This window comes from Psychromonas sp., from assembly GCF_041586535.1.
In the GTDB taxonomy this organism is placed as follows: domain Bacteria; phylum Pseudomonadota; class Gammaproteobacteria; order Enterobacterales; family Psychromonadaceae; genus Psychromonas.
Genome location: NZ_JBFGZY010000004.1, coordinates 1 through 54981, shown reverse-complemented (window position 1 = coordinate 54981; position 54981 = coordinate 1). Strand labels below are relative to the sequence as shown.

The window sequence follows — 54981 nt, the reverse complement described above, 5'->3', positions numbered from 1 at the left end:
TTCGCGCATTCCAAACTCCGGTTTTTTTAATGTAATCAATTGGTTAGCACTATTAATTATAGTAAATCTACCGGAGTTTTCCTTCTTTTTTGCCTGTTTTTTTATATATTTCAGTATGTTAACGTTTCTGGATGAGAACTAATTAGAACAACTGGTTACTGCAATCAATGCCTTGCTTTCATCCATTTTTCCTACGCCTAAATAGATCATCTAATTAACGGAATTGGTATTATTATGCTTCTATGTGTTTATCAGACGGCAGACAGAGTGAAATTTAGGGGGATATTTGAAGAGGTGAAAGAGTGGCTGATGGTGAATAAAAAATAGGGAATGAATCCGATAATTTCTTCATAAATAGTGAATGTGATCTTACGCCTTGTTCTGCTGCCTGAGCCTGGCTCTGAATTAGCCTATGGAGTTGCAATGAGGTAATTATTTCAGCTGTTAATCGCATGATCTATTTTGTTGCTATGATATGATACTTTCAATTATCAAATATCAGCGAGAAGAGAATGACTGCAACTCAAAATGAAAATATTCATATACAATCAGAAACTGTGTTAATCACTCCGACAGAATTAAAAAATTTATTACCCGCTTCAGACAGTGTTGAGCAGTTTATAACTGAATCACGTCAAATAGTGTCTAATATCGTGCATAAAAAAGATCCGCGTTTTTTAGTAATTTGCGGACCTTGTTCTATTCATGATATCGAAGCAGCGAAAGAGTACGCTACCCGCTTAAAAGCCCTGCATGAATTATATAAAGATACGCTCTATATCGTGATGCGCGTCTATTTCGAAAAACCGCGTACTACGGTTGGCTGGAAAGGTTTAATTAATGACCCGCATATGGATGATTCATTTGATATTGAAACGGGCTTAAAGCAGGCGCGTGAACTGCTGTTATGGATCTCTGAGTTAGGTTTACCGATCGCAACCGAAGCGCTGGATCCGATCAGCCCGCAATATTTAGGTGATTTGTTCAGCTGGGCCGCTATCGGCGCGCGTACCACCGAGTCACAAACTCACCGGGAGATGGCAAGTGGTTTATCAATGCCGGTTGGTTTTAAAAATGGTACAGACGGCAGTTTATCCACCGCGGTAAATGCGATGCAGTCAGCTTCTTCTCCGCACCGTTTTATGGGTATCAACCAGTCAGGTCAAAGTGCTTTACTGCAGACATCGGGTAATCAGGATGGCCATGTAATTTTACGCGGCGGCGGCGGTAAGCCAAACTATGATTCTTTAAATGTATCATTAGCAGAAGGGGCGCTGCAGAAGGCCAAAATGGAAGAGATTTTAATTGTCGACTGTAGCCATGAAAACTCCAATAAAAATCATGCCCTGCAGCCTTTAGTGGCAAAAGATGTGTTCCATCAGGTTATCGAAGGCAACAAGTCTATTATCGGTATTATGCTGGAAAGTAATATTAACGAAGGTAATCAAGCCGTTGCATTACCTAAAGAGAACCTGAAATATGGTGTATCCGTGACTGATGCCTGTATTGACTGGGAAACAACGAGTCAACTTCTTGCTGAAGCTGTTGATTTATTAAAAGATTCGTTAACCACAAGATAAGAAGGGTGCTATGCCTTTAAGTAAATTACGAGATCAAATTGATGCAGTTGATCAGAAGATAATTGATCTGCTTGCTGAGCGTTTACGTTTGGTTGGTGAAGTTGGTGAGGTTAAAGCAAAACATGGCTTGCCTATTTACGTTCCTGAACGTGAAGCTGCAATGCTTGCCAAACGTCGCGCCGAAGCACAGTCTAAAGGTGTGCCGGCCAACCTGATCGAAGATATTCTGCGCCGCACCATGCGTGAATCCTACGCAAGTGAAAATGATACCGGCTTTAAAACGGTCAATCCAAAGATGAAAAGAATCGTCATCATCGGCGGCAACGGTTTATTAGGTCAGCGTTTTGTAGAAATGTTCAAGTTATCCGGCTATGAAGTTGATATTTTGGGCCGCGCTAACTGGGATCAGGCAAAAGAGATATGCAGTCATGCTGGTCTGGTTATTGTCGGGTCGCCAATCGACGTGACGGTTTCAGTGATAGAGCAACTCACCTATCTGCCTGATGATTGTATTCTGGCTGATATAACCAGTATCAAAGATGCACCATTAGAAGCGATGCTTAAGGTACATAAAGGTCCGGTGGTTGGTTTACATCCGATGTTTGGCCCTGATATCAGCAGTTTTGCCAAGCAGGTTATTGTTTATTGTGATGGCCGGGGTGAAGATAAGTATCAATGGTTAATTGAGCAGATGAAGATCTGGGGGGCGCACCTTTATAATGTGGACGCTAAGGTGCACGATCAGTCGATGACGCTAATTCAGGCATTACGACACTTCACCAGTTTCGTATACGGCAGCCATTTAAAAGAAGTTAATGCGGATTTAAAACAGCTGCTGGATTTAAGTTCGCCAATATATCGTCTGGAACTGGCAATGGTAGGTCGTCTGTTTGCCCAGGATCCGGCTTTGTATGCCGATATTATTCTTTCGCAAAAGAATAATCTGACCATGATCAAACGCTATCATAAGCATTTTACTGAAGCGATAGAGCTGCTGGAAAATGTTGACCGGGCGGAGTTTATTAAACGTTTTGAATCGGTAACCGAATGGATGGGGGATTACTCTTCTTTATTCCTTAATGAAAGTCGTGCTCTGTTACAACAAGCGCATGATAATCGTCATTACGAAGATAAATAATTTTTCGGGTAGTAAAAAAGGAGGCGTTTAGCCTCCTTTTTTTATGTTACCTGTATCTCCTCAGTTTTACGCTGCGAACTCTTTATTTAATTTTATTTCAGCATCTGATTCAATTTCAATTTCTGGCTCTTCAATCGGCTCTCCTGATATTTCTCCTGTACGACACATATCCTTACCATTATTTTTTGCGCGGGTCGCTTCAGACTTATGGATATATTTATTTAACTGACGTTCTATCTTTTGAAATAGTTGACCGATTGCTGTGTACAAATCATCATGCTCTGCATGGGCAAAAATTTTGCCGTTAGGAACCCCGATAGTTGCTTCTATTTTTACGCCTTTAGGCTCTTTTGTGATTATGCAATGTGGGGTAATCAGCGGGATTTGCATTTTTTCTAGTTTTTCGAATCGTTCCTCTATTTTGGTGCGCATTGTGTCAGTGATAGCAATTTGTTTACTTGTGATTTCAATTCTCATATAAGACACCTTTTTATTAGACACGTATTGTGTTTGGAAATAGATTATGCTTTTTTGCACGGCTTAAAAGTGATTCAGATCACATTTAAACAGGTTCTGATATTAAGGAAAATCGATCTTTGAACTATGTTTATTTTCCTTAAAAAAAATACAAATATTACTTGTCGTGCTAAAAAAGTTAGGGCATTGTAAATGGATAACATCGGTGCTTTCACTTCTCCTTTTATTTTTCAATTAAAAGATTTCGTTTCATTTTTTCTTTTGTTATCTTATTTTTATGGCTCCTCTTACTTAACAAAAGTTGAACAATAATATGTTGCCTTTCCCTATATTTAAGTCTATACGTCTTTTGTTTTTTTGCTATTTAAGCAGCTGCAGTTATTTATTTGCCAATACCTGGCAACATGGCTTAAGTATGTATGGCGATTTTAAATATGCGCCAAATTTTTCTCATTTTCAATATGTAAATGCAAATGCGCCTAAAGGCGGTGTGTTTAAACAGGCTGCGATTGGCAGCTTTGACTCCTTAAATCCGTTTATTGTCAAAGGCAACGCCGCCGGCGGAATCAGTCTGATTTATGATACCTTGCTTGCCCAATCCCTTGATGAACCCTTCACCGGTTATGGGTTGGTTGCCGAGAAAGTTAAAGTGGCGAGTGATTTTGCATCGGTCAGTTTTATGATCAATAAAAATGCCCGCTTCCATGATGGTAAAAGTATTCAGGCGGATGATGTTAAGTTTAGTTTTGAGTTACTGATTGAAAAGGGGGCTCCACATTATCGCTCGTACTATTCCGGGGTGAAGGAGGTAGTGGTTGATAATGATCAGCAGGTTACTTTTTACTTTAACGAGGTCGGTAACCGCGAGTTACCTTTAATCATCGGTCAAATTCCGGTGCTTCCCGCACATTTTTGGTCTGATAAAGATTTTTCAACAACGAGTTTAACTATTCCTCTCGGCTCCGGTCCTTATCAGGTTGAGAGTTTTGATGCCGGAAAAAGAATCACTTACGCAAGAGTCAAAGATTACTGGGCAAAAGATTTAGCGGTCAGAAAAGGTCAGGACAACTTTGACAGCATGATTTTTGATTATTATCGCGATGATGGTGTTGCTTTTGAAGCGTTTAAATCGGGGGCCTTTGATTACCGTTTGGAAAGCTCCTCGAAGCGCTGGGCAACGGGTTATGTCGGCGATAACTTTACCTCAGGTAAAATTCTCACCAGTAAAATCGCAGATAAAAATCCGCAGGGAATGCAGGGATTCTGGTTTAATTTGCGCAAAGAGAAATTTAAAGATCCTCATGTACGTGAAGCGATCAGTTTATTATTTGACTTTGAATGGGCCAATAAAACCCTTTTTTATGGTGCCTATTCACGTATTAACAGCTTTTATTCCGGCTCTGAATTAGCCACTCAAAGCGAAATTTCTGATCTGGAACGTCTCATTTTACAGCCCTACGCCGGGCAGCTGCCGGACTCGGTTTTTGACCCTATAACCTTTCCGAAAAGTAATGCCGATGGCAATATTCGCGAGCAGATGAGAAAAGCGGTAAGCTTACTCGAGCTTGCCGGGTATCAGTTAAAAGAGAGTAAAATGCAGGATAAGGATGGTCAGCAATTGAGTTTTGAGTTTTTGCTCTACAGCAAAGATTTTGAACGTGTTGTGCATCCATTTCGCCGCAACCTGGAGCGGATCGGTATAAAAACCTCAATCCGGCTGGTGGATGTTTCCCAGTTTATTAACCGCCTTAATAATTTTGATTTTGACCTGGTATCATTGCGTAAAGGGCAATCCATCTCACCGGGTAATGAGCAAGCTGGTCACTGGGGATGTGATGGGGTTATGGAGCCCGGCACATCTAATTGGGCCGGTATTTGTCATCCGGTGATTGATCTGCTGATCAACAAGTTAATTATGGCGGAAACACGGGAAGAGCTTGTGCAAACCACCAGAGCGTTAGACAGGGTTTTACTAACTCAGCATATTGTTATTCCACAATGGTATCTGCCGGCCTATCGGATTGCTTACTGGAATAAATTTTCTCACCCGGAGATTGCGCCAACCTATGATTTGGGGTTGTCCACCTGGTGGTTAACAGAAGCTGAAAACAATAAGGAAGATAGACAATAATGCATCAATATATCCTCAGGCGTTTATTGCTTATTATTCCGACCCTAATCGGTATTATGACGATTAATTTTTTTATTGTGCAGATTGCCCCCGGCGGGCCCGTTGAGCAGGCTATTGCCCAATATCAGGGGTTAGATGGCGGTAATACCACACGCATCGCATCCGGGCCCAACAGTGAAATAAAACAGGGCGGGGAAAGTAAATACCGTGGTTCCCAAGGGGTAGATCCCGAGTATATTGCGGCGCTGGAAAAGCTTTATGGCTTTGATAAACCGCTGCTGGAACGGTATTTTTCAATGCTCTGGCGTTATATTAAATTTGATTTTGGTGAAAGCTTTTACCGTAATGAAAAAGTCACCGATTTGATTATTGCTAAAATGCCGGTTTCAATTTCATTAGGGCTGTGGACAACCCTGCTCGCTTACCTTATTTCCATTCCGCTAGGGATTAAAAAAGCGACCTCCCACGGCAGTTATTTTGATATCTGGAGCAGTACCATTGTCACCGTAGCATATGCTATCCCCGCGTTTATTGTGGCCATTATGCTGATTGTACTGTTCGCCGGCGGCTCTTATTATAACTGGTTTCCGTTGCGCGGGTTAACCTCGGATAATTTCTCTGAATTAAGCCTACTCAACCAGATTAAAGATTATTTCTGGCATTTAGCCTTACCTATTTTCGCCTCCGTGCTGGGCAGTTTTGCCACCCTTACCATGCTCACTAAAAACTCTTTTCTTGATGAAATTCATAAACAATATGTTGTTACCGCACGGGCAAAAGGTTGCTCTAACAAGCGGGTTTTATATGGTCATGTATTCAGAAATGCGATGTTATTAGTACTGGCGGGATTACCCGCAGCATTGATTGGTATTTTTTTCACGGGCTCAATGTTAATCGAAGTTATCTTCTCGTTGGATGGCTTAGGTTTATTAGGTTTTGAATCGGTTATCAATCGCGACTACCCGGTGATTTTTGCCTCGCTGTATATTTTCACTTTGGTCGGCCTGGTGTTAAAACTGATCAGTGATATCACTTATACCCTGATCGATCCACGTATTACTTTTGAGGGGCGCTAATCATGTCTTTAATAGGTACCCTGCAGGAGATGCGCAACAATCCGGTTAATGCCGACCGCTGGTTACGCTTTAAAAGAAATAAACGCGGTTACTGGTCATTGTGGCTATTTTTACTTTTATTTCTGGCCAGCCTGCTGGGTGAGTTATGGATAAACGATAAGCCGATTATGGTTTCATATCAGCAGGAATGGTATTTTCCTATTATTGAAGACGTACCGGAAAACCAATTAGGCGGTGATTTTGATATTACTACCGATTTCAGTGATCCCTATATGGTCAAACAAATTGAGAAACAGGGATGGATTATCTGGCCGCTGATCCCTTTTTATTTTGACAGTATTAATTTTGAATTAACCGAGCCAGCCCCGTCAGCGCCGAATGATATTAACTATCTGGGAACCGATGACCAGGGCAGGGATGTATTGGCGCGCCTGGTTTATGGATTCCGAATATCCGTTGTTTTTGCTTTAACCTTAACTCTGGTGAGCTCAGTGATTGGTATTATTGCCGGTGCAATTCAGGGCTATTACGGCGGACGAATTGATCTGTTCGGGCAGCGCCTTTTGGAAATCTGGGAAGGGCTGCCGATGCTGTTTATGCTGATTATTCTGGCCAGTTTTGTGGAGCCTACCTTTGCCTGGTTATTAGGCTTGATGATTCTGTTTAGCTGGCCGAGTCTGGTGGGGGTAGTACGCGCCGAGTTTTTGCGCGGCCGTCATTTAGATTATGTTAAAGCAGCACGGGCGTTGGGAGTGGGTGATAAAAAAATCATGTTTAAGCATATTTTACCGAATGCTATGATTGCCACATTAACCTTTATGCCCTATCTGTTTACCGGCGCTTTGACAACTTTAACCTCGTTAGATTTTCTCGGCTTTGGTTTGCCTCTCGGCTCTGCATCATTAGGTGAGATGATTGCCCAGGGGAAAGATAATTTACATGCACCCTGGCTTGCCATTACCGCGTTTATTTCACTGTCCACTATTTTAGTTTTATTGGTGTTTATCGGAGAAGCGACCCGTGATGCTTTTGATCCGAGGAGAGCTTTGTGAGCATAACAAACAGTCATAATGAATTGCTGAAAATACAGGATCTGGCCATTAGTTTTGCTGATAAAGAGATTGTCAGCGGGATCAGTTTTTCGTTGAATAAGGGGCAAACATTAGCCATCGTAGGGGAGAGCGGTGCCGGTAAATCACTGGTTGCCCTGTCTATTCTGCAGTTATTGCCTTACCCGCATGCTCATCATCCTCGCGGGCAGATACACTTGTGCGGCAAACAGTTAGTCGGGGAAGATGCCGCCGTGCTGGAAGCAATCCGCGGTAATAAGGTCGGGATGATTTTCCAGGAACCGATGACCTCATTAAATCCCCTGCATACGGTGCAGAAACAGATTGCTGAAACCTTATTAATCCATAAAGGTTTAACCGGTAAAGCATGCCGCGCCAGAATTATCGAGCTATTGGAGCTGGTGGGCATTGATTCACCTGAAGCCCGCTTAACGGCTTACCCTCATGAGCTCTCCGGCGGGCAACGTCAGCGTGTCATGATTGCGATGGCATTAGCTAACGAGCCGGAATTATTGATTGCTGATGAGCCGACCACCGCGCTGGATGTGACTATTCAAAAGCAGATTTTGGATTTGCTGAAAGAGTTACAACAGCGTTTGAATATGGCGGTGCTGATTATTACCCATGATCTGCAGGTGGTTAAGCATATTGCTGATTATGTATTAGTGATGCACGAGGGGAAAAGCATCGAACACAGCAGTAAAAATGAGCTGTTTTCAGCCCCTAAGCATCCCTACACAAAAGTACTGCTGGATGCCGAGCCTTCCGGTGAGAGGAGTCAGTTAGTCGATCCCAAACTGATTTTAAGCGCGGACAATATCAGTGTCAGTTTTCCGCTGAAAAAAAACTTCTGGGGGAAGACGACCCGCAGTTTACAGGCGGTTAATAATATCAGTTTACAGATTCATCAGGGTGAAACGCTGGCGATTGTCGGGGAAAGTGGTTCCGGTAAAAGTACCTTAGCGCAGGCTATTCTGCAGCTTAATAAAAGCAGCGGGGATGTTGTCTACCTGGGCCAAAAAATCAATGCTATTAAACATAGCGACCTACAAAAGCTAAGAAAAAAACTTCAGATCGTTTTTCAGGATCCTTTTGCCAGTCTAAGTCCGCGTATGCCTGTTCGCGATATTATTGCAGAAGGCTTACGGGTTCATCAGAGTGAGAAACCATTATCAACTGCGGAAATTGATGTTCAGGTTGAACAGGTTTTACAACGGGTCGGTCTTGAAAAGGAAAGTGCCGTGCGTTATCCACATGAATTTTCCGGCGGGCAACGGCAACGGATAGCGATTGCGCGGGCATTGATTTTAAAACCTCAACTGATTGTGTTAGATGAGCCGACGTCGGCGTTAGATCGCAGTATTCAGAAACAGATTTTAGCCTTATTAGTATCACTGCAGAAAGAGCTGGGGTTGAGTTACCTTTTTATCAGTCATGATTTGTCGGTTGTTCGCGCGATTAGCCATCGTGTTGTAGTGATGCACCGCGGTGACATTGTTGAACAGGGCAGCATAAAAGAGATCTTCACGCAGGCGAAAAATGAATACACAAGGGCACTATTATTATCCTCCCGTTTATGATGAGATAGGCACTCTGCTACCTTTTGGAGTGTGTTTTCATGAATAAATTATTGCTCTTGTGCTGCGCTTTTCTCCCTTTAACAACAGCTGTGTTTGCTTCTACCCTTGAGAGACAAAGGGAACTCTATTCGCAAGCTTCTGTTTTACAAGCACAAGGTAAATGGCAGGAGGCAAAACAGCGCACAGCATTAATGACGGATTACCCGCTAACTTATCTGCTTGAGTATCAGGCTCTGAAAGCAAACTTCGCGACCACTAAGGCTGCTGAGGTACAGACCTTTATCAATAATAACCCGGCACGCAGCGTTTCTCTGGATTTACAACGGGATTATTTACGTTATTTAGCAAAAAACAATGCCTGGCAGGAGTTTTTGGAGTTTTATCCGCAGCAGCCTAATAGCGGTGACCTTAAATGTTATTATTTTCAGGCAAAAGTCAGCCAGAACAAGACCGAAGCTGTCTGGCCGGAGTTTAAAAAAACCTGGTTAACGGGGCTTTCTTTAGCAAATGCGTGTGATGATGTCATTGCTGTTTACCGGGAAAAAAATAAGTTCTCCCAGGAACTGATTTGGCAGCGATTCAGATTAGCCTTTGAAAAAAACTCAAGCTCATTGATGCGTTATTTGATCACCTGGATGGAGGGGGAAAATAAAGCCCTGGCGACGCAGTTATATGCTCTGCATAAAAAACCTGCTGCCTTGTCAAACAGTGAACTATTCGAGAGGAGAAAACAGCTCAGTTTCCCTTTTTTACTGACCAGTATTAAACGTCTGGCAAGAACAGATCTTGATTCTGCGATATCTGTGCTTAACAGCTATCAAGATAAAATTCCCCTTAACAAATCAGAAGTTCTACAGCTGAAAAAATATGTTGCGCTACGGATTTTATTAGAAAATGAAGTAACTCTGCTGCCGTGGTTAGACCAGCATCTTATCTCTCTGAAAGATAGCGATTTAATTGAACTACGCATTCGTTACGCAATAAAATCAGATAACTGGCAGGACATAGAATACTGGCTCAAGGTGCTGCCTGCACAACTACAGAAAAGTACCAAATGGGTATACTGGCAGGCGCGTGTATTAGAAAATAAACTGCAGCAGAAACAAGCAGATAAACTCTACCGGAAAATTGCTAACGAAAGAAGTTATTATAGCTTTTTAGCGGTGCAGAAACTGGGGCTGGATTATCAACTCAACGCCAAACCAGTCAGCGACAATACGGGCAGCCTGAAGGGGATGGAAGGCGAATTAGCGCATATCGAAGAACTGGTCTTCCAGAAAGGTAATATTCTTTTGAAACGTGAATGGCAGTCATTGCTCAATAACAATGATAAAGACACGCAACTGCAGTTAGGTTTATACGCATATCAAAAAGGCTGGGCGCATCTTTCCGTATTAGCCAGTATTAACACTAAAAGCTGGGATGCGTTGAATATCCGTTTTCCTGAGGTGCAGCCGAGCTTGTTTTCAGACACGGCGACGCAATATCAAATTGAGCCGACTTATATTTATGCCATTGCCCGCCAGGAAAGTGCCTTTGATGAGGCGGCGAGATCCCATGCCGGTGCCCGAGGTTATATGCAGTTGATGCCCGGTACAGCGAAGGACACCGCACAAATGATAGGTCTGAAAGAGTATAAGGATCAGGCGCAGCTGAAAGAGGGGGGGATTAATGTAGCGTTGGGGACCGCCTATTTTGATATGTTATTGAAACGTTATAACGGTAACCGAATTCTCGCTACCGCTGCCTATAATGCCGGCCCTAGTCGTGTTGACCGCTGGCGCGGCAGTCAGGAAGGAAGAGCGGCTCAGGGCTTGAAAATGGACAGTTGGGTTGAAACGATTCCCTATAAGGAAACCCGTAACTATGTACAAAACGTATTAGCTTATAACGTTATCTACCAGCATATTTTAGATAAGCCTCGTGAATTTTTTAATAAAGAAGAGCTTAATGCGCGTTATTAGCAGTAGAGGGAGCTGATCAGGGCTTAGGTCCTGACTTCCCTCACCAGCATTGTTCATTGGGTAAGGTGCCCGAGTCGTCTTGATAGTGCTGACTGTCCTGATTAATTACTAAGGTTGTACATTGGAGTACATCATCCGCCTGTATTGTGCCTGCTTTAGCAACGGCTTTCATTACGTAAGTTGTCCTGCCTGCTGATACAATAGTAAAAGTGTAATAATCATGATCAGCAGGTAAACCGACATCAGCTTCTAGCGCCGAATAGGTCGGACTGAGAATATGCAGGCTGGATTGCATCAGCTGCGCTTTGGTCAATTCCGCTTTTGCATCGCCCCGATTTGTTTTCAGCAGATATGATTTGTATGACGGGTAAGCAATGCCGGCTAATATGCCAATAATCGCTATCACAATTAATAGTTCGATTAATGTAAATCCTTGCTTCTTTTCCATTAAAAGCTCCATCACTTTAAAGAAGAACTGCAGTTCAGTGTAGGACTCAATTAACAAACTGGCAGGTATTTATAAAAGCTTAAGAGTGAAATATGTGCCGCGATTAACAAACCAGAGCAGCAGGTGGGTTAAAGCGTCAAGGAGGAAAATGTCTCTGTCGCTGGCTATCTAGATTGAAAACTATGCAGTTTTCATTACTTTTAACCAGCAACATTGTTCAATATTGATTGGTGACACGTGGTTTATTGTACAAAGCAAGTGTAAAAATCATTTCTAAAGACGGAAAATTTGCAGAGATGAGTTATTGTAAAGTTTCAATCTGCAAACATTGATTAATTGGATATTGTCTCAGCTTATTCAATTAAATAATTTTTTAATAATACCCGTGGTTTCTTGGATTTTTTTGGAGTTAGTCGGGGTGATAAATATCGTATCGTCACCTGCGATTGTTCCCAATATCCCCTCGGCTTTGCCGATTGAATCCAATAGGCGCGCGATTAACTGGGCGGCACCCGGACTGGTGCGTAGTACAATTAAACTATCATTACGATCTATGTCCAGGACAAGATTTTTCAACGGACTGGTGATGATTGGGATGCTCAGCTCTGCAGGTAAACAATATACCATTTCCCGCTTGGCATTGCGTGTACGCACCGCGCCTGATTTGCTTAACATACGGGATACTTTTGACTGGTTTATATTGTGAAAGCCGGCATTAAGTAGGGCTTCGACTATCTCACCCTGCGAGCTGAAACGTTCTTTTTTTAATAACGCTTTGAAAAAGTCTATTAATTCTGTTTGTTGGCTCATTTTTTACTCTATTGAATGTTTCAAGGTGGCAATGATAATGAATAATAATCATTTATCAATAGAGAAACCTGCAATAAAAGTGCATGAATATTCATTTTTGACTATATTTTTAAATAAATACCATTTAATTTCAGGCTTGTTGTATTATTATCACTCACCCTGATTCTTTCAGGTTTTCTAGAGTAACTTATTGTTATTATTAATAAACGGATATTGAATGCTATGCTTATTACCCGCTTTTTTTTGTCCCTGTTGTTGGTGCTTTCTCCCTTTTCTATTTCAGCCTCCGCAAAAATTCCTCAGGAGAATATGAACGTTCGTTTTGCGACCAGTGCAAATTATTACCCCTTTGCATACCTGGATGAACAGAAACAGATCCAGGGTTTTGATATTGATTTGGCCAGGGCGGTTTGCGCAGCTGTGGATTTAATCTGTACTTTTCAGCACCAGCGTTTCGACAGCCTGCTGCTATCCTTACAATTCGGGCGTTTTGATGCTGTTATTTCTGCTTTAGATATTACCAGCGAACGTAAAGAAAAAGTTGATTTTACGGACAGCTATTTCAACAATTCGCCGGTATTTGTCAGTAAAAAATTGCCCTTAGCAACTTTTTCAACTGCCGGTAAATTTATAGGTGTGATAGCCAACTCATCCAATCAGGCATATCTTATAAAATATGAAAAAGAGAATAGTTTTATTGTTGCTTATGCCACCTATTCTGAAGCGTTTTCGGCTTTAACAAATGGGAAAATTGATGCTGTTTTTGTGGATCAGGCTGCGGCATCGGAGTTTTTAAAAGTGGCTGATAATACCCTCTATTTTTATGCGCAAAAAATCAGTGAAGCGCAGCAAGTCTTCTTTTCGGAAGGTTTTGCTATCGCCATTAAAAAAGGGAATCTGGCCCTGCGCCAACGTTTGAATCTTGGTCTTAAAATTATTACTGAAAACGGTACTTACCAGACGATATATGAGCGCTATTTTTAAGTTTTATCGTCTTATTATTTTAAAATAAGCGCGACCTCTCTTAACCATCATTTTTTTCATTAATACCTTTATACCGGTCACAAATAATTAACATTTTCAACACGCTCAGCCGTTTTTGATTAAAATGGATTGCAATATAAATGACTGTATTAAATAGGGAGAACGTTATGAAAATTATGAAAGTTGCTGTCCTTGGCGCTGCTGGTGGTATTGGCCAAGCCCTGTCTTTATTGCTGAAACTTGACTTACCTGAAAATTCAATTTTATCACTTTATGATGTTGCTCCGGTAACACCGGGCGTCGCAAAAGATTTAAGTCACATTCCAACTAGTGTCAAAGTTGATGGTTTTGCCGGTGAAGATCCTACTCCTGCCATTGAAGGTGCGGATGTTATCTTGATTTCTGCGGGTGTAGCCCGTAAACCGGGTATGGATCGCTCCGATCTATTTAATATTAATGCAGGTATTATCAAAGATTTAGTCACTAAAATTGCCGAGGTTGCGCCCAAAGCCTGCATCGGTATTATCACCAATCCGGTTAATACAACAGTCGCGATTGCCGCGGAGGTACTGAAAGCGGCGGGCGTCTACGATAAAAGAAAGTTATTTGGTATTACCACGCTGGATATTATCCGCGCGGAAGATTTTGTTGCCGAGCTTAAAGGTTTACCGGCAGAGCATGTTCGCGTGAATGTTATCGGGGGGCACAGTGGCAGCACTATCCTGCCAATTTTATCGCAGGTACAAGGCGTTACTTTTAGCGATCAGGAAGTGATCGAATTAACTGAACGTATTCAGAATGCCGGAACAGAGGTAGTTAATGCCAAAGCCGGTGGCGGCTCTGCAACCCTTTCAATGGCCCGTGCCGCTTCCATCTTTGGTGTGAACCTTGTGAAAGCCCTTTTAGGTAAGCAGGGGATTATTCAAAATGCCTATGTAGATGGCGGAAATGCATGCTCTCCATTCTTCACCCAACCCTTGTTACTGGGTAAAGAGGGCATAGAGCGTGTGTTGCCTTTTGGTGAGTTAAGCCCTTTCGAAGAGCGTAAAAAACAGGAAATGTTATCTGTATTACATGCCGATATACAAATGGGTATCGATTTTGTTAATAAAGCACAGTAAGCGCAACGCATTATAATCCTTAATGCCGCCTGATTATTGTATGGGCGGCATTGTTCAACTTCTAGAATCCGCCGCGCAACATTCTTTTAATCATTAATTATTATATTTAGAAATATCAAATCTACTTTTAATGTTTTCACTGTGGCAATTATTTCTCTATAGTTGGCTATAAATAAAAACTTACCTTTTAATTAATAGAGTACCTATATGGATTACCTGCCAATTTTTACCAAACTTGAAAACCGTCCCTGCCTTGTTGTCGGAGGCGGGGAGTCTGTTTTTCGTAAAGTTCACTTATTACTGAAAGCGGGAGCCGATGTGACGGTTTGCGCTCTGGAATTTCATCCTGCTTTATTAAAGCAGGCCGCTAACAATGAAGTGAAAATAATCAAGCAGGAATTCAGCGAACAGCTGCTTGAAAATAAATGGCTGGTTATCGCCGCAACAAATAAGCAACCGCTGGATCAGCTAATTGCTGAAGCGGCGCATAAGCGCAACCTGTTGGTTAATGTGGTCGAACAGCCGGAAATATCCAGTGTTATTATGCCTTCTATTGTGGATCGTTCACCGATCATAGTGGCTATTGCAAGTGCTGGTAAAGCGCCAGTATTGGCGCGCCTGATCCGTGAGCGTTTAGAAAGCTTATTACCTATGCATCTGGGACGATTAGCTTCTATTTCCGATGAATTCCGCCATCGTGTGAAAAGCGTGATCAAAGTAACTTCACTGCGCAGACGCTATTGGGAAAAATTGTTCGGCAACGGCATACTGGCGAATCTTTTGCAAAAGGGGCAAACGGATAAAGCTATTGCGCTGATGGAAGAGAGTCTGACCCTTGATGTGGCGCAGGGCGATGTTGCCCTAGTGGGGGCCGGGCCCGGCGATCCATCACTTTTAACATTAAAAGCGCTACAGTTAATGCAGCAGGCTGATGTGGTGTTATATGATCGTTTAGTGTCTGCTGAGATTTTGGATTTAGTGCGCCGTGATGCTGATTTAATTTCTGTGGGTAAAGCGGCGGGCAATCATGAAGTAGAACAGTCACGTACCAATCAAATGCTGGTTGAATTTGCCCAACAGGGTAAAAAAGTAGTACGTCTGAAGGGCGGAGATTCATTTATTTTCGGCCGTGGGGGCGAAGAGCTTGAGGAGCTGGTTGAAGCAGGCGTTGCGTTTCAGGTTGTGCCCGGTATTACCGCGGCTTCCGGCTGCAGTGCCTATGCGGGCATTCCGCTAACCCACCGTGATTTTGCACAATCGGTAACCTTTGTTACAGGGCACCGCAAAGCGGACGGTGAGCAGCTTAACTGGCAGGCGCTTGCCTCGCCTAATCAAACTCTGGTTGTGTATATGGGACTGCTGCAGTCAGAAGAGATCAGAACACAATTACTGAGTTATGGTCGTGATCCTGAGACGCCCGTTGCATTAATTAACAAAGGAACCACTTCAGATCAGCATGTGGTGATTGGCAAATTAGCCGAACTTGAACAACTTGGTGGCGGTCTGCAAGGTCCAACACTGATGATTATTGGTGAGGTAGTCAACTTAGCTGATAAACTTGTCTGGTATAATCCTGACAATAATCACAAGCTGTCGCGTGATCCTTTTTTAGTCAATTTAGCTTAACAGGTGAATGAGGCTAACGGCTTACCCGCAGTTTTCTAAAAGTGCTGGTTCTTTTAGAAATACAAACTCTTGCCTGTTTGAATATTAGTTAGGCTAAATAACCTCAATTCTGTATAAGATAAAAACTTAACCTTTGATATTAAAGTATATTACGCTGTAATTATCCTGAGTTGAGGTTAAATAGCATATTTTTGACTAATGCGAACTTTCGTACTCATTAAAGTTGAGAGTGGTTGCTTGCAAACTGCTATTACCAGAGTTATCACTCAAGTTGAATCACGATATCACAGCACTTTTCAATGAGAGTAAGATCGTGACTAACAATAAGTAATGCGCATTGTTGCTCGCGGGCCAAATCAATCAAAAGCTCAGTGATTTCTTTAGCGATAAACGGATCGAGTCTGGAAGTGGGTTCATCGGCAAATAGGAACACAGGCTCAAGTAGCAGTGCACGTAAAATCGAAAAGCGTTGCAGCTCACCGCCTGAGACATCCCGCGCTGTACGTTGCAATAATGATGGCGCTAAATTTAATTTTTGCATCAGCGGTGCAATCTTGTCCGTGTCGAGTTTGTGCAATTTCACCAAATCATCGAGCAGCGTCTGCAAGGTGACATGGCTGCTTAGGCTCGATGGTGGGTCTTGAAATAGCTTCAACCATTGATGCGGCCTCGCGTTTTGAAGTAATGGTTTAATTTCCCCTTTTGTCGGTGCTAATAAGCCAAGCAGCGTATCGCCAAAAGTGCTTTTTCCACAGCCGCTATCTCCGACCACACCAATAATTTCTCCTGCATGACAAGTCAGGTTCAGCCCGGTGGCTGTCCTGCTTTTTTATACTTACCTCCTTAGCCCGTTAGTGTCATTTAAATTTTACAGCTGGCTAAATCTGTTACGAAATCTCCCGTATATTTACGGCCTAACTTTTCAAGTTCATCTACGCTCATAATAATTGATTTAGGCTCTTTACACCTATCGCTGTTATTTTGATTAGATGTCGATGTTGCTTCTAAATTTTGTTGTACCTTACAAAACTGCCCCATAGAAAAATTGACCGCTCTTAAGTAATCACGAAAAACAGTGGCACTGGTATTTGTGTAGCAGTTAATAATTGCTTCAATATCAGGGTTATCTATATTGTCGCTAAGCACATTTATTGTCTTTGCTATTTCGCTTTCACCATTTGAAAAGCCACCTAGCTCGCCTATCGATTGATAAATGATGTGCTGTGCAGTGATGTTCTTGACTTCATTCTTATCTTCAGAGAGAAAATAAACCCCCAAAATAAGAACAATTATGAAACAACCAAAAATAAGCAATGCACTGCCAAAAATTTTTATGGTTTTAATGTTTTTCAAGATATATTTACCTCTCTTAATATGCTGTTCTGGTTTTATTATATATCTGTTTAATTTCCTCTTTTATTCTCACATAAACAACCTTCTTTACCTAGAAAACCGCAACAAGTGTGGCTAAAATTTAATACCAGTTATGATTCTAGTGGTATAGTGATTTTGGTCACTAATACAGAGAAAATTAGCTTATTTCTAAGGCGCGCCCCCTAAGCGCCTTGGATAATGAAAATTTAAACTATCGCCACGCTCGTTTTATTCCGACAGCGAGCAGCTTATGAACTAGGGCGCCATATAGTTTAAAAAAACAGCACCAGCTCTGGCATTCGTTTTTTAAACTATATGGTGCTCTAGTGGATATGTCAGATCTAATACCATCCTGACTTCAAAATTGTCATATCAGATTCAAACTAACCTATATATTTGTGCATTTAATGTAAAGTTGATGCCAACTAGCTTGAAATAGGTTTAAGCAACTTCCTAACTACACACAACTACACCCATTCATCGCCAAATACCATCGCAGAAATTCATAATTGCATACTATCCTTGACGACGTTGACGAGATTGAAACCGACGACCCCGACAAGGTTTAGAGGGAAACTGTAGCGTTAGGTTGAAGGTGTTCCCGGAGAATTACCGGAATTCTGGCGGTGATATTAGAATTCAGGGCTGAAAGTATCTGGCTATTTTCTAGTGAAAAATATTAAGCTTGCTATTTTGTTTTTATTTGCTTAGTTTGACTGTGATATATTATTTTTACTTAAATTTTATAGTGTCATATCGTTGCTGGATAAAGGATATTAATAATGGAAAAAAACACTACTAAGTTAGTCGCTGCAATTATCACCTACGTTGTATTAATCTCAGGCTGTGCTACGCAATCGCACAGAAAAGTTGAAGTCGAAACGGTTAATTCGTATCAGACTCCCTATAGAGGCGCAAAAACAACACTGGTTGTTGGTGAGTTCGATAATAGATCCAACTATATGCAAGGCATGTTTTCCAACAATAGCGCACAATTAGCAAACCAATCTAAAACAATTCTAAAAGCACATTTAACTCAAACAAATCGTTTCAAAATGGTCGACCGTGATAATTTGGTACATATCAGCAAAGAAGCTGAATTACTTGGTAAAAAATTGCAATTAAAAGGTGCACGTTATGCTATTTCAGGAGCCGTAACTGAGTTTGGCCGAAAAAATATAGGCGATAAACAACTATTCGGAATTTTAGGTTCTGGTAAAAGTCAAATTGCCTATGCAAAAGTAACCATCAACATAGTCGATGTACTAACCTCTGAAGTTATCTATTCAACACAAGGTGCCGGAGAATACGGCTTAAATGAGCGTGAAGTTCTAGGGTTTGGATCAAATGCGGGTTATGACTCAACACTCAACGGGAAAGTACTTGATTTCGCAATTAAAGAATGTGTAAACAACATGGTCAAAGATCTGGAAGCGGGAATCTTAAATGTCAGTATTTAATTCAACAAATGGCTTAAAAATTATGTTAGTCGTAACCGGACTATTATTATCTGGTTGTACTGTTAAAGATACTCGAATGTATTATTGGGGGAATTATGAACGCATGCTATATGCACATCATTTGAAATCCGAAGAAGTAAGCTCGCTACAAGAAATTGAAATCTTAACACAAGACATAGATAAAGCCTTAGCCAGTGGGAAACCAGTTGCCCCAGGTATACATGCACATCTTGGTATGTTGTATGCCTCGATGGGAGATCTGGACGCAGCAGTCGATGCGTTAAATAGGGAAAAACAAAGCTTCCCTGAATCAAGAGTGTTAATTGATGGGTTCATTCAACGAATTAGCAACGCAAAAGCAATTACAAAATAATATAAAGGATTAGGGTAAAAATATGAGCCTTCCAAGATTTTTGGTGCTAATTTGCATCTTAACATTAACGGGTTGTACTGCAGTTCAACCTTACGATTACACTGCTTTAAACAATGCTGCTCCACGTTCGATATTAGTGATACCTCCAATAAATAATTCAATTGATGTCACTGCTCCATATTCATACCTATCCACTGTGAGTCAACCGCTTGCTGAAAAAGGATATTATGTTTTTCCTGTTTCTGTAATTGATGCATTTTTAAAAGAGAATGGCTTGCCTACACCAATGGAAATGAACAGTATACCGCTTGATAAGATCAAAGAGCATATAGGTGCTGATGCCGTTTTGTATGTTACGATTGAAGACTGGGGGCAAAAGTTTGTTTTACTTTCCTCGAAAACAATTGTAAAAGGTAACCTAAGGTTAGTTTCAGTAACTACAGGTAACTTACTTTGGGAATCCCCAATTATGGCTGAAGTAGCTTCAGACAGTGGAGGTGGCGGTTTAGCTGGGGCTTTAGTGAATGCGATTTTGACACAAGTAATAAGTTCAATAAACGATAGAACACCTGCTGTTGCTCGTATGGCTAATAATATTGCATTTTACTCTCCCAAAAGAGGTTTGTTACCTGGTCCATACGCACCTGTGGAAGTTCCAAAAAACTAATAATCCGCGTATACAAACACAGCATCATCTATCTAAAAACCCTAGATCGCTAGGTCAATACCACCATATTGGCCTGGCAAATCTCCATCAGTCATCACCACTACTAACACCCTAAATAGATCATCTAATTATCGGAATTGGTATTACTCTCATTATTAGTTAAACGACGGGTAGGATTTAGTGTTCAGCAACTTACTGGTATTGAATTATCGACATTTATGGTTGCCAAAAATACACAAGGCTGGTTTTACCCACTTATGGCGTTGATAACACAGAACATGTTATCGAAACTCAAAAACACATGGAAAAAGACAATCCATTTCCTGTCAAAATATGCCAAACGGACACATCCAGACAGGGATAAAAAAACGGGACGATTGCAGTATGGTTTAAACCCAATTACTTCTTAATGTCCAACCTATGAATAAAGCCACATTTCCATAGCGAGGCAATAAAAGATAGCAGCACATAAAACTCCGAATAACTTACAACAATGCCTCTTAATGCAGCAATGCTTCGATATCTCGAAAGCGAAGAACAAAACGCTGAAAAAGCCAAAGGGCAAGACTGTTGTAAAACAAACTTCCAGGTTGTTAGAGCCAATACCACACAATTTCCACACAATTCATCTTTAATGATGAAAACCCCAATAAATACAATTTGTTATATTTTTCTGATTCTTCATTTTTAGCCTATATTTTTTTTCTATACTGGTTCCAATCACTTTAACTAAAGCATTTATCTATTTTTATTAAAAAAATCGGACAGGCCATGAATAAAAAAATAAAGCATATTCTCCTATTTATATCGCTCCTTGCTGCAATAGCTTTTTCTGTCAACCATTACCTTTTCGGGAATGAAGATGGAAAACCTGTTTTTACTACCGATTTTGTAAAAAAAGGAGATATAGAAAGTGTGGTATTAACCAATGGTGTTTTGTATCCCTATAAACTGGTGGATGTGGGCTCTCAGGCCAAGGGGCAGATAGAAAATCTTGCGGTCGAACTTGGTGATCTGGTTAAAAAAGGCGATCTCATTGCTCAGATTGACAGTTTAAGCCAGCAAAATGCACTCAAAGAAACACAGGCGTCACTTAATAGTATTAATGCGCAATATCGGGCAAAACAAGCGCAAATAAGTCAGGCTAAATCAGAGTTTAATCGCCAGAAAAAAATGCTTGCAGATGGTGCAAGCTCGCAGTCTGCCTATGACAGTGCCGAAGCTTCTCTGATGGTTTACAACGCTGAACTAGAGCAGATAAAAGCACAAAAAGAACAAGCACTTATCAGCGTAGATGATGCCAAATTGAATCTTGGTTATACAACGATTTCAGCTCCGATAGATGGCACGGTTGTCTATGTCTCGGTTGCCGAGGGACAAACACTAAGCGACCAGCAGGGTATCCCGAGCATTATTGAATTAGCTCAGCTGAATACCATGACCATTAAAGCGCAGGTTTCAGAAGCGGATATTATTCATGTCACACCGGGGCAGCCCGTTTATTTCTCAATTCTTGGCGATTCAAAGCAAAAATTCAAGGGCGTTCTTCGTGCCATTGAGCCAGGGCCAACGCTGATGACCGGTGACGACAGTCAACTCAAGATAGGTGACAGCGATGCTATCTACTACAACGCCTTATTCGATGTGGAAAACCCCAACAACTTGCTTAGAATCGGCATGACTGCACAAGTTTCTATTATTCTCGACAGCGCCGAAGATGCGTTACTGGTTCCTTCTCAGGTACTTATCGCTGCCCCAGGTCAAGCAGACAGTTATCAGGTTCCGGTGAAAGCAGCAGACAAAGTGGAATACCGGAAGGTTAAGGTTGGTATCAATAATAGTGTTTATACGCAAATCCTTTCCGGACTTGAAGAGGGAGATGAAATTATTATGGGGGATTCTTCAGGTGCCAGTCTCTCTGCTTCTCGTCAACAGGGGCCAGGCCGCCAACAGCCAATGGGATTTTAGAGTATGAGTGAAGTGCTATTAGATATCAAAGGGGTAAGCCGCACCTTCAGTGCAGGAGATCAGGCGCTTACGGTACTTAATAACGTTAGCTTGAAGGTCCATCGTGGAGAAATGATTGCCATCATAGGTGCTTCCGGATCGGGGAAATCCACATTAATGAATATCTTAGGCTGTCTGGATAAACCCTCAACCGGAAGTTATCTTATTAATGGCCAGGATATATCAAAGATGGATGAAGATCAGTTGGCGGCACTGCGTCGTGAGTACTTTGGCTTTATATTCCAGCGCTACCATCTTCTTGGTGATCTTTCTGCCGTTGCCAATGTTGAAGTACCTGCGCTCTATGCCAGTGAAGAGAAAAGCGCACGCCGGGTAAAAGCGGAAAACTTGCTTTCCCGTCTGGGGCTCAGCGACCGGATGGATCATAAACCCAGTCAGCTTAGTGGTGGTCAGCAGCAGCGGGTCAGTGTTGCACGTGCATTAGTTAATGGCGGCGATGTTATTTTAGCGGATGAGCCAACCGGCGCGCTCGATAGCAGTAGCGGTAAAGAGATGATGAAGCTGTTACAGGAGCTGCATAAAGATGGCCATACCATTATTCTGGTTACCCACGATGCGCAGGTCGCTGGATTTGCTGATCGTATCATTGAAATAAAAGATGGCGAGATCAAAAGCGATCGTGCCACTAAAGTGGAAGCAAGCGTCGTTTCTGCCTTGGCAGGTAAAGTCACAACTGACAAGAAAAAGCACAGCCGATTTGATTGGTCCCGTTATTTTGAAGCACTGAAAATGGCGCTTATTGCCATGTCCAATCATCGCCTGCGCACGTTTTTAACCATGCTCGGGATCATTATCGGGATCGCCTCTGTTGTCTCCGTTGTTGCACTGGGCACCGGTTCACAACAGTCCGTTCTGGCAAATATGGCATCAATGGGGACCAATACCATTGAGATCAAACCGGGTAATGGCCTGGGGGATCGCCGCTCAGGCAGAGTACGCACGCTAACAGCCAGTGATGCCAATGCACTCAAGACACTGCCATTTGTCGATAGTGTTACCCCGACAGTCAGAGCCAATGTTGCTATTCGCTATGCAAGTCAGGCAGTAAGCGCGGAGGTCCAAGGTGTTGGTCCTGAGTACTTCAGGGTGCGTGGCTATACCTTAGCACAGGGGCAATACTTTGATGATGCCAGTGTTGATGCACTCGCCCAGGTGGCGATTATCGACTCAAATACCGCCGAAGAGGTGTTTCCAAATGAAAATCCGATCGGCAAGGTGATTTTTCTTGGCAAATTACCTGTCACGATTATTGGGGTGACGGAGCCAAGGGAGAATGCCTTTGGCAATAGTGATTCGTTGAGTGTATGGATCCCGTATACCACAGTTTCCGGACGTATATTCAGACAAGATGATGTTAACGATATCACGGTACGCGTTAATGAGAGTGTCTCGAGCACGGCTGCCGAAGAGGGGATTATTCGTCTTTTGAAAATGCGCCACGGTGTAGAGGACTTCTTCACGGTAAATACGGACACGATACGGGAAAACATTGAAAAAACCTCTGCAACAATGACCCTGCTTATCTCCACGATTGCATTTATCTCTCTGGTTGTAGGCGGGATCGGGGTCATGAATATTATGCTGGTTTCGGTGACAGAGCGGACCCGAGAGATAGGCATCCGCATGGCCGTTGGTGCCCGTAAGAGTGATATTCTACGGCAGTTCTTGATTGAAGCGGTGTTGGTGTGCATCTGCGGTGGTATTCTTGGGATCTCGCTGGCATTTTTAGTCGGGATTATCTTTGCTTCAAGCAGTAGCAATTTTCAGATGGTTTACTCGATAAACTCTATTATTGCCGCGTTTGCCTGCTCAACACTGATCGGCCTGCTATTTGGCTATTTACCAGCCCGTAGCGCCGCCAAACTTAACCCTGTCGATGCACTGTCAAGAGACTAATCTTATGAATAAAAATAGTTTTCAGCTAACTTCCTTTCTACTTTGCTTGTCGATCCTGACGGGGTGCAGCTCGCTTAACCGTAGTGAGTTTAAGATGCCTACAGCCGATATTCCGGATAATTGGCAGCAGGACAGTGAGTCGTTAACATCGTTGGCAGCTGTAGATGAATGGTGGAAGCAGTTTAACGACTCGCAATTAAACAGCCTGATTGAACGCGCTTTACAAACCAATAATGACTTGGCATTAGCTACACTTAACCTGCGTAAGGCGCGTCTTAACGCCGGGTTAAGTGAGGATGATAAACTGCCGGATTTGTCATTTAGTGGTGCGCTTGCCAATGAAAAATCCCTGGACAGTGGTGCTGGCGATAAAAGTTTTAGTACCAATACTTCTCTCAGCTATAAACTGGATTTATGGGGAGCGCTTTCTGCAGCAGCAGATGTAACGCAGTGGGAAGCTAAAGCGAGTTTCGAGGATAGGGAAAGTACTGCGCAGGCTCTGGTGGTGACTGTTGCCACTTTGTATTGGAAAATTGGCTATCTGAATCAGCGGCTTTATCTTGCGCAGGACAATATTAAAGGCATTGAACAGGTCGTTGCGCTTACTCAACAGCGCTATGATAATGGTTCAACGACCCGATTAGCGCTGCTTGAATCAACCCAGAACCTCTACAAACAACAGGTGAGTTTCAGTCAGCTGCAGCAACAGTTAACTGAAAGTAAGAATGCAATGTCAATATTGCTTAATCAGCCGCCGCAGGATCTTATGTTAAGCATCGAAAAGCTGCCTGAAGGCGCATTGCCGGATATCGCCTCGGGTATTCCGGCGGAACTTCTATTACGCAGAGCGGATGTGAAATCATCTTTATACCAATTGAAGTCGATGCTTGCCAGTAAAGATGCGCTTGCTGCCAGTTACTTGCCATCGCTGATACTAACCGGGGAGTTGGGTACATCCTCATCAGATCTTATCGAGTTATTGCAGAATCCAGTGGGGAAATTAGGCGCAGGGTTAACTCTTCCCTTTCTTGAGTGGAACAAGATGAAACTAAATAAAAATATTGCTGAACTGGATTATCAAACAGCGGTAATTAATTACCGTGTTACCCTTTACCAGGCTTTTGCAGAGGTAGCAAATTATCTTTCAGCAAGAAAGCATTATCTTTATCAAACTGAAACACAGCAAGCGTTATATCGTAATAGCCAAGAAGCTGAAAAAATTTATGCAAGCCAATATCGCGCGGGGGCAATTGCTATGATTGACTGGATAAACGCCATAGAGGCTAAACGTGACGCACAAGCTTCGCTATTAGAAAATCAATATAATCAACTTGTTATACAAGCTAAATTGTATCAGTCATTAGGCGGTAAAGATATTGCGCCGAATATACCAAGCAATATCGATTAAGGGGCATCCTCAAGGTGTTTTATTGAGGAGAGAATTGAACGGCAGTTCAGTGTTATGAGCGGGCTAAGCTCAGCGTGCCCTTACGCAGTTTCTCAAAAGATCAGGGATTCCCGATAAAACAATTCGGGAATGACAGATATACGTTAAGGAGCCCACGTTGAGGCTATTCTATAAATTTTTCCTGGCATTCTGCATCACCAGCTTTGTTGCTGTGGGGTTAATGCTTTCACTAATCACCGTTAATTTATCCAGCGGCTTTAACGATTTTGTCAATGCTGCGGAGCATAAGCAGGTTGCACATCTAAAAAGCAGAATTATCTCTTTCTATCGGGACAATGGCAGCTGGCAACTGCTTAAGGGAAATGAAGCACTGTGGAAAGAGATGCTTGGTGCTAAAATGGATAAGCCACTGTCTTCCGAAACGCTAAGCGCACCCGAAAATCCTCCTGAAGCTGACGATAGTCTATTAACATTAAGTAGTTTACTGCAGACCAAAAAACGATTAAGCCTGTATGATCTTAATAAGCAGGTCATTATCGGCAAACCTTTAATCACTGATAACCCTTACAGCGAGGTTATCGAGCTAAATGGAGAAACAATCGGCTGGCTTAGTCTTGTCCCTTCACAGCTTGCCGAGGGTAGTCCGGGCAATGAGTTTTTGGCACAACAATACAAAAGCTATTACATTATTGCACTGGCTGTTATCGTCCTGGCATTCGTAACCGCCTGGCTATTTTCAAGACATCTGGTTGCGCCAATCAGCTTGCTTATTGATGGGACCTACACCCTGATCCGGGGGAATTACCGTATTCGTATTGAAAAGAAAACTAACGATGAACTGGCGTTATTGTCCGATAATGTCAATGTATTGGCTGAAACCCTGGACAAGAATCAGAATAATCGTTTTAAATGGATGTCAGATGTTTCTCATGAGTTGAAAACGCCGCTAACCGTATTAAGAGGACAGCTTATCGGCATTCAGGATGGGGTATTTGTCGCAGATGAGCAGCGTGTTCAGCTGTTTATCGATCAAATTGACAGCATGAGCAATATTGTTAATGATCTCTATCAGCTGTCCATCACGGACGTAGGTGGGCTCACCTATAAGAAAGAACCGCTAAACCCCATTCAGATACTGCTTCAGGTTGCAGACAGTTTTACAGCTAAGTTTGAACAAAAAAAATTAACGGTTGATTGCTCTGGACTTGCCCCGCTGATGGCCAATAAAAAGTGTAGCGTATTAGCTGATAAAGACAGAATGAGGCAGTTATTTGTCAACCTCCTGGAGAATAGTTGCCGTTATACGGATGCGCCTGGAGATATCCATATTTCCGCGCAGATTATCGTGCATAATGTCCATATTCAGATTCAGGATTCCGCGCCCGGGGTGCCGATGAATATTCAGAATCAATTATTTGAACGTTTTTATCGGGTTGAGCCGTCTCGCAACCGGGGCTCCGGCGGATCCGGATTGGGACTGGCTTTATGCAAACAGATTGTCGATGCTCATCAAGGGGCAATTCACACCTCTGACTCATCACTCGGTGGGTTAAGTATCAATATAACACTACCATTACACAGGAGTTACCCGCAGTGAACAAGCAGACAATTTTGATCGTTGAGGATGAAGTCCATATTGCCGAGGTACTGATAGCCTACTGCCAGAACAGTGGCTATCTTGCTGAACACCTCAGTAGCGGCAAAGATGTGCTGCGCTTTGTTAAAGAGAATCCTGTGGATCTGATGTTGCTCGATCTGATGCTGCCGGATATTGATGGCCTGGAAATCTGCAAACAAGTCAGAGCCTTCTCACAACTGCCTATTATTATGATCACAGCCAAGAGTGAGGAGATTGATAAACTACTTGGATTAGAGTTTGGCGCCGATGATTATATCTGCAAACCATTTAGTCCCAGAGAGGTGATCGCCAGGATCAAAACCGTGCTGCGTCGGGTGAGCAATAATGCCGCTGAAGTCGATGCGGCGCATATCATTAAGCACTCCGGCTTTGAGATGAAAACAGATGAGCATGAGGTTAGCTTTAAAGGGCAGTTTTTGGATCTGACGCCCAGAGAGTTTTTAATACTCAAGCTTTTTTTAGAAAACAGCGGCCGGGTTTTCAGTCGTGATGAAATTTTAGTCTACGCCTACAGTGACACCCTGGATATATCCGATCGTAATATTGATACCCATATCAAAAACATCCGTAAAAAAATCAATCAAATAGCAGAACAAGCAGATCCTATCCGCTCAGTTTATGGGATTGGTTATAAGTTTAATAAACAATAGCTGCGCTCAACCATTCAGTAATGCTGGACTTTTGCTCTCTGAGCTATTTTTATAGGGGGATAAAACGCAATTCTAGCCGACTAGAGAAGCAATATTACGCTTTTAACTTCAATTTATTTACCATTTCAGCAATCAATTTATACCTGATTTCTCGCTTCATTAACATTGATGTCTCTGGCTAATAAGCTTCTCGCCCCCCCTTCAGGCAGCAGGTTATCAAAAAACCACTGAATATAACGTTTGCTTGAGCCATCAACTTGTAACTCATTTGATAATGGTATATCTGAGTACAATGCATAGTTGTCTGAATTATCAAGCCACTCCTGAGCATATTGAAAAGACCAGATGTCGTTATCTTCAGACAAGAGAGCAACCAAGTTGGTATTAATATAAACCTTAAGCTCGCGCATCTATCCGACCTTTATCTGTTTAATTTTTTCCAGAAACTTATCTTCAATACCAGGCGGTAAATCGATGGATAACTCAATACCTAACTGCTCAAGCAGTTTTAAAACCCGACCTATTTCAACCGTTTCCTTACCATTTTCAAACTGGCTCATAAACGTCAGCCCATTACCCGATAACAGACCGGCGGTTGATTGATCTAAAGATTGTGACTGTCTAACAATTCTTGCCAGCTGACCTAACTGTTTCGTATTTTCTATTTTCATATAAGCACCTATGCGTTCGCATAAATACCAACTCAAAAGGATAGGAATTTAAACAAATTTATTCGAACGTATAAATTTGAGCAAAAAATCGTTTATAAAAGGACTTTTATCTGCGAGTGCATAAAAACTAAAATTATCCCTTCCTGTTGAGGTTATTATCATTATGAGAAGTAATTAAATTCGATTTCATGCTCGGAATCGGGAATTAGCGCGCGTAATACGTCGCTCTTGTTCGCTAAAAGATCAGAAACGTAATAGATACAAAAAAGCTACTATTTGGTAAGTAGCCTTCATACAGGCGTTACGCTTAACGGGTGTAATGGTAAATGTAAAGATTACACCTCGATTGTTAGGTTTACTTACTTAACGAAGCATTGCTTGCTCAACCTGAAAAACGGGCAAAGCTAACGTTGCTATCAGTACGATTCAAAAACTCTACGCCATTGAAAAACGCCGTCAAGGCGCGCTAGAAAATAAGGGAAATCGAGCCCATACCTTTTTTAGATAAATTCAAAATATGGCTGGATAAAAGCGCACAAATTCTCCTACCTAAAAGCTATCTGGGTATCGCTGTATCGTACGTGTTGAATAATTGGCAGGCGTTAACGCGCTATGTTGAAAACGGTGGATTGGGCATTGATAATAATGTCACTGAGCGGGATATCCGGCCCTTTACCACGGAGAGAAAAAACTGGATGTTCGCACAATCAGTCAAAGGCGCAGAGGCGAGTGCAACACTTTACAGTATTGTCATGACCTGCTGTGCACATGATATTAACCCTTATTTTTATTTCCAAAAGCTGTTCGAAGCGCTACCAAACCGTGAAGAAGATGCCGATTTAAGCGATTTATTACCATGGCATGCGCAGTTCAAATCTTGATATAGCTGAGTGCACTACTTAACCGCGCGCTTCCGTTTAAGTTACTTTTAGCGCGTACATTGTCAGATGCGTTCATTTTGCTTTTCTGGTAGTCATTTATGTAATCGTAAATCAACCTCTGCCTAAAATTAGCCGTTAAATTCTGAGATCATAGCGTTTCTTAGCTATGGAAATTTTCAGAGCCAATCAATTGCATTGCAAAGATGGTCTAAACTCAAAAAGCTGCAGGTTAATTAAATACAACGCTCTAAAAGTAGAGGTTAAGCGTAATGAAAAAATTAATAATATTAATGATCACTTTCATCGTCACAATGAGCCCTGTATTAGCCAGCACACAAATTTCGTCAAGAATATCACAATCATCAGATGATGCTGAAGAAAGTATCAGTAGCGGAAGTATGGATATCTCTGGCTCTGATCTTGAGTTGGTGGACGACCAAGTAATAGGAATGAGATTCAATAATATAGATATCCCACCTGGCGTGAATATAATCAATGCTTATATTCAATTTACAGTCGATGAAACCAAAGGAAGCGGCTCCGGGGCTATTCTCGATTTTCATGCTCAGGCAATTGATTCTGCTCAAACCTTCACATCCTCAACTTATGACATCTCCAGCAGAATCAAAACAAACATGGCTATCCAGTGGAATGTTGCAGCTTGGAATAGCGTCGGTGAAGCGAGTGTAGATCAGGTAACACCTGATCTGTCCTCTGTTATACAGGAAATTGTTGATAGACCTGGATGGACTCAATTTAACTCCATTGCCATCATTGTAACAGGCGCTGGCACAAGAACTGCCGAAGCATTTGATGGAGAGTCTGTAGCAGCCCCTCTTCTGGTTATTGAATATGAGAGCGGTCCTCCTGAATGTTCAGATGGTATAGATAATGATGCTGATGGCTTAATAGATTTTCCAAGCGATCCGGAATGTTTGTCAGAAGCTGATAATGATGAGATTGACGCACTTTCCACAACAACAATTTCCTCAATAATTTCACAATCTTCTGATGATGCAGAAGAAAGAAGTGGTGGTTCAATGGATCTCAGCAGTTCTGATTTAGAACTGGTTTTTGACGATTCAAATCAGGAGGTTGGCATGCGCTTTCAGAATATTGGAATTCCTCAAGCAGCCATAATAACAAATGCCTATATTGAATTTGCAGCAGACGAAACAAATTCTGTCACCACTAATCTCGAGTTATTTGCTCAGGATACAGATAATGCACCCACTTTTTCATCATCAAGTAATAATATTTCCAACAGAATTAAGACATCCGCTTCAGTGCAGTGGAACGATATTCCGGCGTGGAGTAGCGTCTCTGAGAAACATCGTAGTCCAGATATATCCACTATAATTCAGGAGGTTATTGACAGGGGTGGTTGGTTAAGTGGAAATTCCATCGCTATTATAGTGGCAGGAAGTGGGGAAAGAACAGCAGAAGCTTATGATGGTGAATCACAAAATGCAGCACTTTTAGTTATTGAATACACGACAGAGCAACCTGTTTATCAATGCGCTGATGGCTTTGATAATGATGGAGATGGTTTAATAGATATGGCTGATTCGGGCTGCGCCAGTTTTACTGATACGAGTGAGTTTGCAGACAATGAATGTGATGATGGCCTTGATAATGATGGTGATGGTTTAATCGATGTGGCTGATTCTGGTTGTAGCAGTTTTAGTGATACGAGTGAGTTTGCAGACAATGAGTGTGATGATGGCCTTGATAATGATGGTGATGGTTTAACTGATGTTGCTGATCAGGGCTGCTTCAGTGCCAGTGATGTTAGTGAGTTTGCAGACAATGAATGTGATGATGGCTTTGATAATGATGGTGATGGTTTAATCGATGTGGCTGATTCGGGCTGTGCCAGTTCTAGTGATACGAGTGAGTTTGCAGGCAATGAATGTGATGATGATCTTGATAATGATGGTGATGGTTTAACTGATGTTGCTGATCCGGGCTGCTCCAGTGCCAGTGATGTTAGTGAGTTTGCTGACAATGAATGTGATGATGGCCTTGATAATGATGGTGATGGTTTAACTGATATTGCTGATCCGGGCTGTATAGATTTAACTGGTTTCGATGAAACTAATTGTGGTGATGGAATTTGTGAAGCTGAAGAAAGCTGGCAAACATGCCCTCTGGATTGTGCTGTGCCTCAATGTTCAGATGGTATAGATAATGATGCTGATGGCTTAGCAGATTTTCCAAACGATCCGGGATGTTTGTCAGATACAGATGACAATGAGATTGACGAACTCCCCACAGCAACAATTTCCTCAATAATTTCACAATCCTCTGATGATGCAGAAGAAAAAAGTGGCGGTTCAATGTCTCTAAGCAGTTCTGATTTAGAACTGGTTTATGATGGTTCGAATCAGGTGGTTGGCATGCGCTTTCAGAATATTGAAATTCCTCAAGCAGCTATAATAACAAATGCCTATATTGAATTTGCAGCAGACGAAACAAACTCTATCACCACTAATCTCGAGTTATTTGCTCAGGATACTGATAATGCACCCACTTTTTTAACATCAAGTTATGATATCTCCAGCCGAGTTAAGACATCTGCTTCTGTACAGTGGAGCAATGTTCCTGCGTGGAATAGCGTCTCTGAGAAACATCGCAGTCCAGATATATCACTGATAATTCAGGCAGTTATTGGTAGAAGTGGGTGGTTAAGTGGAAACTCCATCGTTATTATTGTGACAGGAACTGGCAAAAGAACTGCAGAATCCTACAATGGCGAATCACAAAATGCACCTCTTTTAGTGATTGAATACACTACAGAGGCGCCTGTTTCTCAATGTGCAGATGGTCTTGATAATGATGGAGATAGTTTAATAGATATGGCCGATTTTGGATGCGCCGATGCCAGTGATACGAGTGAGTTTGCAGACAATGAGTGTGATGATGGGCTTGATAATGATGGTGATGGTTTAATTGATATTGCTGATCAAGGCTGTATAGACTTAACTGGTTTCGATGAAACAAATTGTGGTGATGGAATTTGTGAAGCTGAAGAAAGCGAGCAAACATGCCCTCTGGACTGCACGGAGCCAGAATTCGGTTTACTAAATGTAACAGGAAACAACGAGGATCTAATTGAGGGGACATTTACTCCATCAAACAGCGCAGATTTACCTAATTTGGGAACGCAGTATAAACGCTTGATTCACCGGGGAGGATTCGGCACCGATTCAGTATGTGGCTTGAGAGGAGAGATAATTAAGGTTACAAATCTGAATGACAGCGGATCGGGATCATTAAGGGATGCGGTAAACCAGAATGGACCAAGAACAATTGTTTTTGAGGTTTCCGGTGCTATTAAATTACAATCGCAACTTGAAATTAATTCGCCATTTATCACGATTGCAGGGCAAACGGCCCCACCTCCAGGTATCTCTCTTTATCACCAAGTATTAAGTGTTCATACGCACGATGTTTGTTTGCAGCATATTAGAGTTCGCCTTGGCGACCGCGATCATAACTTAAACCTTATAAGTGGGAAGGAGGCTGAAGTCGCGGATACCGTGATGATAAGTGGTGGGTTCGACCCAGGGGGAACGTATAATGTCGTTCTCGATAATATGTCTGTCAGTTGGTCTATAGATGAAACCATATCATTCTTTGATGGTGTGTCAAATTTGACAATTCGTGATTCTATTATCGCAGAGCCCCTACGATTGAGTGTTCACGAGGATGATCATGCGTATTGTTTCTTTATTCAGGATAGTGAAAGGGTTTCCGTCATCGGAAATTTATTGGGCCACTGCCAAAGACGCTCGCTTCGAATGGATGGAGGAACATTGCAATACGTAAATAACTTTGTCTACAACCCAGGGGAATACGCAGTTCATGTGCATGAGCTACCAATTCATGTAACAATGGTTGGCAATGTCATGGATTTTCCCGATGATGCCGGTAATCGCTGGAACTATAGTGGTGCAGAAGAATTCTTTGCGAGCCGAAGCCCTGAAGCCAAGGTTTATTTCCTCGGTAATAAATCTTTCGAAGATCGCCCGTTGCATCAAGCTCGTGACGAAGGATTACCTGTCGTTTTACAATCTGTCCCTAGAGTGTGGGAGGGTAATGTCATGGCACTAACGGCAGCCGACGTTGCAGAATGGATTAGCAACTGGGTAGGAGCATTTCCACTGCATCGTGATCTTGTTGATGCTCGAATTATCGAAGGGGTAAGAACGCACACTGGAACGTATTTGGATTCTCAAATGGATAATGGCGGTTACGTTGATGTCGAGGAAAATCAGAGGATTTTGACGCTACCCGAAAATCCTCAAGGAGATGATGATAATGACGGTATTTCAAATTTAGTTGAGTGGCTGCAATTGTATACTGATGCGATTGAATAATTGCAATATTCACTGTTAAATGAAAATAGTTACAGTAAAAAAGGAATCATATCTGGGCCTGATTATTACTATACACCGGTAATACCAATTCCGATAAAGATGTGATCTAATAGAGCTCTGATAAGGAGTTACTATGACGCATGATCTTTCAAAGCTAATTCGTTCAACCTCTGATGCGAGACTTCAGCGGAAATTACTGGCTGTTTCACATTTCACTGATGGTAAAAGTCGTACTGAAATAGCTAAAATTCTCAAAGTAAGCCGACGAAGTTTCAACATATGGATCAAGGCTTACCTCGATTCAGGGTTGGAAGGTTTAAATGCTAAACCACCCAGCGGTAGGCCGCCTAAGTTAACTCGGAAGCAATTAGCTCAAGTAAAGTCATACGTTGTAGATAATGCAATTAAGCCTCAAGGGGGACGTTTGCAAGGCAAGGATATACAACGTTATATTGAGGTCACATTTGGCGTTACTTACCAAAAAACAAATATTTATCATCTGCTACATAAGTTAAACCTCAGCTGGATCACAACACGTTCAAAACATCCAAAGCAATCAATTGAAGCCCAAGAGTCTTTTAAAAAAATTCCAAATAGAAACGATCCTTAGGATCCCTGGACATGTTCACCTTGATAATGTCCTTATTTGGTTTCAAGACGAAGCTCGATTTGGTCAGCGTAATACCACCACTAAAATATGGGCAGAAAAAGGAACAAGACCTCGGGCCGTCCAGCAGCAACAATTCGAGTATGCGTATTTATTTGGTGCAGTTTGTGTTAATACAGGACAAACAGAAGCACTTGTTTTACCTCAAAGTAATAAGGAAGCAATGAGAGAGCACTTGGCTCTCATATCAAAAGCAACACCAGAGGGTAAGCATTCCGTGGCTATTATGGATCAAGCAAGTTGGCACCAAGCATATTTAGCGAATGAATTTATTAAGTTAACGATTATACATATCCCAACTTACTCTCCAGAATTGAATCCGATAGAACAAGTATGGCAATGGCTTCGTCAATACAAATTAGCGAATAGGTGTTTTGCAAACTATGAGGATATTGTTAACGCGGTGTGCAGTGCTTGGAATAGTTTTTGTGAAGATACAAGCAGAGTGATTTCACTTTGCTTTCGGGAATGGACAAGACTGGAAACTTAATTATCGGAATTAGTATAATTTGATCATTACGTTTCAGCTTAAATATAACGGTGCTGATTTAGAGGTACATATTAATACTGAATTGAGATAAAAATGCACTGATTGAAAATGACTTCGGCGGGATCTTACTGTTATTTTTCGGATGATTAGATACAAACGAGGTAAGTTGAAGCTCTGATTCAGACAGGAAATAGACAGGCAAAGAAAAAGGGCTTCTGATTGCATTAATCAAAAGCCCTTATCTTGTATGGTGGCCCTCCCTAACCTGAACTGCGCTCTCAATCTGTTGATTTTTAAGTCATTAATATTTACTTTAATTTATTGTGGTACAGGTGTTGGTACGTCAGAAAAGGTCATAGGCTTTTTGTCATCAATACGCATTTATTTTTCTAAGTTTATTTCTATAAATTTGATCCGCAAAGGGTTTGTGTGTGTACCTTTTCTATATAGGGATATTTGCTACTTTGTCCAACCTTCTCTCATACGTAAGCTCATAATCTCATTAATCAACCAAATGATACCAGTGTCACTATGGGCAATAGGTGGATTCGGACCGCCAAATAAAATATCTTATAAAAAAAAGATTAACCACAATTTTCAGTTCGACTTTCATTCAGTATTACTTATGGTATTACGTCAAATAAATCGACCAGCTATGTTCGTATCTGCAACCATTACTGAATTAAAAAATGTATGATGAACTTGTTTTATTTTTTACTATCGGAGTAAACTTTGAGCTCTGCTTCCTGATTAATCAGCCATTCAATAAATTCATTTTTTTTCATCCCGTTGTTGTAAGCAAGCGCATCTAGCTTTTTTTTAATGTCAGTACTCATTACTACGTTATAAGCTTTTTTGCCTTCTTGGCTGTCACGATGTTTTTTTTGGCTCCATGCCTTTTTCATCTTCACAATAAACATTTTTTTTGTATCAGTGTGAGCGGGCCATATATCAAATGCTGCAATAGTAGCATCGTACATCTGTTGCGAGGTTGTGGGTGTTGGAATGAACCATATAGGAATTTGATATTCCTTACTATTTGCTAAATAACTATATGCCCATTCACATTGTTGTGGATCTTTGTTATCTAACCAGAGAAACGTTTCAGTGGTATAGACGTATCCCCAGTTTTCTTTCCAAAAATTTAATAATACTCTCTTTTTATTTAAATCAGCGTTTCTTATATCAATAAACTTAACTATTAAATCATAACGTTCTTTTGCTGTTAACGGTGTTTTGTCTAGTCGTAAACTCTCATAGATGTTGTTTTCTAAATTCTGATTTGGATCTAAGTTAATATCAATAAGGCCATCCCAACCAATCGTTTTCTTTATATCAGCTAATCGGCAATAACACCAAATCCAGTAGCATAGCCTCTCTTTTCCCTTGTCTATCCATTCAAGTTCCGAATTAGTAAGCAGTGAGTCAGTTGCGGCTTGTTTCATTGTTTTTATGTTGCTTTCGAGCTGTTCTAGTGAACCCTGAAAGGTATTTATTAATGCATTAATTTTAATGCAATATTCACTTGCAGTTACGGGCTCAACTGGGAGGTTTATATTTTCTCTTTTCATATATGCCCAATAGAAGCGACATTCTCTGAGGTTTTTAGTTTGTATGTATTCGGTGATAGTTCTCATTCTGTACTCACTAATTGTCAAGTTTACTGCGTAGTATTTTAACTAATATTTAAAGTGATTTTTGTGACATATTTATCGTTATTTATTTAAGACTTTACCATTCTTAAATCACAAAAAAATATTACACAACTATATGTTTTATATGGGTATGCCATGGGTTTTTGGTGTGTTTTAAATTAGATTGTTTTTTTATCGTTAAATAATCTATTGCTAGATTCGTATTCGCCGGAATAATTTAAAGTGTATGGGATAGTCAGAAGGGATCGAAAAATCAAAACGTAACCTTTGGTTTTTTGACAGGTGAATAACTCCAGAGTGATTCAGTTGGCAATATCCCTGCTATAAAGCGAAACCTATTTTCGATTGTATGCTGTTATCAGGTTATCTTGCCGTTAGCAATTGTCGGTTATAGTTATATACCCTGTTAACAATACAACTTAATGAATTATATTAAGAATCATCAAGAATAAAAATTACATGTTTCTCTAAGGATATAGACTAACCCGAGGAGAAGTAACATGAACACTATCAATACCCCAATGTATAACGGCTATTTAGTTCAATCAGAAAAAGGAGAGTTGATCGAAAATATTTTGATTAGAAACGAGCAAGTAGTAAACCAAGCCTTACACCATCACAAACGATTAATTGCTCTGAGATTTGAACTAAAATTCCCGGCAATGTACCAAGGTGATTGCGAAATCATTTCCAAGTTCTTTGATTCTTTGCGTGTCAAATTAAAATTTGACTTGGCATCTAAAAGCAAAAAAAGAAACAGGCGAATTCATAGTGAATTGAATTATGTCTGGGTAAAAGAGCAAAGTAGAAGCATGGGATGGCACTATCATGTGGTAATTTTCTTAAATCACGATGTATATAACTGCTTCGGTAGAGTTGCTAGCATCGATGAAAATTTGTACTCTCGATTGTTTTCTGCTTGGACAAGTGCGCTGGGTGTACCAGAAAGCGCAGCCAAAGGGTTAGTTCACATATCGAAACCTACCCACAAGCTAGATCTAGACTCAGACACAACAATCCCAGACATTTTCGCTCTGCTATCTCGTATAAGCTATTTTGCTAAAGTTGCAACCAAGCCATATGGTACGGGGGAACGTCATCGATTTTTTGGTACTAGCTCGATAAAAAATAAAGAGCCAGTACTTAATAGTTATTGATAGGCATTGGCCCATCATTAAGCTAATTCGGCTTTAAAGCGGTTTTTATATAATAATATATCTTTCAGAAATAGTGGATACGGATAGTTATTGATTGTGATTGAACTACGTAAATGTTAACAGTGATGTGCTGGCCCCTTAGTATCTTTGAATACTTGATATACTGCTGCAACAACATGTGCGTAATGAGCGAAATAGACTTGGATCTCAGCTATACCCCGCTTCCTTTTTTGCTACAAATCGACAAAAAAAGAACTTCAACCAAGCTCTTTTTGCTACTCCCTTGCCACGCAAGGTTTATCAACTAGCCAAAACACCATTATGGGTTGTTGAGATTTACATCAATATGCCGATATTGTTATTTGGTCATAAGCACCTAATTCCAGGTAATTTAGAAAATTGCTTTCCCACAGCTGATACATCTCCTTTACGTCTGGGTGACTAATTGCTTCTGGCCGTGAAAAGCAGGAGCAGAACAGTTCTGTGGTGAAATCAAAGTCCAGTTCTTTCACTAGCTCAGCATAGGGATACCCTTGGTAAGCAAAGTCTGTGATATAGATTAGCTGCCAACGGTTACTGCTATGCTCCTTTTGTATGGCAATTTCCACCGGATGATATCCACCGGCTTCGGTGTTGTATGAGCTATCCCGATAATTAAAAGTGAACTGCGTGACAGTGTCACTTGGTACGTTTTCTATCATCACACGTTTTAATTCTGCAAATAATTCATCTGATATATCCAATAAGTTTTGGTCAATTTTAATATCCATTTAGATTAATCCTCGCTCTGCAAATGACACACATGTTTCACCGACCACAATATGATCTAACACTCGTATATCTACTAATGCCAATGCATCCTTTAATTGCGATGTAATGCGTTTATCGGACTGTGATGGCTCTGGTACTCCGGAAGGGTGGTTGTGAGCAAGAATAATCGCTGCTGCATTAACTTCTAACCCTACCTTTACCACCTCTCTAGGGTAAACGCTCGCAGCGTCAATCGATCCAAAAAACAGCTCACGAAACTCAATCATGCTGTGCTGACTATCGAGCAGCATGACAGCAAAGACCTCCCGTTCATATCCTCCCATTTTAAATGTAAGGAAGTCTTTCGTTGCCTTGGCACTGCAGAAGACATCGCCATGAAAATAACGCTCTGCGACTATTTCCGCCGCTTTCTCTAATACCTGAACTGCTGTCATTGGCTGGTGGGTGACATAGGTGGTTAATGGTTTACTTGGCATAAGTTTACTCCTTTTTAATTAACTTAATGGTGTATGCCCTTGAGTAATATGTGTTTGAAATAAAATGGAATCGCCTGAAATCCAGCGTTGCCCATGGCTGGATTGGTACTCTGTGAACGTCCACGGATAAAAAATACATAACCCCCTCTTCTATTGAGTAAAAACAACAAGAGGAACTCACATGAGATTAATTAGACTAAAAGAAGTAATGAGCACAACCGGGCTGAGCCGTTCAAGCATTTACAAGTACATTGGAGAAGATAGATTTCCCGCCAGCGTTTCGCTTGGTGATCGGGCAGTCGCTTGGGTTGAAAGTGAGGTGCTGAATTGGATGGAGGTGGTCGTTGCGCGTCGGGACGATAATGTGTTGTCAGGTTATGGAAAGGGGGATGCATGATGACATTAGAATGTTGGCATTCAGGTAAACCATGGGAATTGTATAAAGAAGATGAATTTAAAGGGCTTACGGTTTGTAACAATGGAATCCCTTTTGTTTTGCGTTCATTAACGCAGCTTTATGAAATGTATTGTAAATGGGTGAACGACAAAAAAGGTTTTTACATGATACCAATCGAACTCATTATTCCTGGAGGCAAGGGCGTGTGTAATGAAGCGGTAGTTAATGGCTTGTTTTGTAAGATACAGTATGAAATAGCCGAGCATATGCCAGAGGGAGATAGTTCGATAGGGCTGGCTTGGACTACTGGCACTGCAAATGGCTTTTGTGTTCACCGAGGTTACCTCTTTATCAAGGCGGACGCTTTTGAGTACGCTCGATCTTCCGAAGACCACAACTGCTTTTTTGATAGGGAGTTTGAGCATTTGTTAAATAGCTGTATGGCATCAACCGAGAAATCTCATGGTAAAGGAGTAAGGGGAAGCGTTAACTACCCTTCCGACGAAGGTGGGTTATCTTATTTACCTGGAAGGGGGGATGGCGACGAAAAGTGTCAAAGTAATTTTCAGATTATTAGTCGATTGGCCCAGGTGCAAACTAAAGGCTCCAGTACACCTTTGTTTCGAGTGCGATATGGCTTTAAACCTGAGATCTTGCGCCAGCCATTCGAGTGGGTGAGTCCTTCTACTTTACCACCAGAGAGCGAGCATTCGCGGGGGCAAAAATAAGAGGAGCGCTACCCCTATCAAACGGAACGGGTTAATTGACTGGTAATAAGGGCACCGTGACACGTAACGTGTTGTGGTGCTTTTTTGTTTTATTTACAGCTAGGTTGTAACCCACAGGACTTCTTCGGATAAAAAATACATAACCACCTCTTCTATTGAGTAAAAACAACAAGAGGAACTCAACATGAGATTAATTAAGCTACAAGAAGTAATTCATACAACCGGACTGGGTCGCTCCAGCATCTATAAATTTATGGAGGAGGGAGAATTTCCTAAAAGTATTTCATTAGGTGCCAGGACCATTGCTTGGCAACAAAGCGACATTCAAGAATGGATTCAAAAAAAGATTAGTGCGAGGAACCAACGATGAGCAACAAAGAGCATTCTGAAGTTGATAAATTAACATTGGGTTATTTTGGGGAATACCAAGTGAATATTGATATGGGAGAGTTGTCCCTTACTTTTCTGGATGAACTGGCCAACATCTTTGAGCAATCATTACAACGATTCCCTGACTGTTACGTATTTCGATTTCGCTTAGGATTTCCTAAAACGTTTAATGGAGATGCTGAGGCACTTCTGAATACATTGTTTTACAGTTTAGCCAATCAATTTCCGGAAAAAGCAATTACTGAAGGAGAGCTAAAGAGCAAGGGTAATACAAAGCCAGTAAACGAAGACGTTAATATGATCTGGGCGAAGGATGTTACGGCAAAAGGTTTGCTTGGATATCGTGTGGCTTTCATCTTTAGTGCAGTCTCTTATCGAGCTAAAGCCTCGCTGGAGCAAGTCAGAGAGCATTTTAAACAGAGGGTAAAAATCACTTGGGCTAACGCATTATTGGTTCACGAGTCACAAATACATACGCTTTGCATATTTCCACCCGATAGCTTAATCCCCCTGAAGGCAGAGCAAAGTAATTACCAATACGAGACTCATCGGTGTTTTTACTTTTTAAGCACATTAGCCAAGCTGCCCAGATACCCAGTAGAAGACTTAAGTACTGCGTTCGGTGTCAAATTCAGCAAACAACAGAATCAGGACAAGAAGGAGTTAATAGAACAATCTTAACCGCCTAATCAATATCGGCTTAACGAATAAATTATTCGGTAAGTTTAGTCCACTATCATTACACATATTTTAAGGAAATCATTCCCATGAACAAAAAACTTCATTTTTCAAGCGCCAGAACAGGCGAAAAACAACAAGACAGATGGCAAACACCAGCAGCGGTATTTGAGCAGCTCAATGAAGAGTTTGGTTTTACATTAGACGCCGCAGCCGAACCAGAGACCGCGTTATGTGATTATTACTTTACCGCTGAGGATGATGCGCTTAGTCAAGATTGGAGTGGGCAGACGGTCTACTGTAATCCTCCATATTCGAAGACAAGGCAATTTGCGGAGAAAGCCATGGAGGAATCTATAAAAGGCGCTACGGTAGTGATGGTATTGCCTGCCAGAACGGATACACGAGCCTTTCATGATAGCTTAACGGGTGGTGAAGTGAGGTTTATTAAGGGCCGCCTTAAGTTTCTTCAAAACGGCCAAGAGCAGGATGCCGCACCATTTCCGAGTATGGTGACCGTGATGGGCCCTGGGATTGAACCGAGCATGCGTAAAGTGGAAAAGGATAATTTAAAAGGAGCGTAACAAGCTTCTATTGGCTGAAGCAGTTCACTGTAATGGTGACTGCTTCAGCCTTATTGTGATCTAAATTGTTGGCCGCAATGTTTATTCAATTAGATTCAAACCCAATTTATTGAATCGTTGTAACACAGCTTCAATGTGGCATATCCATTTGCCTTTTTTGCTGCTGTGCAGTTATGGGCATAAACAAGCCCATGAAAGCTTACTTCTTTCGTTATCAGTGGGTTAAATCTAGCTGGTGATGTTGAGCAAGAAAAAATATTCTTAATTTAACCCTATTATATGAGAACTAATGATTAGTGATAATTGTTAGAAAGCCTTGAGTAGAGCTGTTGAGAAATCAACAGTTCTACTCGAGTCGAGGGGTAAACAGAGGTAGCAAATACTAGTGGGTTTTTGTCTTATAGATAGAGGAGCACTACAGTGCGACTTCATTTATTTTCTTTTTTTTTCTTTTATTTTTAATTTAATCAAACTAACAGAGAGTCCTATGACTCTCATTATTAAACTAATAAGCAGTACTCATATTCTACAATCTATCAGTACAATTAACTGATCAGATCAATATTGTCTAAATATCCAGATCGGCAAAAAAAAGAGGGAGTGTCCCTCTTGTTATTAGGCAGGTCCGCCAGAAAAGCGAACCTTAGAAATAGTCATTTAAGTCTGCCACCAAAGCTTGCGCACTTTCAATCATTGCTAATTTTACCTCAGCTTGTTTACTCACCATAAAACGGTGCAAACTGCGAGGATTCTGATTTAAGATACAAATAAGCAAGTCATGCAGTTCATCCTCGGTTGCAGAGCAAGCTTGGTCTATCAAATCAGCAGTTTGCTTGTGAGCGCCATCATCAATCAGTTGCTGCTTGTATTCATTTGCAATTGACTCATCAATATTTTCGATGAACTCATGTAATGATTCGGCACAATCAATTTTATTGAATACCTCATTCTTGGCTTCACTTCGTATCTCATCGAGATAGGCTTCCAAAGGGGGAGATGAAATACCTTCAAGGAGGCTCTTCAAATCATCAATAGAGTCAATATGGTCATAGGCAAGTTCAATTAGGTCTAGTTCAACTTCAATCTCTTTGGTTGTGGTAACGCTGTTTAAAAACGACATAGTAATTTCCTTTTCTTTAGGCATAAAAAAGCCCATGCAAAGGCATAGGCGGTAAGTGGGGAGGTGGAAATGGCTAAAGGAATATTGTGCTGGTGGCTAAATCTCTAAATCAACAAAATCCTTATCTACATCATCCTGTGTAATGCCTATATAACGAAGCGTTACGCCTTCGCTGCTATGGCGAAGCATCTTCATTACTCGGGCAATATCTTTGGTGTTTTGATACAGATGATAACCACGCGTCTTACGCATTGAGTGAGTGCCTAACGACACATTGACCTCTTGACCAATCATCGCAAAGGCTTCAGATACTGCGCGTCGTGTTAGTGGTTTAGGGCCCTTATGAAGGGCTTGTTGATTACGGTAGGATTGAAACAGGTAAACATGGCTCGGGTGCTCAGCTTGAATCTGTTTAATGGTCGTTAACGCTTTTTGATTTAACTGAATGTTAGCCAGCTTACCGGTTTTGGATTCCTTAATTAACAATCTGTCACCATGAATGTCATCAAACTTAATTGAGAGTAAATCAGATATCCGTAATGCCAGGTTTAAGCCAATATTCCATATGTCAGCCATCTGCTTGCTATAACGGCGCTCTAATAGGTGGCTAATCAATTTAACCTTATCTAGGTCTTTTACTGCTTGTACTTCAGCCATAATTCGGCTCCTCTGTGATTGAATTCAAAGAGGTGATATATGTTTGTAATAATATGGAATTGAATATTGTTTGTGCAAATTGACCTTTTCGCGATACATTCTGTAAATTTTGATATTTATTGATAAGTTACAGTTCTTATAAGGCATAATGACAGCAATATAAAAATAACTATTTAATTCGAGTAAATACGTTTAATGACACTAATAAACCTCAAAGACTTAGAAGCGCACCTTTGGCACGCCGCCCACATTATTACGGGTCCAATCGATGCGTCAGATTACAAAACCTATATCTTCCCAATCTTATTCTTTAAGCGTATCTGTGATGTATACGATGAAGAGTTTGCTGGCGCTATGCAGCTGGTTAATGATGAAGAACTTGCGAAAGGTGACATGTTCCACCGCATCCAAATTCCACTCAACTGTCACTGGAAAGATGTCTTTGCAGAAACCAAAGATATCGGCCAAGCCTTAAAAGATTCATTTCGAGGTGTGGAGCTAGAAAACCCACAACTGCATGGCATTTTTGGTGACGCTAGCTGGACCAACAAAGAGCGTCTTTCAGACGAGCTGTTGTCTACACTGCTAAACCACTTTAACCAGGTAAACCTTGGTGTATCGAGTGTGCGTGATGATGATATGGGTCGTGCTTACGAATACCTTATTAAACGTTTTGCTGATAAAGCGAATAAGAAAGCGGGTGAATTCTACACCCCGCGGACCATCGTTCGCCTCATGGTTAACATTCTAGACCCACAAGCCAATGAAAGTGTTTATGATCCGGCGTGTGGTACAGGCGGTATGTTGCTTGAAACTATCCACCATGTTAAAGAAAATGGTGGTGATCCGCGTCTTCTAAAGATCAAAGGTCAAGAGAAGAACCTAACTACCGAAGCCATCGCTCGAATGAACTTGTTCCTTCACGGGCAAGAGGACTTTGAAATTGTTCGTGGTGATACGCTTCGCGATCCTAAATTCCTTAAAAATGATCAGCTAGAAAATTTTGATTGTGTAATAGCCAATCCGCCATTTAGCTTAAAAGAGTGGGGATACGACTATTGGGCGAGTGATCCATACGGTCGTGCAAACTTTGGTTTGGCACCCCAAAAAAATGGTGATTTTGCTTGGATTCAGCACATGTTTGCTTCATTGAATGGTGAAGGGCGCATGGCGGTAGTGCTTCCACATGGCGTACTTTTCCGTGGTGGCGCAGAGGGTAAAATAAGAACCAAGCTATTAAAAGAAAACCGCATCGTGGCGGTAATAGGTGTGGCTTCTAATCTGTTCTATGGCACTGGTATTCCTGCTTGTATTCTCGTGCTGCGTAAAGCAAGACCTGAAGCACACAAAGACCATGTGTTGATTGTCAATGCGGAACAAATTTTCACCAAAGGTCGTGCGCAGAATACCTTGTCAGAAACACAAGCAGACGACATCTATGATATCTATCGGCAGATGCGCACAAAAGGCCCAAAAGCGCATGATATTGAAGGTGTGGCTCGTTGGGTTTCACATGGTGAGATTGAAGAGAATGATTTTAACTTGAATATCGCTCGTTATGTACAAAAGCCTTTTGAAGAAGAGGCTATAACCGTTGAAAAAGCATTGAAAGATTTCCAACAAAAATTAGCCTCTTTAGAAGTGGCTGAACAAGAGCTTGAAGCTTTGTTAATTAAAGAGGGATTTGAATTATGAGTGATTATATCAGCCGAGGGATTGAAAACGTCATTCAGAAGGGGTTATCAAATTACCGTTTTACTAAAAATAAAGCAGAGTTATTTTATTTTGGTCGTTTCTATCAAGATACAGAGAAGTTCATCTTATCTGATGTCGAATGCGCTGAGTACTTTCTAAACTGTATCAAGTCTGGTGGCTACCTATTAAATGATGTAAATCCTTTGAATACGCTTCTAAAGTTATACAGCAAAATAAAGAGTCCTTATAGCGATTATTTGAAGATGAAACCCTTGTTTATTGAGACGCTGGAGTACATCGAAAACAATATTTCGGAAGTAATGAATGTTGAATTTAGGGATCTTAAAGAATATGGTGAGGATTTGGGTTGTTACTACGATTATGGACCGTACTGTTTACTTGTTAATGCGATGTCAATGATCCGCGACAGGGCCCTGGCTGGATACGTCCGTTCAATGGCTCTGCACCTTAAGAAGTTTCCAGATATCACGGATCTATGGGGAGGGAACTACCTTTTAGTCTCGAATGTTAAATTGGATGGTGTTGAGCCGTTCTTTGGAGATATAAAGGCAGATCATAGTGAGTTTACAATGGCTGCATTTGCTAAATTATCAAATGGGAAATGGCGCGTCACATTTAATGATTTAGGACCAGAAAATAACTTTATTTACATGCAAGCCGCATATAAATACGTTGCTGAACTATTGGCATATTCTTTGAGTGCTGAAGTTGAACTTGTAACTTGGCTGGATGATTAATGAGCAATAAAAAACTAGAAGATCTGCTTTGGGGAGCCGCAGAGTTCCTGCGTGGACAGATTGATGCCTCAGACTACAAACAGTACATATTCCCATTGTTGTTCTTTAAGCGTCTATCGGATGTTTACCTAGAAGAATTTAACGAAGCATTAGAAGTACATGAAGGTGATGCCGAATACGCTGTCATGTCTATGTTCCACCGTTTTGATATTCCGGAAGAAGCAAGCTGGGAGAAAGTTCGTAACACCAGTAAAGACATTGGTGAAGCGATTCAAAATGCATTGCGTTTGATTGAAGCAAAAAATGTTCGTCTGCACGGTGTGTTTGGTGATGCACAATGGACAAACAAAGAGCGTCTACCAGACCACTTACTCTCTGATCTTATCCAGCATTTCAGCAAAATACCTTTAGGCATTAAGTCGGTTGCTCAAGATGACTTAGGTGAAGCTTACGAATATCTGATCAAGAAGTTTGCAGACGACTCTGGTCATACGGCAGCTGAGTTCTATACCAACCGAACCGTTGTACATTTGATGACGCGCATTATGCAGCTAAAGCCAGGTGAAACGGCCTATGATCCAACCTGTGGCACAGGAGGTATGTTACTTAATGCCGTGATGGACCTACGCTCTGAAGGTAAAGAGTGGAGATCGGTTCATCTGCATGGTCAAGAAGTAAACCTGTTAACCTCTGCGATTGCTCGTATGAACATGTTTTTACACGATATTGAAGAGTTCGATGTCATGCGTGGGGATACGTTAGGCGATCCTAAATTTATTGAAAACGATCAGCTTAAACAGTTCGATGTGATTTTCGCTAACCCACCGTATTCGATTAAAAAATGGAACCGTGAAAAGTTTGCAGCCGATCCTTACGGCCGCAACATGTACGGCGTTCCACCACAAGGTTGTGCTGATTATGGTTTTTACACGCACATTATTAAAAGCTTAAAGTCCGATACTGGCCGTGCAGCGATGCTTTGGCCTCATGGCGTGTTGTTCCGTGATTCTGAGCAAGCTATTCGTGAGCAAGTGATTGAATCAGACATTATTGAAGCGGTCATTGGTCTTGGTCCAAATCTATTCTATAACTCGCCAATGGAGTCATGCGTGGTGGTGCTCAACTGTAATAAGCCCGCTGAGCGTAAAAATAAGATTCTGTTTATCAATGGTGTTGAGAATGTTACTCGTGAGCGAGCTCATAGTCGTTTATCAGAGGATGACTTAGATGTATTGAGTGAAGCTTACTTTAACCCAGACAAGCAAAGCGATATTGCAGCGCTGGTGGATTTAGATGATATTGGAGAAAACCAATTTAACCTCTCTATTCCACTTTATGTGAAAGCTAAAAATAATGATGAAGTGCATGATATTGAACATGCTATCGAAGGATGGAATGTGAGCCGAGTGCAATTAAATACACAAACTAACCAGCTATTTAAGAACCTCGCACAGTTAGGCTACGAGGTGAAAAGCAATGACTGATAAAAAGACAGTAAAATTTGGCGATATTTGTAAAGAAGTAAAGCTGACAACAAAAGATCCTATTGGTGATGGCTACGAGCGATACATTGGTTTAGAACACTTAGATTCAGGTTCTCTGAAGATTCAGCGCTGGGGAATGATTGAAGAAGATAATCCAAGCTTTACTCGTGTATTTAAAAAAGGCCAGATCCTATTTGGTAAGCGCCGACCTTATTTAAAAAAAGCGGGAATAGCAGATTTTGATGGGATTTGTTCTGGAGATATCATAGTTCTAGAGGCGATTGAAGGCGCTTTAAAACAAGAAGACCTACCTTATATTATTCAAACTGATGTTTTGTGGGAATGGGCTGTAAAAACATCTAGTGGTTCTCTTTCTCCTCGAACGAAGTTTAAAGACCTAGCTGAGTGTGCCTTTGAATTTAGAGCTGATATCATTCTTTAGTTGCTTTGGAAGATGCAGTGATAAAAGATGTGTTGACTAATAGTACGAATCAAGTATTGGAGATGACTGGGCAGGAATTATTAAACAATGGCTATCTGACACTTTTGCAGGATGGTAATCATGGTTCGCAGTATCCAAAGAAAAATGAATTTATAGATAGTGGTCTACCGTACCTTTCAGCTCAAAATATTGATGACATGGGAAATGTGTATATTGATGATTGCCCCCGATTAAGTGAAGAAAGAGCTAGCAAATTACGAATCAAGCCAGCATGTGGGGGTGACGTAATATTGACCCATAATGCTACCGTTGGACGTGTCGCAGTTTTAGATAAAAATCTTGGGACCGTGATAGGTAGTACATCTACTACTTATTATCGAGTGAATCCTGGAAAACTATCGGCTACATATCTTGCAGCTTTTATGAGGTCTTCATACTTTCAAAATCAATTAACACGTTTAATGAAGCAAAGTACACGAAATCAGGTGCCAATCACCACTCAGAAAAAACTAACTTTTTTGTTACCCAGCATAGAAATTCAAGAGTTGATTGAGAAGATAAATGCTCTATTCTGTTTTAAAAATCAGATTGTTAATGATGTAGGCGAAAAACGATTACAGCAATGTATTGAAAAAGAATATTTTTGAGTAGGTGAATATGTTTAACGAACAAACCGTCACAGAAAATGGAATTATTGACCGTTTAAAAGGCTTAAGCGGAGTTAAGTGGAATTACTGCCATGGTGAAAGCTTGCCCAAACAAGCACACGATATCTTCGTTGACACCTGGCTTAAAGACGCGCTTTGTTTGTTAAACCCAGATATTGGCAAAAATCCCGATTATGCCGATGAGGTTATCTATAAAATTCGCGGCTTAATGCAAGAAGCCAAACATACAGGCTTAGTGAAAGCGAACGAGAACTTTCATGAATGGTTAATGGCAGAAAAAAGTTTGCCGTTTGGTGAAAATGGTGATCACATCACTATCAACCTGATTGATTTCAATAAAATTGAAAATAACCATTTTGTTGTGTCTCAGCAAGTACACTTTATCGCAGCGACAGAAGTGTTCTTCGATATCGTACTCTACGTGAATGGCATCCCGCTAGTGGTAGGAGAAGTAAAATCAGCAACTAGGCCAAGCGTTACCTGGCAAGATGGCGCAGCTGATTTTATGGGCAGCACTAAACACTATTGGAAAAACGTTGAGCCTTTCTTCGTACCTAACCTTTTATGCTTCGCTTCAGAAGGTAAAACGTTTGCTTATGGCGCCATTAATGCCCGTGTGAAAGATTGGGGCCCATGGCATAAAACTGAGCAGCGAGATGAAATTCCTGCAAGTTTAGTCACTGTGCTTGATAGCGCAGAAGGTTTGTTAACCCCACAAACCTTATTGCAACTACTTGAATCTTTTGCTCTATTTTCGACTGTTAAGATGGGTAAAAAAACGCCGCCTAAGCGCATTAAAATATTACCGCGTTATCCACAATTTGAAGCTGCAAAACAAATTGTCGAGCGAGTTAAAAACGGCTATCCGAAAAAAGGACTTATCTGGCACTTTCAGGGCTCAGGTAAGTCTCTATTGATGCTTTATGCTGCGCGTATGCTTCGAACAGATAATCAACTTAAAAATCCAACTGTATTGATCGTGGTTGACCGACGTGACCTCGATAGCCAAATTAACGAAACCTTTGGTGGGGCAGACGTTAAAAACCTCATCAAAGTGAAAAGCTGTAAGAAGCTTGGTGCACATATTGAACAAGACAGTCGTGGCATTTTAATTACCACTGTCTTTAAGTTTAAAGACGTCGAAATTGATGAAAGCAATGAAGACGGTTTGAATAACCGCGATAACATTATCGTGCTGGTGGATGAAGCGCACCGAACTCAAGAAGGTTCATTAGGTGATAAAATGCGTTGGGCACTACCGAATGCACACTTCTACGGTTTAACAGGTACACCTATATCAGGTATTGATCGCAATACCTTTAAACTCTTCGGTGCTGAGGAGGATGAAGGTCGTTACATGAACCGTTATAGCTATAAGCAATCTATTCGAGATAAAGCGACCAATGCAGTGAAGTTTGAACCTCGCTTGGCTGAGCTGCGAGTAGACCGTGCTGCTATTGATGAAGCCTTTGAGCAAATGGTGAAAGACAATGACTTAGATGATGAAGAGAAAATTGCATTGTCTAAACGTGCAGGCCGACTAGCGATTATGTTGAAGGCACCGAAACGTATGACTGCGGTGAGTGAGGATATTTCTACTCACTTTGTTAGCCATGTTAAGCCCAAACAGATGAAAGGCATGGTTGTCGTTTATGACCGAGATGCTTGTGTTCAGATGTATTACTTGCTTGGCGAGAAGCTCGGGTTTGATGCCGTTGAAGTGGTAATGAACGTAGACCAGGCACCACTCAAAGATGAAGACGCAAGTAAAAAGGGTAAGGTAAATAAGGATTGGCGTAAGTGGAAGCAAGATCTAGAGCTTCCTATTAAAGAAGATGATTTTGAGCGTTGGCAACAATTGGATGGTTGTGAACACAAGCAGAAAGACTTAATCGAAGACTATAAAGACCCTGAGCAACCACTTCAATTACTGATTGTTACTGCGAAGCTACTTACCGGTTTTGACGCGCCAATTTGTTACTGCATGTATCTTGATAAGCCACTACGCGATCATACTCTGCTTCAGGCTATGTGCAGAACCAACCGTTTGTACGAAACAAATAATGTCAGTAAGCAAATGGGCCTTATTATTGACTACCTCGGTGTATTTGAAAACCTGCGTACTGCTCTAGCTTATGATCCTGAAGAGATTGATGGAGTGGTTGAAGGTATCGAGGCATTTAAAGAGTTACTACCTACACAACTGAATAAGTGTTTAAGTTTCTTCCCAAAAGTAGATAGAACCCTCGAAGGTTTTGAGGGCATAATTGCCGCTCAAGCTTGTTTACCTACCAATGCAAAGCGTGATGAATTTGCTGCTGCTTTTGGTGTTCTCTCTAAGCTGTGGACCGCAATTAATCCAGATATATTCCTAACACCTTATCGCAAAGATTATAAATGGCTGGCGGAAATCTATGAGTCCGTTCGCCCAGTAGGCCAGACAGGCTCGTTAATATGGGCTGCATTAGGTCCTGAAACCATCAAAATGATCCACGAACACACGGATATCAACCGTATTCGTGATGACATCGATGAACTCATTATGGATGAGCATGCCATATTCACGCTGACCGAAAAAGAGCAACAGAAACGCGCAGGCCAATTGGAGATCGATCTAATGGGGCGTCTACGTGGTAATGGTAACCCTACTTTCGTCGAATTAGGCGAGCGATTAGAGAAATTACGTGATGCCTATGAAGCTGGTGTAATTAAGGCTATCGATTGGTTGAAGGGCTTGCTGGATGCAGCAAAAGACACCGTACAAGCCGAGCGTGAAACAGGCGATTCTCCTGTTACTCAGGAAGATAATAAGCAAGCTCTTACAGAGTTATTTCTTGAAACTCGCCCTGAAAGCACTCCTAAAGTAATTGGCGATGTGGTTGAACAGATAGATAAGATTGTAAAAGCTAAGCGTTTTAAAGGCTGGCAAGCTTCTAATAGTGGCCCCAGAGAGATTCAGAAGGCACTTTTGCTGACACTGGCCCAATTTGGTTTAGGAAAAGACAAAGAGTTGTTCGCTAAGGCGTATGGTTATATAGAAGAGCATTATTAAGGAAGTTTGTATGCCTTGGACCAGTGAACATCTTAATTGGTTAATTGACACTGGTCAGGTGATTAATACGACTTGTGGGAAAAAAGCAAAAGTATATCGTTTTGACCATGATGTTAATGATCAGGAAATCATGAGGAAGTGGGCAAAACACTATAGAAATCATTATTGCGATGATAGGCAAATTGATATTATGAAAGCTCCTGGGCAAAGTCGATCTGACTACTTGTTCACCATGAAATTTCCAAGTCAAACTAAAGCACCAGGACCAAGTATAAGGGCTGGCGATTTTGCAGAAATTTTAGTTGTTGATTATCTTACTTATCTTCAAGGCTACACAGTCCCCCGTACACGCTATGACAGGAAAGGTGTACCAAATGAGTCTACCAAAGGTTCTGATGTTTTAGCCTTTAAAACTGATATTGATAATCCCGCAAACGATGAGTTGTTAGTATATGAAGTTAAAGCAAAGTTTACTGCAAAACCTAAGCCAATGTTGCAGGAAGCAATAGTCCACTCCGCTAAAGATCCTTTGAGAATAGCCGAGTCTTTAAACGGCATCAAACAACGTATGCTTGACCGGAATGAATTTGGTAATATAGGGTTAATCAATCGCTTTCAAGATTCGGCAAATCAACCTTATAAAACCAAGTTTGGTGCTGCTGCTGTTTGCTCTAACTCTGCATTTGATATTGAAACTTTAGCTGAAGCTGATTCTGCTCATCATCCTTATTCAGCAGACCTTGAATTAATTGCATTTTATGGTGAAGAATTGATGACACTAGCAAATGCGTTATACGAGAGGGCTGCAAATGAAATTTGAAAAATTGTCTTCTAATTTACTTTCGGTGACGAGAGCAAAAGCTAAAATGTATGAATTTGGCCTTAATGAAGAGCATCATCTGAGGTTAAGCTCTTCACCCAGTCAGCTTTTGCTTATGACAATTGGGATGCTAGGTGATTTATGTCGGATAGAGTTGTCGGAGGAAAAACGTGAGGAAGAGCTCTCTGATGCTCAAAAAGAGCTTCGAAATGTTGCCAAGTATTTTGATGCTTTAATAGAAACAAAATTAGAATCTGAGTATGATTATTACCTAGGCTTAATGGGCGCCTCTTCTTATTATTTAGCAAATATGCCAGGAAGTTCATCTGTTCTATCTCTGCAATTGGCCGTTAGTCGGACTCCTTTGACTGAGTCCGGTTTGGAGTTGTTGCTTGAATGGTTATTGTTAAATGACTTCAAGAATGAACTACTAATAGTTCAAGGGGCATATACAACGGATGTCATTGCTGCAATAAAAGATAACTTAATAGCTTTTTATGAGCTAAAAATAGAAGCGGCGACGTTTTTGATAGGATTGGCGACTTCTTTAAGGAAACTTTGCCATGAAAGGGGGACGGATCGGGAGTTACTATTTGCAGATATTACTTCTACTATATTACTACGGAAAATATCTAATTCAGCGATCACATTGCTACCGGAATACAGCAAATTAAATCTTGAAGCTTGGTTGCCTGCTTTACGAAAAGAAAGCTTTATTAAAGAGTTTTGGCCTGCACAAAAATTACTTGGTGAGCAAGGTGTTTTTGCAGGTAATTCTGCAGTTGTTCAGCTTCCGACCAGTGCTGGTAAAACTAAGTCAGCTGAAATAATTATTCGAGCTGCTTTTTTATCTGGGCGATCAAAAGCAGCTGTAATAATTGCTCCATTTCGTTCGCTATGTAGAGAAATTAGTGACTCGTTAACTCATGCGTTTTCTGGTGAAAATATATTAGTCAACCAACTTAATGATGTCCCGCAAATTGATTATTTTGATATTCAATTATTTTCAAAGTTATTAGGATTAGAAGAGCCTAGTCCGACAGTGATTGTTTCAACGCCAGAAAAGCTTGTTTATATATTGAGGCATCAACCTGAATTAGCTGATGAAATATCTTTAGTTATTTATGATGAAGGACATCAGTTTGACAGTGGTCAACGTGGGGTAACTTATGAATTACTTCTAACCTCACTTAAACAAAAACTTCAGCCTACAACACAGCATGTATTAATATCGGCAGTAATTTCCAATGCAGAATCTATTGGTGAATGGCTTTACGCAGGCGAAGGTGTATCAGTTAATGGTTCAGATTGCTTAGCTACTGAAAGAAGCGTCGCTTTTAGCAGTTGGATCACGCAGCGAGGGCAACTTCATTATGTTGATCCGTTGCAACCGAATACTGAAGAATTCTTTGTTCCTAGGGTATTAGAAAGCGCTGAAATTCCAATGCGGGGAAGAGAAAGTAAACAAAGGTATTTTCCAGAGAAAGCCGTTAAGTCGAGTATTGCTGCTTATTTAGGATTGAAGTTATCAGAATATGGTCCTGTCGCTGTTTTTTGTGGGACTAAAAAGTCAGTGGTCAGTATTTGTAAAATGATCACAAATGCTTCAGAGCGAATTGAAGATCTGTTTATTCCATTAAACACTTCATCACGTGACGAAATATCTAAAATAACTAGGTTATCCTCTATGCACCTTGGAGAAGCCTCTATTTTGACAATGGCAATTAAGCTTGGGGTATTACCTCATAGTGCTAATGTACCTAATGGGCTTAGAATTTCTGTAGAGTATGCAATGGAGAATAGCCTAGGCCGTTGTGTTGTTTGTACTTCAACCTTAGCTCAAGGCGTTAACTTACCTATTAAATATTTGATTGTTTCTGGAGTTTTTCAGGGGCAAAAACGAATTTCTACTCGTGATTTCCATAACCTATTAGGAAGAGCAGGTCGGTCTGGTAAGCATACCGAAGGTAGCGTTATTTTCACTGATACAGAACTCTACGATAAAAGGGGGTCTACTCAACGCTGGCAGTGGGGGAAAATGCAAAGCTTACTTGATCCTGCACAATCGGAGCATTGTTCAAGTAGTTTACTAAATCTGGCAAAACCATTTGAAAATGACCCATTTGGTATTGATCCTATAAAGTTTATTCAAGATTCAGAAATGTATATTAAATCAAGTATTCAGGCTGCAAAAGAAACAGGTCAAGATATATCCAGTTTACTAACTCAAATGGATCATAGAAAAAGTTACTTCAAAAACATTGAAAGTTACCTTTTGGCAAACTCATCTGATAAAGAGGAATTTACGGAAGATAGAATATTTGAGCTTTGTTCAAATACCTTAGCTTATTTGCTCGCAAATGATGAAGAAAAAGTGAAGCTAAAAACTGTTTTTATGATTGCATCTGCATCAATAAATACCGTTGAGCCAGAAAAAAGAATTGTGTTTGGAAAAGCACTGTTAGGTGTTGAAGAATTGCATAAAATTGAAACATGGCTTAATGAAAATTTTGGACTGTTTCCTGAAGATCTAGCAATGACGCAATGGCTTAATATTTTATGGCCATTAGTAACGACTGTAATTCAAAATAAAATATTGGATAAGTTAATGGGGGAAGGCGCAGGGGGCTTTATTGCTCAACAGTGGTTAGCTGGCAAAAGTTATATTGATATTCTCAACCAAGTTAATGAACGTCAGTATAAACTTGTTGCAGGTAGCCCCCTGTGTCAGGATAGTTGTCGCCTCTAATTTTTAGTTAGAGGAAATTAAAATGAAGAGAAAATTTACAACATCATTTAAGATACAAGCAGTAGAAAAGGCGCTTAGTCGGAATGAAAATACAACATTAACTGAGATT

The 54981-nt window shown here is 41.0% G+C and carries 47 protein-coding genes and 1 pseudogene; 36 read left to right on the top strand and 12 right to left on the bottom strand.

All coding sequences use genetic code 11. The features are described from left to right. The first annotated feature begins 512 nt into the window (after positions 1 to 512). A complete protein-coding gene (locus ABZA00_RS01245; RefSeq protein WP_372880320.1) occupies positions 513 to 1580 on the top strand; it encodes a 3-deoxy-7-phosphoheptulonate synthase in 1068 nt (355 codons plus the stop codon). Positions 1581 to 1590: 10 nt separating this feature from the next. After that, positions 1591 to 2718, top strand: coding sequence for a bifunctional chorismate mutase/prephenate dehydrogenase (gene tyrA / locus ABZA00_RS01240; RefSeq protein WP_372880319.1), 1128 nt, complete (start codon positions 1591 to 1593; stop codon positions 2716 to 2718). Positions 2719 to 2784: 66 nt separating this feature from the next. Here the strand turns inward: tyrA and hpf are convergent, their stop codons facing one another. Further along, positions 2785 to 3195, bottom strand: coding sequence for a ribosome hibernation-promoting factor, HPF/YfiA family (gene hpf / locus ABZA00_RS01235; RefSeq protein WP_372880318.1), 411 nt, complete (start codon positions 3193 to 3195; stop codon positions 2785 to 2787). Between the two features lie 415 nt (positions 3196 to 3610). On the opposite strand from hpf, the gene ABZA00_RS01230 reads away from it, so the two are divergent. From ABZA00_RS01230 to ABZA00_RS01210, 5 genes are read left to right on the top strand one after another with little or no spacing between them, the layout of a single operon-like run. Beyond that, positions 3611 to 5326, top strand: a complete 1716-nt coding sequence (locus ABZA00_RS01230; RefSeq protein WP_372880317.1) for an extracellular solute-binding protein — start codon at positions 3611 to 3613, stop codon at positions 5324 to 5326. Next, on the top strand, positions 5326 to 6402 hold the full coding sequence (locus ABZA00_RS01225) for a microcin C ABC transporter permease YejB (RefSeq protein ID WP_372880316.1): 1077 nt from the start codon (positions 5326 to 5328) through the stop codon (positions 6400 to 6402). Before ABZA00_RS01230 ends, ABZA00_RS01225 begins: the two co-directional genes overlap by 1 nt. Before the next feature lie 29 nt (positions 6403 to 6431). Further along, entirely contained in the window at positions 6432 to 7454 is a 1023-nt protein-coding gene (locus tag ABZA00_RS01220; RefSeq protein ID WP_372880325.1) for an ABC transporter permease, read from the top strand. Next, positions 7451 to 9052 carry an ABC transporter ATP-binding protein gene (locus ABZA00_RS01215; protein ID WP_372880315.1) on the top strand — a complete coding sequence of 534 codons (1602 nt, stop codon included), beginning with the start codon at positions 7451 to 7453 and terminating at the stop codon, positions 9050 to 9052. Before ABZA00_RS01220 ends, ABZA00_RS01215 begins: the two co-directional genes overlap by 4 nt. A 38-nt stretch (positions 9053 to 9090) precedes the next feature. Continuing rightward, complete coding sequence (locus ABZA00_RS01210) at positions 9091 to 11016, top strand: transglycosylase SLT domain-containing protein (RefSeq protein ID WP_372880314.1); 1926 nt, start codon at positions 9091 to 9093, stop codon at positions 11014 to 11016. 40 nt (positions 11017 to 11056) lie between these two features. On the opposite strand, the gene ABZA00_RS01205 is transcribed toward ABZA00_RS01210, so the two are convergent. Both ABZA00_RS01205 and argR read right to left on the bottom strand, forming a co-directional pair. After that, on the bottom strand, positions 11057 to 11464 hold the full coding sequence (locus tag ABZA00_RS01205) for a type IV pilin protein (protein ID WP_372880313.1): 408 nt from the start codon (positions 11462 to 11464) through the stop codon (positions 11057 to 11059). Between the two features lie 357 nt (positions 11465 to 11821). Then, complete coding sequence (gene argR / locus ABZA00_RS01200; protein ID WP_372880312.1) at positions 11822 to 12274, bottom strand: transcriptional regulator ArgR; 453 nt, start codon at positions 12272 to 12274, stop codon at positions 11822 to 11824. Positions 12275 to 12583: 309 nt separating this feature from the next. Here argR and ABZA00_RS01195 point away from each other — a divergent pair, with 309 nt between their 5' ends. The 3 genes from ABZA00_RS01195 to cysG all read left to right on the top strand — a co-directional run bounded on the left by ABZA00_RS01195 (position 12584) and on the right by cysG (position 16005). After that, entirely contained in the window at positions 12584 to 13258 is a 675-nt protein-coding gene (locus tag ABZA00_RS01195) for a transporter substrate-binding domain-containing protein (protein WP_372880311.1), read from the top strand. A gap of 176 nt (positions 13259 to 13434) precedes the next feature. Next, the gene (mdh, locus tag ABZA00_RS01190; RefSeq protein ID WP_372880324.1) at positions 13435 to 14379 is read left to right on the top strand and encodes a malate dehydrogenase; all 945 of its coding nucleotides are present in this window, start codon (positions 13435 to 13437) and stop codon (positions 14377 to 14379) included. A gap of 207 nt (positions 14380 to 14586) precedes the next feature. Then, positions 14587 to 16005 (top strand): siroheme synthase CysG, encoded by a 1419-nt coding sequence (gene cysG, locus ABZA00_RS01185; protein WP_372880310.1) that lies wholly within the window; start codon positions 14587 to 14589, stop codon positions 16003 to 16005. Between the two features lie 262 nt (positions 16006 to 16267). On the opposite strand, the gene ABZA00_RS01180 is transcribed toward cysG, so the two are convergent. Both ABZA00_RS01180 and ABZA00_RS01175 read right to left on the bottom strand, forming a co-directional pair. After that, complete coding sequence (locus tag ABZA00_RS01180) at positions 16268 to 16807, bottom strand: ATP-binding cassette domain-containing protein (RefSeq protein WP_372880323.1); 540 nt, start codon at positions 16805 to 16807, stop codon at positions 16268 to 16270. Between the two features lie 59 nt (positions 16808 to 16866). Next, on the bottom strand, positions 16867 to 17358 hold the full coding sequence (locus ABZA00_RS01175; protein WP_372880309.1) for a hypothetical protein: 492 nt from the start codon (positions 17356 to 17358) through the stop codon (positions 16867 to 16869). An 803-nt stretch (positions 17359 to 18161) separates the two neighbouring features. Between ABZA00_RS01175 and ABZA00_RS01170 the strand changes: the two genes are divergently transcribed. From ABZA00_RS01170 to ABZA00_RS01130, 9 genes and pseudogenes are all read left to right on the top strand, one after another. Continuing rightward, the gene (locus ABZA00_RS01170) at positions 18162 to 18839 is read left to right on the top strand and encodes a CsgG/HfaB family protein (RefSeq protein ID WP_372880308.1); all 678 of its coding nucleotides are present in this window, start codon (positions 18162 to 18164) and stop codon (positions 18837 to 18839) included. After that, positions 18826 to 19212, top strand: a complete 387-nt coding sequence (locus tag ABZA00_RS01165; protein WP_372880307.1) for a DUF4810 domain-containing protein — start codon at positions 18826 to 18828, stop codon at positions 19210 to 19212. Before ABZA00_RS01170 ends, ABZA00_RS01165 begins: the two co-directional genes overlap by 14 nt. 22 nt (positions 19213 to 19234) lie before the next feature. Then, the gene (locus ABZA00_RS01160; RefSeq protein WP_372880306.1) at positions 19235 to 19879 is read left to right on the top strand and encodes a DUF799 domain-containing protein; all 645 of its coding nucleotides are present in this window, start codon (positions 19235 to 19237) and stop codon (positions 19877 to 19879) included. 143 nt (positions 19880 to 20022) lie between these two features. Beyond that, positions 20023 to 20289 (top strand): annotated as a pseudogene (locus tag ABZA00_RS01155) (IS4 family transposase); the annotation flags it as partial. A gap of 361 nt (positions 20290 to 20650) precedes the next feature. Further along, positions 20651 to 21847: an efflux RND transporter periplasmic adaptor subunit gene (locus tag ABZA00_RS01150; RefSeq protein ID WP_372880305.1), complete on the top strand. Its 1197-nt coding sequence runs from the start codon at positions 20651 to 20653 to the stop codon at positions 21845 to 21847. A gap of 3 nt (positions 21848 to 21850) precedes the next feature. Further along, positions 21851 to 23803 carry a MacB family efflux pump subunit gene (locus ABZA00_RS01145; protein ID WP_372880304.1) on the top strand — a complete coding sequence of 651 codons (1953 nt, stop codon included), beginning with the start codon at positions 21851 to 21853 and terminating at the stop codon, positions 23801 to 23803. Then, positions 23784 to 25211 (top strand): efflux transporter outer membrane subunit, encoded by a 1428-nt coding sequence (locus tag ABZA00_RS01140; RefSeq protein ID WP_372880322.1) that lies wholly within the window; start codon positions 23784 to 23786, stop codon positions 25209 to 25211. The genes ABZA00_RS01145 and ABZA00_RS01140 overlap by 20 nt, the downstream gene beginning before the upstream one ends. A gap of 157 nt (positions 25212 to 25368) precedes the next feature. Further along, the gene (locus tag ABZA00_RS01135) at positions 25369 to 26808 is read left to right on the top strand and encodes an ATP-binding protein (RefSeq protein WP_372880303.1); all 1440 of its coding nucleotides are present in this window, start codon (positions 25369 to 25371) and stop codon (positions 26806 to 26808) included. Then, positions 26805 to 27500 carry a response regulator gene (locus tag ABZA00_RS01130; protein ID WP_372880302.1) on the top strand — a complete coding sequence of 232 codons (696 nt, stop codon included), beginning with the start codon at positions 26805 to 26807 and terminating at the stop codon, positions 27498 to 27500. The genes ABZA00_RS01135 and ABZA00_RS01130 overlap by 4 nt, the downstream gene beginning before the upstream one ends. A gap of 137 nt (positions 27501 to 27637) precedes the next feature. Here ABZA00_RS01130 and ABZA00_RS01125 read toward each other — a convergent pair whose 3' ends face one another. Then, on the bottom strand, positions 27638 to 27910 hold the full coding sequence (locus ABZA00_RS01125; RefSeq protein WP_372880301.1) for a HipA N-terminal domain-containing protein: 273 nt from the start codon (positions 27908 to 27910) through the stop codon (positions 27638 to 27640). Continuing rightward, the gene (locus tag ABZA00_RS01120) at positions 27911 to 28171 is read right to left on the bottom strand and encodes a transcriptional regulator (RefSeq protein ID WP_372880300.1); all 261 of its coding nucleotides are present in this window, start codon (positions 28169 to 28171) and stop codon (positions 27911 to 27913) included. It lies immediately after the preceding gene. A gap of 473 nt (positions 28172 to 28644) precedes the next feature. On the opposite strand from ABZA00_RS01120, the gene ABZA00_RS01115 reads away from it, so the two are divergent. From ABZA00_RS01115 to ABZA00_RS01105, 3 genes are all read left to right on the top strand, one after another. Next, positions 28645 to 29052 (top strand): transposase, encoded by a 408-nt coding sequence (locus ABZA00_RS01115; RefSeq protein WP_372880321.1) that lies wholly within the window; start codon positions 28645 to 28647, stop codon positions 29050 to 29052. A 269-nt stretch (positions 29053 to 29321) separates the two neighbouring features. Next, complete coding sequence (locus ABZA00_RS01110) at positions 29322 to 33434, top strand: hypothetical protein (protein ID WP_372880299.1); 4113 nt, start codon at positions 29322 to 29324, stop codon at positions 33432 to 33434. A gap of 133 nt (positions 33435 to 33567) precedes the next feature. Next, positions 33568 to 34591 (top strand): IS630 family transposase gene (locus ABZA00_RS01105; RefSeq protein WP_372880298.1). Its coding sequence is split into 2 segments (ribosomal slippage): positions 33568 to 34014 and positions 34016 to 34591, totalling 1023 coding nucleotides; the frame shifts between segments, so codons are not numbered across the junction. A 707-nt stretch (positions 34592 to 35298) separates the two neighbouring features. Here ABZA00_RS01105 and ABZA00_RS01100 read toward each other — a convergent pair. Then, positions 35299 to 36228 (bottom strand): hypothetical protein, encoded by a 930-nt coding sequence (locus tag ABZA00_RS01100; RefSeq protein ID WP_372880297.1) that lies wholly within the window; start codon positions 36226 to 36228, stop codon positions 35299 to 35301. A gap of 518 nt (positions 36229 to 36746) precedes the next feature. Here ABZA00_RS01100 and ABZA00_RS01095 point away from each other — a divergent pair. Beyond that, positions 36747 to 37403, top strand: coding sequence for an inovirus Gp2 family protein (locus ABZA00_RS01095; protein ID WP_372880296.1), 657 nt, complete (start codon positions 36747 to 36749; stop codon positions 37401 to 37403). Positions 37404 to 37744: 341 nt separating this feature from the next. Here ABZA00_RS01095 and ABZA00_RS01090 read toward each other — a convergent pair whose 3' ends face one another. Together ABZA00_RS01090 and radC are read right to left on the bottom strand one after the other, a co-directional pair. Continuing rightward, the gene (locus ABZA00_RS01090; protein ID WP_372880295.1) at positions 37745 to 38173 is read right to left on the bottom strand and encodes a DUF2787 domain-containing protein; all 429 of its coding nucleotides are present in this window, start codon (positions 38171 to 38173) and stop codon (positions 37745 to 37747) included. After that, positions 38174 to 38650, bottom strand: a complete 477-nt coding sequence (gene radC / locus ABZA00_RS01085; RefSeq protein WP_372880294.1) for a DNA repair protein RadC — start codon at positions 38648 to 38650, stop codon at positions 38174 to 38176. A gap of 181 nt (positions 38651 to 38831) precedes the next feature. Between radC and ABZA00_RS01080 the strand changes: the two genes are divergently transcribed. The 5 genes from ABZA00_RS01080 (at position 38832) to ABZA00_RS01060 (ending at position 41427) form a co-directional block, all read left to right on the top strand. Beyond that, the gene (locus ABZA00_RS01080) at positions 38832 to 39047 is read left to right on the top strand and encodes an AlpA family transcriptional regulator (RefSeq protein WP_372880293.1); all 216 of its coding nucleotides are present in this window, start codon (positions 38832 to 38834) and stop codon (positions 39045 to 39047) included. After that, positions 39044 to 39775: a hypothetical protein gene (locus ABZA00_RS01075; RefSeq protein ID WP_372880292.1), complete on the top strand. Its 732-nt coding sequence runs from the start codon at positions 39044 to 39046 to the stop codon at positions 39773 to 39775. Before ABZA00_RS01080 ends, ABZA00_RS01075 begins: the two co-directional genes overlap by 4 nt. 184 nt (positions 39776 to 39959) lie before the next feature. Continuing rightward, positions 39960 to 40145, top strand: a complete 186-nt coding sequence (locus tag ABZA00_RS01070) for a helix-turn-helix transcriptional regulator (RefSeq protein ID WP_372880291.1) — start codon at positions 39960 to 39962, stop codon at positions 40143 to 40145. Continuing rightward, the gene (locus ABZA00_RS01065; protein ID WP_372880290.1) at positions 40142 to 40846 is read left to right on the top strand and encodes an inovirus-type Gp2 protein; all 705 of its coding nucleotides are present in this window, start codon (positions 40142 to 40144) and stop codon (positions 40844 to 40846) included. The genes ABZA00_RS01070 and ABZA00_RS01065 overlap by 4 nt, the downstream gene beginning before the upstream one ends. 86 nt (positions 40847 to 40932) lie before the next feature. Continuing rightward, positions 40933 to 41427, top strand: a complete 495-nt coding sequence (locus ABZA00_RS01060) for a phage N-6-adenine-methyltransferase (protein WP_372880289.1) — start codon at positions 40933 to 40935, stop codon at positions 41425 to 41427. A gap of 643 nt (positions 41428 to 42070) precedes the next feature. Here the strand turns inward: ABZA00_RS01060 and ABZA00_RS01055 are convergent. After that, on the bottom strand, positions 42071 to 42571 hold the full coding sequence (locus tag ABZA00_RS01055) for a hypothetical protein (RefSeq protein WP_372880288.1): 501 nt from the start codon (positions 42569 to 42571) through the stop codon (positions 42071 to 42073). A 72-nt stretch (positions 42572 to 42643) separates the two neighbouring features. Further along, a complete protein-coding gene (locus ABZA00_RS01050) occupies positions 42644 to 43204 on the bottom strand; it encodes a tyrosine-type recombinase/integrase (protein WP_372880287.1) in 561 nt (186 codons plus the stop codon). A gap of 195 nt (positions 43205 to 43399) precedes the next feature. Between ABZA00_RS01050 and ABZA00_RS01045 the strand changes: the two genes are divergently transcribed. From ABZA00_RS01045 to ABZA00_RS01010, 8 genes are read left to right on the top strand one after another with little or no spacing between them, the layout of a single operon-like run. Beyond that, positions 43400 to 44899: an N-6 DNA methylase gene (locus ABZA00_RS01045; protein WP_372880286.1), complete on the top strand. Its 1500-nt coding sequence runs from the start codon at positions 43400 to 43402 to the stop codon at positions 44897 to 44899. Next, complete coding sequence (locus ABZA00_RS01040; RefSeq protein ID WP_372880285.1) at positions 44896 to 45657, top strand: hypothetical protein; 762 nt, start codon at positions 44896 to 44898, stop codon at positions 45655 to 45657. Before ABZA00_RS01045 ends, ABZA00_RS01040 begins: the two co-directional genes overlap by 4 nt. Continuing rightward, positions 45657 to 47141, top strand: coding sequence for an N-6 DNA methylase (locus ABZA00_RS01035; protein ID WP_372880284.1), 1485 nt, complete (start codon positions 45657 to 45659; stop codon positions 47139 to 47141). Before ABZA00_RS01040 ends, ABZA00_RS01035 begins: the two co-directional genes overlap by 1 nt. Beyond that, positions 47134 to 47583 (top strand): hypothetical protein, encoded by a 450-nt coding sequence (locus ABZA00_RS01030; RefSeq protein ID WP_372880283.1) that lies wholly within the window; start codon positions 47134 to 47136, stop codon positions 47581 to 47583. The genes ABZA00_RS01035 and ABZA00_RS01030 overlap by 8 nt, the downstream gene beginning before the upstream one ends. Positions 47584 to 47600: 17 nt before the next feature. Then, entirely contained in the window at positions 47601 to 48230 is a 630-nt protein-coding gene (locus ABZA00_RS01025) for a restriction endonuclease subunit S (protein ID WP_372880282.1), read from the top strand. Between the two features lie 10 nt (positions 48231 to 48240). After that, positions 48241 to 51303, top strand: coding sequence for a type I restriction endonuclease subunit R (locus ABZA00_RS01020; RefSeq protein WP_372880281.1), 3063 nt, complete (start codon positions 48241 to 48243; stop codon positions 51301 to 51303). A 10-nt stretch (positions 51304 to 51313) separates the two neighbouring features. Beyond that, positions 51314 to 52123 carry a virulence associated protein gene (locus tag ABZA00_RS01015; RefSeq protein WP_372880280.1) on the top strand — a complete coding sequence of 270 codons (810 nt, stop codon included), beginning with the start codon at positions 51314 to 51316 and terminating at the stop codon, positions 52121 to 52123. Next, positions 52113 to 54872, top strand: coding sequence for a DEAD/DEAH box helicase (locus ABZA00_RS01010; RefSeq protein WP_372880279.1), 2760 nt, complete (start codon positions 52113 to 52115; stop codon positions 54870 to 54872). The genes ABZA00_RS01015 and ABZA00_RS01010 overlap by 11 nt, the downstream gene beginning before the upstream one ends. Positions 54873 to 54981 lie beyond the last annotated feature (109 nt).

Coding starts and splice junctions, on each gene's coding strand:
- ABZA00_RS01245 (WP_372880320.1), top strand. CDS start 513: ATGACTGCAACTCAAAATGAAAATATTCATATACAATCAGAAACTGTG.
- ABZA00_RS01165 (WP_372880307.1), top strand. CDS start 18,826: ATGTCAGTATTTAATTCAACAAATGGCTTAAAAATTATGTTAGTCGTA.
- ABZA00_RS01170 (WP_372880308.1), top strand. CDS start 18,162: ATGGAAAAAAACACTACTAAGTTAGTCGCTGCAATTATCACCTACGTT.
- ABZA00_RS01160 (WP_372880306.1), top strand. CDS start 19,235: ATGAGCCTTCCAAGATTTTTGGTGCTAATTTGCATCTTAACATTAACG.
- ABZA00_RS01100 (WP_372880297.1), bottom strand. CDS start 36,228: ATGAGAACTATCACCGAATACATACAAACTAAAAACCTCAGAGAATGT.
- argR (WP_372880312.1), bottom strand. CDS start 12,274: ATGAGCCAACAAACAGAATTAATAGACTTTTTCAAAGCGTTATTAAAA.
- ABZA00_RS01050 (WP_372880287.1), bottom strand. CDS start 43,204: ATGGCTGAAGTACAAGCAGTAAAAGACCTAGATAAGGTTAAATTGATT.
- hpf (WP_372880318.1), bottom strand. CDS start 3,195: ATGAGAATTGAAATCACAAGTAAACAAATTGCTATCACTGACACAATG.
- ABZA00_RS01090 (WP_372880295.1), bottom strand. CDS start 38,173: ATGGATATTAAAATTGACCAAAACTTATTGGATATATCAGATGAATTA.
- ABZA00_RS01150 (WP_372880305.1), top strand. CDS start 20,651: ATGAATAAAAAAATAAAGCATATTCTCCTATTTATATCGCTCCTTGCT.
- ABZA00_RS01120 (WP_372880300.1), bottom strand. CDS start 28,171: ATGAAAATAGAAAATACGAAACAGTTAGGTCAGCTGGCAAGAATTGTT.
- ABZA00_RS01210 (WP_372880314.1), top strand. CDS start 9,091: ATGAATAAATTATTGCTCTTGTGCTGCGCTTTTCTCCCTTTAACAACA.
- ABZA00_RS01080 (WP_372880293.1), top strand. CDS start 38,832: ATGAGATTAATTAGACTAAAAGAAGTAATGAGCACAACCGGGCTGAGC.
- ABZA00_RS01205 (WP_372880313.1), bottom strand. CDS start 11,464: ATGGAAAAGAAGCAAGGATTTACATTAATCGAACTATTAATTGTGATA.
- ABZA00_RS01015 (WP_372880280.1), top strand. CDS start 51,314: ATGCCTTGGACCAGTGAACATCTTAATTGGTTAATTGACACTGGTCAG.
- ABZA00_RS01110 (WP_372880299.1), top strand. CDS start 29,322: ATGAAAAAATTAATAATATTAATGATCACTTTCATCGTCACAATGAGC.
- ABZA00_RS01055 (WP_372880288.1), bottom strand. CDS start 42,571: ATGCCTAAAGAAAAGGAAATTACTATGTCGTTTTTAAACAGCGTTACC.
- radC (WP_372880294.1), bottom strand. CDS start 38,650: ATGCCAAGTAAACCATTAACCACCTATGTCACCCACCAGCCAATGACA.
- ABZA00_RS01125 (WP_372880301.1), bottom strand. CDS start 27,910: ATGCGCGAGCTTAAGGTTTATATTAATACCAACTTGGTTGCTCTCTTG.
- ABZA00_RS01140 (WP_372880322.1), top strand. CDS start 23,784: ATGCACTGTCAAGAGACTAATCTTATGAATAAAAATAGTTTTCAGCTA.
- ABZA00_RS01070 (WP_372880291.1), top strand. CDS start 39,960: ATGAGATTAATTAAGCTACAAGAAGTAATTCATACAACCGGACTGGGT.
- mdh (WP_372880324.1), top strand. CDS start 13,435: ATGAAAGTTGCTGTCCTTGGCGCTGCTGGTGGTATTGGCCAAGCCCTG.
- ABZA00_RS01075 (WP_372880292.1), top strand. CDS start 39,044: ATGATGACATTAGAATGTTGGCATTCAGGTAAACCATGGGAATTGTAT.
- ABZA00_RS01195 (WP_372880311.1), top strand. CDS start 12,584: ATGAACGTTCGTTTTGCGACCAGTGCAAATTATTACCCCTTTGCATAC.
- ABZA00_RS01010 (WP_372880279.1), top strand. CDS start 52,113: ATGAAATTTGAAAAATTGTCTTCTAATTTACTTTCGGTGACGAGAGCA.
- ABZA00_RS01060 (WP_372880289.1), top strand. CDS start 40,933: ATGAACAAAAAACTTCATTTTTCAAGCGCCAGAACAGGCGAAAAACAA.
- ABZA00_RS01095 (WP_372880296.1), top strand. CDS start 36,747: ATGAACACTATCAATACCCCAATGTATAACGGCTATTTAGTTCAATCA.
- ABZA00_RS01230 (WP_372880317.1), top strand. CDS start 3,611: ATGTATGGCGATTTTAAATATGCGCCAAATTTTTCTCATTTTCAATAT.
- ABZA00_RS01225 (WP_372880316.1), top strand. CDS start 5,326: ATGCATCAATATATCCTCAGGCGTTTATTGCTTATTATTCCGACCCTA.
- ABZA00_RS01065 (WP_372880290.1), top strand. CDS start 40,142: ATGAGCAACAAAGAGCATTCTGAAGTTGATAAATTAACATTGGGTTAT.
- tyrA (WP_372880319.1), top strand. CDS start 1,591: ATGCCTTTAAGTAAATTACGAGATCAAATTGATGCAGTTGATCAGAAG.
- ABZA00_RS01035 (WP_372880284.1), top strand. CDS start 45,657: ATGAGCAATAAAAAACTAGAAGATCTGCTTTGGGGAGCCGCAGAGTTC.
- ABZA00_RS01220 (WP_372880325.1), top strand. CDS start 6,432: ATGCGCAACAATCCGGTTAATGCCGACCGCTGGTTACGCTTTAAAAGA.
- ABZA00_RS01030 (WP_372880283.1), top strand. CDS start 47,134: ATGACTGATAAAAAGACAGTAAAATTTGGCGATATTTGTAAAGAAGTA.
- ABZA00_RS01045 (WP_372880286.1), top strand. CDS start 43,400: ATGACACTAATAAACCTCAAAGACTTAGAAGCGCACCTTTGGCACGCC.
- ABZA00_RS01145 (WP_372880304.1), top strand. CDS start 21,851: ATGAGTGAAGTGCTATTAGATATCAAAGGGGTAAGCCGCACCTTCAGT.
- ABZA00_RS01020 (WP_372880281.1), top strand. CDS start 48,241: ATGTTTAACGAACAAACCGTCACAGAAAATGGAATTATTGACCGTTTA.
- ABZA00_RS01040 (WP_372880285.1), top strand. CDS start 44,896: ATGAGTGATTATATCAGCCGAGGGATTGAAAACGTCATTCAGAAGGGG.
- cysG (WP_372880310.1), top strand. CDS start 14,587: ATGGATTACCTGCCAATTTTTACCAAACTTGAAAACCGTCCCTGCCTT.